47 protein-coding genes and 1 pseudogene are annotated in these 48,687 nt (G+C 70.9%); 22 read left to right on the top strand and 26 right to left on the bottom strand.

All coding sequences use genetic code 11. From position 1 onward, the window contains the following. Positions 1–124 precede the first annotated feature (124 nt). The 7 genes from ABD366_RS41155 (at position 125) to ABD366_RS41185 (ending at position 6,512) form a co-directional block, all read left to right on the top strand. Positions 125–613, top strand: a complete 489-nt coding sequence (locus ABD366_RS41155; RefSeq protein ID WP_324768471.1) for a PhzA/PhzB family protein — start codon at positions 125–127, stop codon at positions 611–613. Between the two features lie 50 nt (positions 614–663). Then, complete coding sequence (locus ABD366_RS41160) at positions 664–1,851, top strand: 3-deoxy-7-phosphoheptulonate synthase (protein ID WP_324768470.1); 1,188 nt, start codon at positions 664–666, stop codon at positions 1,849–1,851. Positions 1,852–1,886: 35 nt separating this feature from the next. Then, complete coding sequence (locus ABD366_RS41165) at positions 1,887–2,510, top strand: isochorismatase family protein (protein WP_324768469.1); 624 nt, start codon at positions 1,887–1,889, stop codon at positions 2,508–2,510. Then, a complete protein-coding gene (locus tag ABD366_RS41170; protein WP_324768468.1) occupies positions 2,507–4,402 on the top strand; it encodes an anthranilate synthase family protein in 1,896 nt (631 codons plus the stop codon). Before ABD366_RS41165 ends, ABD366_RS41170 begins: the two co-directional genes overlap by 4 nt. Positions 4,403–4,469: 67 nt before the next feature. After that, the gene (locus ABD366_RS41175) at positions 4,470–5,312 is read left to right on the top strand and encodes a PhzF family phenazine biosynthesis isomerase (RefSeq protein ID WP_324768467.1); all 843 of its coding nucleotides are present in this window, start codon (positions 4,470–4,472) and stop codon (positions 5,310–5,312) included. Next, positions 5,305–5,979 carry a phenazine biosynthesis FMN-dependent oxidase PhzG gene (phzG, locus tag ABD366_RS41180; RefSeq protein ID WP_324768466.1) on the top strand — a complete coding sequence of 225 codons (675 nt, stop codon included), beginning with the start codon at positions 5,305–5,307 and terminating at the stop codon, positions 5,977–5,979. The genes ABD366_RS41175 and phzG overlap by 8 nt, the downstream gene beginning before the upstream one ends. Further along, positions 5,976–6,512, top strand: coding sequence for a PhzA/PhzB family protein (locus ABD366_RS41185; protein ID WP_324768465.1), 537 nt, complete (start codon positions 5,976–5,978; stop codon positions 6,510–6,512). Before phzG ends, ABD366_RS41185 begins: the two co-directional genes overlap by 4 nt. Positions 6,513–6,600: 88 nt before the next feature. On the opposite strand, the gene ABD366_RS41190 is transcribed toward ABD366_RS41185, so the two are convergent. The 11 genes from ABD366_RS41190 to ABD366_RS41240 all read right to left on the bottom strand — a co-directional run bounded on the left by ABD366_RS41190 (position 6,601) and on the right by ABD366_RS41240 (position 20,241). After that, the gene (locus tag ABD366_RS41190; RefSeq protein WP_324768463.1) at positions 6,601–7,578 is read right to left on the bottom strand and encodes a 3-oxoacyl-ACP synthase III family protein; all 978 of its coding nucleotides are present in this window, start codon (positions 7,576–7,578) and stop codon (positions 6,601–6,603) included. A gap of 26 nt (positions 7,579–7,604) precedes the next feature. Then, positions 7,605–8,774 (bottom strand): hydroxymethylglutaryl-CoA synthase, encoded by a 1,170-nt coding sequence (locus ABD366_RS41195; RefSeq protein WP_324768462.1) that lies wholly within the window; start codon positions 8,772–8,774, stop codon positions 7,605–7,607. Between the two features lie 3 nt (positions 8,775–8,777). Continuing rightward, positions 8,778–9,839: a hydroxymethylglutaryl-CoA reductase gene (locus tag ABD366_RS41200; RefSeq protein WP_324768461.1), complete on the bottom strand. Its 1,062-nt coding sequence runs from the start codon at positions 9,837–9,839 to the stop codon at positions 8,778–8,780. Beyond that, the gene (gene fni / locus ABD366_RS41205) at positions 9,836–10,957 is read right to left on the bottom strand and encodes a type 2 isopentenyl-diphosphate Delta-isomerase (RefSeq protein ID WP_324768460.1); all 1,122 of its coding nucleotides are present in this window, start codon (positions 10,955–10,957) and stop codon (positions 9,836–9,838) included. The genes ABD366_RS41200 and fni overlap by 4 nt, the downstream gene beginning before the upstream one ends. Further along, complete coding sequence (locus tag ABD366_RS41210; RefSeq protein ID WP_324768459.1) at positions 10,954–12,069, bottom strand: phosphomevalonate kinase; 1,116 nt, start codon at positions 12,067–12,069, stop codon at positions 10,954–10,956. Before ABD366_RS41210 ends, fni begins: the two co-directional genes overlap by 4 nt. After that, the gene (mvaD, locus tag ABD366_RS41215; protein ID WP_324768458.1) at positions 12,066–13,118 is read right to left on the bottom strand and encodes a diphosphomevalonate decarboxylase; all 1,053 of its coding nucleotides are present in this window, start codon (positions 13,116–13,118) and stop codon (positions 12,066–12,068) included. The genes ABD366_RS41210 and mvaD overlap by 4 nt, the downstream gene beginning before the upstream one ends. Further along, on the bottom strand, positions 13,111–14,118 hold the full coding sequence (gene mvk, locus ABD366_RS41220; protein ID WP_324768456.1) for a mevalonate kinase: 1,008 nt from the start codon (positions 14,116–14,118) through the stop codon (positions 13,111–13,113). The genes mvaD and mvk overlap by 8 nt, the downstream gene beginning before the upstream one ends. 211 nt (positions 14,119–14,329) lie before the next feature. Continuing rightward, entirely contained in the window at positions 14,330–16,087 is a 1,758-nt protein-coding gene (gene cydC / locus ABD366_RS41225; protein WP_344443511.1) for a thiol reductant ABC exporter subunit CydC, read from the bottom strand. 41 nt (positions 16,088–16,128) lie between these two features. Beyond that, complete coding sequence (cydD, locus tag ABD366_RS41230) at positions 16,129–17,820, bottom strand: thiol reductant ABC exporter subunit CydD (protein WP_324777013.1); 1,692 nt, start codon at positions 17,818–17,820, stop codon at positions 16,129–16,131. 15 nt (positions 17,821–17,835) lie between these two features. Further along, positions 17,836–18,885: a cytochrome d ubiquinol oxidase subunit II gene (locus ABD366_RS41235; RefSeq protein ID WP_324777011.1), complete on the bottom strand. Its 1,050-nt coding sequence runs from the start codon at positions 18,883–18,885 to the stop codon at positions 17,836–17,838. Between the two features lie 48 nt (positions 18,886–18,933). Next, complete coding sequence (locus ABD366_RS41240) at positions 18,934–20,241, bottom strand: cytochrome ubiquinol oxidase subunit I (protein ID WP_324777010.1); 1,308 nt, start codon at positions 20,239–20,241, stop codon at positions 18,934–18,936. Between the two features lie 222 nt (positions 20,242–20,463). Between ABD366_RS41240 and ABD366_RS41245 the strand changes: the two genes are divergently transcribed. Both ABD366_RS41245 and ABD366_RS41250 read left to right on the top strand, forming a co-directional pair. Further along, the gene (locus ABD366_RS41245) at positions 20,464–21,366 is read left to right on the top strand and encodes a LysR family transcriptional regulator (protein ID WP_324777009.1); all 903 of its coding nucleotides are present in this window, start codon (positions 20,464–20,466) and stop codon (positions 21,364–21,366) included. A 198-nt stretch (positions 21,367–21,564) separates the two neighbouring features. Then, on the top strand, positions 21,565–21,888 hold the full coding sequence (locus ABD366_RS41250) for a 2Fe-2S iron-sulfur cluster-binding protein (RefSeq protein WP_324777007.1): 324 nt from the start codon (positions 21,565–21,567) through the stop codon (positions 21,886–21,888). 28 nt (positions 21,889–21,916) lie between these two features. On the opposite strand, the gene ABD366_RS41255 is transcribed toward ABD366_RS41250, so the two are convergent. Both ABD366_RS41255 and ABD366_RS41260 read right to left on the bottom strand, forming a co-directional pair. After that, entirely contained in the window at positions 21,917–23,410 is a 1,494-nt protein-coding gene (locus ABD366_RS41255; RefSeq protein WP_324777005.1) for a multicopper oxidase family protein, read from the bottom strand. A 140-nt stretch (positions 23,411–23,550) separates the two neighbouring features. After that, positions 23,551–24,618: a methyltransferase gene (locus tag ABD366_RS41260; protein WP_324777003.1), complete on the bottom strand. Its 1,068-nt coding sequence runs from the start codon at positions 24,616–24,618 to the stop codon at positions 23,551–23,553. 222 nt (positions 24,619–24,840) lie between these two features. On the opposite strand from ABD366_RS41260, the gene ABD366_RS41265 reads away from it, so the two are divergent. Beyond that, on the top strand, positions 24,841–25,737 hold the full coding sequence (locus ABD366_RS41265; RefSeq protein WP_324777001.1) for an aromatic prenyltransferase: 897 nt from the start codon (positions 24,841–24,843) through the stop codon (positions 25,735–25,737). Positions 25,738–25,843: 106 nt separating this feature from the next. Here ABD366_RS41265 and ABD366_RS41270 read toward each other — a convergent pair whose 3' ends face one another. Beyond that, complete coding sequence (locus ABD366_RS41270; RefSeq protein WP_324776999.1) at positions 25,844–26,452, bottom strand: GtrA family protein; 609 nt, start codon at positions 26,450–26,452, stop codon at positions 25,844–25,846. A gap of 90 nt (positions 26,453–26,542) precedes the next feature. Further along, positions 26,543–27,211 (bottom strand): DUF4097 family beta strand repeat-containing protein, encoded by a 669-nt coding sequence (locus tag ABD366_RS41275; RefSeq protein ID WP_324776997.1) that lies wholly within the window; start codon positions 27,209–27,211, stop codon positions 26,543–26,545. Between the two features lie 949 nt (positions 27,212–28,160). Between ABD366_RS41275 and ABD366_RS41280 the strand changes: the two genes are divergently transcribed. Both ABD366_RS41280 and ABD366_RS41285 read left to right on the top strand, forming a co-directional pair. Further along, the gene (locus tag ABD366_RS41280; RefSeq protein WP_324776995.1) at positions 28,161–28,613 is read left to right on the top strand and encodes a MarR family transcriptional regulator; all 453 of its coding nucleotides are present in this window, start codon (positions 28,161–28,163) and stop codon (positions 28,611–28,613) included. Further along, on the top strand, positions 28,610–28,921 hold the full coding sequence (locus tag ABD366_RS41285) for a replication initiation protein, RepL2 (protein WP_324776993.1): 312 nt from the start codon (positions 28,610–28,612) through the stop codon (positions 28,919–28,921). The genes ABD366_RS41280 and ABD366_RS41285 overlap by 4 nt, the downstream gene beginning before the upstream one ends. 641 nt (positions 28,922–29,562) lie before the next feature. Here ABD366_RS41285 and ABD366_RS41290 read toward each other — a convergent pair. The 4 genes from ABD366_RS41290 to ABD366_RS41305 form a co-directional block, all read right to left on the bottom strand. Further along, the gene (locus ABD366_RS41290; protein ID WP_324776991.1) at positions 29,563–29,967 is read right to left on the bottom strand and encodes a DUF6009 family protein; all 405 of its coding nucleotides are present in this window, start codon (positions 29,965–29,967) and stop codon (positions 29,563–29,565) included. Continuing rightward, entirely contained in the window at positions 29,964–31,475 is a 1,512-nt protein-coding gene (locus ABD366_RS41295; protein ID WP_411293910.1) for a DNA primase family protein, read from the bottom strand. Before ABD366_RS41295 ends, ABD366_RS41290 begins: the two co-directional genes overlap by 4 nt. Next, entirely contained in the window at positions 31,472–32,506 is a 1,035-nt protein-coding gene (locus ABD366_RS41300) for a bifunctional DNA primase/polymerase (RefSeq protein ID WP_425577043.1), read from the bottom strand. The genes ABD366_RS41295 and ABD366_RS41300 overlap by 4 nt, the downstream gene beginning before the upstream one ends. 426 nt (positions 32,507–32,932) lie before the next feature. Continuing rightward, the gene (locus tag ABD366_RS41305; RefSeq protein ID WP_324776987.1) at positions 32,933–33,598 is read right to left on the bottom strand and encodes a ScbR family autoregulator-binding transcription factor; all 666 of its coding nucleotides are present in this window, start codon (positions 33,596–33,598) and stop codon (positions 32,933–32,935) included. A gap of 111 nt (positions 33,599–33,709) precedes the next feature. On the opposite strand from ABD366_RS41305, the gene ABD366_RS41310 reads away from it, so the two are divergent. Then, a complete protein-coding gene (locus ABD366_RS41310; protein ID WP_324776985.1) occupies positions 33,710–34,840 on the top strand; it encodes a ScbA/BarX family gamma-butyrolactone biosynthesis protein in 1,131 nt (376 codons plus the stop codon). Here ABD366_RS41310 and ABD366_RS41315 read toward each other — a convergent pair. After that, on the bottom strand, positions 34,726–35,328 hold the full coding sequence (locus tag ABD366_RS41315; protein WP_324776983.1) for a TetR/AcrR family transcriptional regulator: 603 nt from the start codon (positions 35,326–35,328) through the stop codon (positions 34,726–34,728). The two genes, ABD366_RS41310 and ABD366_RS41315, sit on opposite strands and share 115 nt — an antisense overlap. 89 nt (positions 35,329–35,417) lie before the next feature. On the opposite strand from ABD366_RS41315, the gene ABD366_RS41320 reads away from it, so the two are divergent. Further along, on the top strand, positions 35,418–36,563 hold the full coding sequence (locus ABD366_RS41320) for an acyl-CoA dehydrogenase family protein (RefSeq protein WP_324776982.1): 1,146 nt from the start codon (positions 35,418–35,420) through the stop codon (positions 36,561–36,563). 54 nt (positions 36,564–36,617) lie between these two features. Here ABD366_RS41320 and ABD366_RS41325 read toward each other — a convergent pair whose 3' ends face one another. Together ABD366_RS41325 and ABD366_RS41330 are read right to left on the bottom strand one after the other, a co-directional pair. Then, positions 36,618–37,070, bottom strand: coding sequence for a MerR family transcriptional regulator (locus ABD366_RS41325; RefSeq protein ID WP_324776980.1), 453 nt, complete (start codon positions 37,068–37,070; stop codon positions 36,618–36,620). Positions 37,071–37,476: 406 nt separating this feature from the next. After that, on the bottom strand, positions 37,477–38,088 hold the full coding sequence (locus ABD366_RS41330) for a TetR/AcrR family transcriptional regulator (protein ID WP_324776978.1): 612 nt from the start codon (positions 38,086–38,088) through the stop codon (positions 37,477–37,479). A gap of 233 nt (positions 38,089–38,321) precedes the next feature. On the opposite strand from ABD366_RS41330, the gene ABD366_RS41335 reads away from it, so the two are divergent. The 3 genes from ABD366_RS41335 to ABD366_RS41345 all read left to right on the top strand — a co-directional run bounded on the left by ABD366_RS41335 (position 38,322) and on the right by ABD366_RS41345 (position 41,328). Beyond that, positions 38,322–39,131, top strand: a complete 810-nt coding sequence (locus tag ABD366_RS41335; protein ID WP_324776976.1) for an AfsA-related hotdog domain-containing protein — start codon at positions 38,322–38,324, stop codon at positions 39,129–39,131. A 166-nt stretch (positions 39,132–39,297) separates the two neighbouring features. Continuing rightward, positions 39,298–40,173 carry a hypothetical protein gene (locus ABD366_RS41340; RefSeq protein WP_324776974.1) on the top strand — a complete coding sequence of 292 codons (876 nt, stop codon included), beginning with the start codon at positions 39,298–39,300 and terminating at the stop codon, positions 40,171–40,173. A 42-nt stretch (positions 40,174–40,215) separates the two neighbouring features. Then, the gene (locus tag ABD366_RS41345) at positions 40,216–41,328 is read left to right on the top strand and encodes a 3-oxoacyl-ACP synthase III family protein (RefSeq protein ID WP_324776972.1); all 1,113 of its coding nucleotides are present in this window, start codon (positions 40,216–40,218) and stop codon (positions 41,326–41,328) included. 230 nt (positions 41,329–41,558) lie between these two features. Here the strand turns inward: ABD366_RS41345 and ABD366_RS41350 are convergent, their stop codons facing one another. Beyond that, positions 41,559–41,903, bottom strand: a complete 345-nt coding sequence (locus tag ABD366_RS41350; protein WP_324776970.1) for a LysR family transcriptional regulator — start codon at positions 41,901–41,903, stop codon at positions 41,559–41,561. Between the two features lie 277 nt (positions 41,904–42,180). Between ABD366_RS41350 and ABD366_RS41355 the strand changes: the two genes are divergently transcribed. The 3 genes from ABD366_RS41355 to ABD366_RS41365 all read left to right on the top strand — a co-directional run bounded on the left by ABD366_RS41355 (position 42,181) and on the right by ABD366_RS41365 (position 44,389). Continuing rightward, a complete protein-coding gene (locus tag ABD366_RS41355) occupies positions 42,181–42,450 on the top strand; it encodes a hypothetical protein (RefSeq protein WP_324776967.1) in 270 nt (89 codons plus the stop codon). Between the two features lie 46 nt (positions 42,451–42,496). Next, positions 42,497–43,315, top strand: coding sequence for an HAD family hydrolase (locus tag ABD366_RS41360; RefSeq protein WP_324776965.1), 819 nt, complete (start codon positions 42,497–42,499; stop codon positions 43,313–43,315). Between the two features lie 114 nt (positions 43,316–43,429). Continuing rightward, positions 43,430–44,389, top strand: coding sequence for an aldo/keto reductase (locus ABD366_RS41365; RefSeq protein ID WP_324776962.1), 960 nt, complete (start codon positions 43,430–43,432; stop codon positions 44,387–44,389). A gap of 76 nt (positions 44,390–44,465) precedes the next feature. On the opposite strand, the gene ABD366_RS41370 is transcribed toward ABD366_RS41365, so the two are convergent. The 3 genes from ABD366_RS41370 to ABD366_RS41380 form a co-directional block, all read right to left on the bottom strand. Further along, positions 44,466–45,893, bottom strand: coding sequence for an MFS transporter (locus ABD366_RS41370; protein WP_324776960.1), 1,428 nt, complete (start codon positions 45,891–45,893; stop codon positions 44,466–44,468). 43 nt (positions 45,894–45,936) lie between these two features. Next, the gene (locus tag ABD366_RS41375; RefSeq protein ID WP_324776958.1) at positions 45,937–46,164 is read right to left on the bottom strand and encodes a tautomerase family protein; all 228 of its coding nucleotides are present in this window, start codon (positions 46,162–46,164) and stop codon (positions 45,937–45,939) included. A gap of 61 nt (positions 46,165–46,225) precedes the next feature. Beyond that, a complete protein-coding gene (locus ABD366_RS41380) occupies positions 46,226–47,023 on the bottom strand; it encodes an SDR family NAD(P)-dependent oxidoreductase (protein ID WP_324776956.1) in 798 nt (265 codons plus the stop codon). Positions 47,024–47,567: 544 nt separating this feature from the next. Here ABD366_RS41380 and ABD366_RS41385 point away from each other — a divergent pair. Both ABD366_RS41385 and ABD366_RS41390 read left to right on the top strand, forming a co-directional pair. Beyond that, positions 47,568–48,194 (top strand): hypothetical protein, encoded by a 627-nt coding sequence (locus ABD366_RS41385; RefSeq protein WP_324776954.1) that lies wholly within the window; start codon positions 47,568–47,570, stop codon positions 48,192–48,194. A 222-nt stretch (positions 48,195–48,416) separates the two neighbouring features. Then, positions 48,417–48,626 (top strand): annotated as a pseudogene (locus ABD366_RS41390) (EamA family transporter); the annotation flags it as partial. Positions 48,627–48,687: the final 61 nt, after the last annotated feature.

Consider the following 48,687-nt stretch of genomic DNA (forward strand, 5'->3'; position numbering starts at 1 on the left):
CGGCGGTGACAGCGTGCCCGAGACCCGGCGCAACGTGACCTCGTACCTCGACAACCTACGCATCCACTGAATTCCCCTCCGCCTGTATTCACCTTCACTTTCCGATAAATAACAGGGGGTCATCATGTCCGAATCCGTGGACACCCGTCCATTCACCGACGACACCGAGAAACGGCGCCACAACCGCGCGGTCGTCGAGCAGTACATGCACACCCTGGGACAGGACCGGCTGCGCCGCCACGAACTGTTCACCGAGGACGGCATCGGCGGCCTGTGGACCACCGACACCGGCACACCCGTGGCCACGCACGGCCGGGACCGCCTCGGTGAGCACGCCGTCTGGTCCCTCACGTGCTTCCCGGACTGGGAGTGGTACAACATCCGGATCTTCGGGACGGACGACCCCGACTTCTTCTGGGTCGAGTGCGACGGCCGCGGAAAGATCGTCTTCGGGGACTATCCCGAGGGCCGGTACGAGAACCACTTCCTGCACTCGTTCGAGTTCGAGAACGGAAAGATCAAACGGCAGCGCGAATTCATGAACGGATTCCAGCAGTTGCGCGCCCTGGGAATTCCCGTCCCCGAGATCAAACGCACGGGAATCCCGACCTGACGGACGACGTACCTCACTCGAGCAACACCACCGTTGGATCGGAGTACGGAATGAAGGACGTCGTGAAGGACGTCATCCGCGAGATCAGCGTTCGCGGGGCACTGCAACAGCCCGACTGGAGCGACCTTCTCCAGCTGAACCGGGTGAGCGAGACACTTGCCGCGAGACCCACCCTCGTGAAGGCCGACGACGTCGCCACCATGCGGACCCTGCTCGGCACCGTGGCCGCCGGCGAGGCCCTGGTCGTGCAGTCCGGCGACTGCGCCGAGGACCCGCAGGAATGCGGGCCCGAGCACATCGCCCGCAAAGTGGCGGTGCTCGACCTGCTCGCCGGGGCGCTCGGCCTGATCACCGGCAAGCCCGTGCTGCGCGCGGGACGCATGGCCGGGCAGTTCGCCAAGCCCAGGTCCCGGCCGACCGAGATCATCGACGGCATCGAACTCCCCGTGTTCCGTGGGCACATGGTCAACGCCCCGGAGGCGGACAGCGAGAGCCGCCGCCCCGACCCCCTGCGCATCCTCACCGGCTACATGGCCGCCAGCGACGCGGTCGAGCACCTGGGCTGGCGCGAGCGCGGCGCCGGCCGCCAGGTCGTGCACCCGCAGGTGTGGACGAGCCACGAAGCGCTGCTGCTCGACTACGAGGTGCCCATGCTGCGCACCGACGGTCAGGGCCGGCTCTTCCTCGGCTCGACGCACTGGCCGTGGATCGGCGAACGCACCCGCCAGCTGGACGGCGCCCACGTCGCCATGCTCTCCCAGGTGAGCAACCCCGTGGCCTGCAAGGTCGGCCCCACCATGGAGCCCGACGAGCTGGTCGCACTGTGCGAACGGCTCGACGCGTGGCGCGACCCGGGCAAGCTCACCCTCATCGCGCGGATGGGCGTCGACAAGGTGGCCGACCGGCTGCCGCGCCTCGTCGAGGCGGTGCGCGACGCCGGACATCCCGCCATCTGGCTGACCGACCCGGTGCACGGCAACACCGTCACCGCGCCCAGCGGCCACAAGACACGGATGGTGGAGACCCTCGCGCTCGAGGTGTCCCGCTTCGTGACCGCCGTACGCGAGGCGGGCGGTGTCCCCGGCGGCGTCCACCTGGAGACGACGCCCGACGACGTCACCGAGTGCGCCAGCACCGAGGCCGGCCTCGCCACCGTGGGCGAGCGCTACACCTCGTTCTGCGACCCCCGGCTCACCCCGTGGCAGGCCGTGTCCGTGGCCTCCGCATGGGCCGCCTGAGCCGCACGCATCGAGCAGGAACAGGAACCCCAGCCATGACCGGCATACCTCCCATTCCCGCCTACCCGCTGCCCGCCGAGGGCGATCTGCCGCCGGCCGTCGTGTCCTGGGAGCCCGACGCCGCCCGGTCGGTGCTCCTCGTCCACGACATGCAGCGGTACTTCCTCGAGCCGTTCCCCGACCCGCTGCGCCACGACCTCGTGCGCAACGCGGCGGACCTGCGCGAACGCTGCGCAGGACTCGGCGTCCCCGTCGCCTACACCGCACAGCCCGGCGGCATGACCGACGAACAGCGCGGCCTGCTCAAGGACTTCTGGGGCCCGGGCATGCGGACCGCGCCCGAGGACCGCCAGGTGGTCGACGCCCTCGCACCCGCGCCGCACGACTGGCAGCTCACCAAGTGGCGTTACAGCGCCTTCTTCAGAACCGACCTGCTCGAGCGGATGCGGGCCGCGGGCCGCGACCAGCTGATCCTGTGCGGGGTCTACGCCCACGTCGGCGTCCTCGCGAGCGCCGTCGAGGCCTTCACCCACGACATCCAGCCGTTCCTGGTCGCGGACGCGACCGCCGACTTCTCGCAGGAGTACCACCGCGGCGCGCTCACCTACGCCGCCGAGCGCTGCGCCCGCGTCGTCACCGCCAAGGAGGTGTTCGCATGACGTCCGACCTGCTCGCGCACGTACTGGACGGGACGGGACGGCCGTACGCGCTGCTGCACCGCCCGCACACGACGGGCGAGACCGTGGAAGTGCTCACCGGCGAGGTCTCCCTGCCCGCCACCCTGGCCGACATCCCGCTGTCCGGGAAGGAAGCGGACGAGTCCGGAGCGCACCACGACGTCCTCGTCGTCGTGCCCTACCGCCAGCTGACCGAACGCGGCTTCGCCTGCGCCGACGACGGCACCCCCCTGATCGCGATGACCGTCACCGGCCAGCAGCGGCTGCCGCTCCAGGAGGCGCTGGACCGCATCCCCGAGACACCGACCCGGCTGGCCGGCGGCGACTTCGATGTCGACGACGACGCCTACGAAGACGTGGTGCGCCGCATCGTCAAGGAGATGATCGGCACCGGCGAGGGGGCGAACTTCGTCATCAAGCGCACCTTCGTCGCCGACATCACCGAGTACGGGCCGCGCAGCGCCCCCGCACTCTTCCGCCGCCTGCTCCAGCACGAGTCCGGCGCCCACTGGACGTTCCTCATCCACACCGGCGACCGCACCCTCGTGGGAGCCTCGCCCGAGCGGCACGTCAGCCTGCGCGGCGGCAACGCCGTGATGAACCCCATCAGCGGCACCTACCGCTACCCGTCCTCCGGCCCCACCCTCTCGGGCGTCCTGGAATTCCTCGACGACCGCAAGGAGACCGACGAGCTGTACATGGTCCTCGACGAGGAACTCAAGATGATGGCCCGGATCTGCCCCGGCGGCGGCCGGGTCGTGGGCCCCTACCTGAAGGAAATGGCCAAGGTCGCGCACACCGAGTACTTCATCGAGGGACGCACCGGCCGCGACGTGCGCGACATCCTGCACGAGACGATGTTCGCGCCGACCGTCACCGGCAGCCCGCTGGAGAGCGCCTGCCGCATCATCACGCAGTACGAGCCCGGCGGACGCGGCTACTACAGCGGCGTGGCGGCGCTGATCGGACGCGACGACGACGGTGAGCGGGTGATGGACTCCGCGATCCTGATCCGCACCGCCGACATCAGCGCGCAAGGGCGCCTCAACATCGGCGTGGGCGCCACCATCGTGCGCCACTCGGACCCGGCGTCCGAGGCCGCGGAGACCCGCGCCAAGGCCGCCGCCCTGGTCGCGGCGTTCGGCGCGGGACAGGAGGCGGAACGCTTCGGCGACCATCCCGTGGTGCGCCGGGCCCTCGGACTGCGCAACGCGTCCATCGCCGACTTCTGGCTCACCGGCGCCGAGGCGCACGAAGCGGGCCGGCCGGAGCTGGCCGGGCGCAGCGTCCTCGTCGTGGACGCGGAGGACACCTTCACGTCCATGCTGGACCAGCAACTGCGGGCCCTCGGACTGAGCGTGACGGTCCGGCGCTTCGACGAGCCGTACTCCTTCGACGGGCACGACCTGATCGTGATGGGGCCGGGGCCGGGCGACCCGCAGGAGACCGCGCACCCCAAGATGCGGCACCTGCACCGCGCCGTGGACACCCTGCTGCGCGAACGGCGTCCCTTCCTCGCCGTCTGCCTCAGCCACCAGGTCCTCGGCCTGCGCCTGGGCCTGCCGCTGCGCCGCAGGGCGACACCCAACCAGGGCGTGCAGCGGGAGGTCGACCTGTTCGGCGGCACCGAACAGGTCGGCTTCTACAACACCTTCGCGCTCGTCGCCGGGGACGAGGAGTTCAGCGCGGCCGGCGTGGGACGGGTCCGGGTCGCCAAGGACCCGGCCACCGGGGAGGTGCACGCCCTCAGCGGGCCCTCGTTCGCCTCTCTTCAGTTCCACCCGGAATCCGTCCTGACCCGGGAAGGACCAAGGATCGTGGGCACACGCCTGGCCGGACTCCTCGCACCCGCCGAGACCGCCGGCCGGGCCTGAACCACCGGGCCGGCGCTCACCGACGGGTGCCGGCCCGGCACCCGTCGACAGCACATGACTGGGAGAGATGATGCATACGTACGTCGTCGTCGACGCTTTCGGGCAGGAGCCTCTCACCGGGAACCCGGTGGCGGTGTACTTCGGTGCCGACGACCTGAGCGGTGAGCAGATGCAGCGCATCGCCCGCGAGATGAACCTGTCGGAGACGACCTTCGTGCTCCGCCCGCGCCGGCCCGGCAACGACGCCCGGGTACGGATCTTCACTCCGGTCAACGAACTGCCGTTCGCCGGGCACCCGTTGCTCGGTACCGCGCTCGCGCTCGGCGACCGGACCGAAGGCGACCGGCTGCTGATCGAGACCGGCATGGGGGTGATCCCCTTCGAGCTGGAACGCGCCGACGGCAGGACCGTGTGGGCGAGCATGCGACAGCCGGTGCCCGTGTGGGAACCCTTCGACCGCGCCGACGAACTTCTCGAGGCCCTCGGCATCAGCGGCTCCCTCCTGCCGGTGGAGATCTACCGCAACGGGCCGCGCCACGTCCTTGTCGGCCTCGAGAGCGTCGAGGCCCTGTCGAAGCTGGACCCCGACCACCGCGCCCTGGCCCGCTTCCCCGACATGGCCACCAACTGCTACGCCGGCGAGGGCCGTTCGTGGCGCAACCGGATGTTCTCGCCCGCGTACGGAGTCGTCGAGGACGCCGCCACCGGCTCCGCGGCGGGCCCCATCGCCATCCATCTCGCCCGGCACGGCCTGATCCCGTACGGGCAGCGCATCGAGATCCTTCAGGGCGTCGAGATCGGCCGCCCCTCGCCCATGGGCGCGCTCGTCCACGGGGACGGCGACCACGTCACCTCCGTCGAGGTCTCCGGATCCGGCTCCCTCACCATCGAAGGGGTACTCCATGTCTGACAACGGCACCGCCCTAGCCACCCGAGCCACCCGCTCCGAAACACTCACCGGTACCGTCGCCGTACCCTTCCCCGAGTTCATCGCGCCGCCCGCCGAACCGATGGGGCTGCTGTCCGCCTGGCTGGAGGACGCCGTCGCGAACGGGGTACGCGAACCCCGCGCGCTGGCCCTCGCCACGGCGGACGCGCGGGGCCGCGCCTCCTCGCGCACCGTGGCCATCAGCAAGGTGACCGACGGCGGCATCGTCTTCATCACCCACTCCGACAGCCGCAAGGGCCGCGAACTCGCGGAGAACCCCTGGGCGTCGGGGGTGCTGTACTGGCGGGAGACCACCCAGCAGATCACCTTCGCCGGCCCGGTCGGCCGGCTGTCCGACACCGAGGCGGAGTCCCTGTGGCACGCGCGGGCGGTCTTCACGCACGCGATGACCGCGGCCTCCCGGCAGAGCGCGCCGCTGGAGGACCTCGGACACTTCGCCCGGCTGCGGGCCCGGGCGCTGGAGCTGGGCGAGCCGCAGCGTCCGCTGCCATGCCCGGCCACCTTCGTGGGCTACCGCCTGGAGCCCGACACGATCGAGTTCTGGGGCAACGGCACCGACCGGCTGCACGAACGCCTCGTCTACGAGCGCTCCGGGGACGGCTGGGAGATCAGCCGGCTGCAGCCGTGACCGGTCCCGCCGAACCGCCCCACCAGCCCGCCGACCTCCGGGGAGACGTCATCACTTCGCCGTCCGCTTTCACCGACCACCACGACCTGCGGGCACGCAACCGGCGGGCCGTGGAGCAGTATCTGGCGACCTCCGTCGAGGAACGCCTGGAGCGGTACACGCTCTACACCGAGGACGGCACCGCGGCCCTCTTCTACACCGACATCGGCCGGCCCATCGTCGTCGCCGGCCGCGAGAAGCTGCGGCACCACGGCGAGCTGGCCCTGGAGGTGCTGCCCGACTGGCAGTGGTCCGACGTCCATCTCTACGAGACGCAAGATCCCACGGTGATCTGGGTCGAGTGCGAGGGCGAGGGGACGATCCGGTTCCCGGGCTATCCCGAGGGCCGATACCGCAACCACTTCATCCTCGGCTTCACCCTGAGCGACGGCAGGATCGCCGCGAGCCGCGAGTACACCAACCCGATCGAGCACATGAAGGCGCTCGGCATCGGGACGCCGCACATCCAGCGGGACTGGATCCCCTCCTCCTGATCCGGCCGGAGTCATGACACGGGCTCCCGGAACGCCGGCCGCCCCGGGCATCTTGCCCGGGGCGGCCGGCGTTCTCCGTGCACGTGACTCACCACTCCACGAGCGCCAGCCCCGCGGCCATGCCGCCACCGAACCCGGCCAGCAGAATCAGGTCGCCGGGACGGAACGCGCCCTCGCGTCGCGCCGCGTCCAGCGTGATCAGGACGGAGGCGCTGCCGGTGTTGGCGTACTCCCGCAGCGTCGTGTGCATGGTGGCGTTCGGCAGCGCCAGTTCGGCGTGGAGCGCGTCCAGCATGACACCGTTGGCCTGGTGCGGGACGAAGTGACGGATGTCGTCGGGCACGGCGCCGGCCTCGTGCAGGAACTGCTTGACCAGCCGCGGCAGATGGTCCGACACGAACCGGCGCACACCGCGCCCGTCCATGGTGAAGAACTGCGCCCCCGCGGCCAGCGCCTCCTCGTCCAGGGGCAGGCGGCTGCCGCCGCCGGGCACCTCGATGAGCTCCGCCACCTCGCCGAACGACTGCAGTTCCAGATGGCGGATGCGCGGGCCTCCGCCCTCCGCCGCGAGCACGATCGCGCCGGCACCGTCGCCGAACAGGACGACCGTCCTGCGGTCGGCCCGGTTCAGGATGCGCGAGTACAGGTCGGCGCCGATGACCAGTGCGTGGCCGCCGCGCCGCGCGAGCACGCCCTCGGCCGCGCAGAGCGCGAAGATTCCGCCGGAACACACGGCGTTGAGGTCGAACACGGCCGCGCCGTCGGCGCCCAGCGCACGCTGCACGTACGCCGCGGTGGGCGGCTGCGGCCGGTCCGGCGTGGACGTGGCGACGACGATCACGGACAGCTGGCCCGCGGTGAGGCCGGCCGACTCCAGCGCGGCCCGTCCCGCCGCCACGGCCAGGTCCGAGGTGGCCTGGCCGTCGGCGGCCCACCGGCGGCTGCGGATCCCGGTCTTGCCGACGACCCAGGCGTCGTCGACCCCGGCCGCCGCGCCCACTTCGTCGTTGGAGACAGCTCGCTCGGGCAGATAGGCGCCCGTACCGAGGATCCTGACGTCGGTCATGCGACTGCCCTCCCCTCGTGTGTCATCTAGCGTCTCGTGTAGAGCCGCTTGTGGCCGCTGATCCCGGCGAGCCGGAAGGGGCCCGTGGTCTGCTCCGCGGTGGCGTGGTCGCCGCCGTCGACAGGCAGGGACCGCTCGTGCAGCTCGCGGTACTCGGCGTAGGAGACCGTCCTGCGGCGGGCGATCGCCGCGTGGTTCTCCTCGGTGCGCACGTGGGCGCGGTACCCGGCGACCGGGACCCCGGCGAAGAACTCGGCGACGGACCCCGAGCCGTAACTGAGGAAGCCGATGGGGCGGCCGGTCAGGTCGTCGGCCCCGTCGAGCAGAGCGGCGAGCCCCAGGTAGACGGAGGCGGTGTAGCTGTTGCCGATGACCCGGTTGTAGGCCGTGGTCGGACCGGTGGCGGCGGCGACCGCCGCGTCGTCGGTGTCCAGTCCGCAGTAGTTCAGCATGTGGCGGTGCGCCTTGGTCGCCATCTTCGTGAACGGCTGGTGGTAGCAGAACGCGGCGAACTCCTGCGGCGCGCGTCCGCCGTGCTCCGAGTAGTCCTTCCAGGCACCCTCGAGGGCCTGCAGATAGGCGCTGATGGACTCGTGGCCGTCCACGATCGCGGCCTCACGGTAGTTGGGCCGCCAGAAGTCCATGACGTCCGCGGTGTACAGGCCCGAGGGGTCCTCGATCCGTACGAGGGCCGGGTCCGCGGCGACGAGCATGGCCACCGCCGCGGCGCCCTGCGTCGCCTCGCCGGGGCTGTCCAGTTCGTACTTGGAGACGTCGCTGGCGATGACCAGGACCTGCTGCGCGGGGTCGCGCCGCACCAGGCCGATGGCGAACTGCAGGGCCGCCGTCGCCCCGTAGCAGGCCTGTTTCAGTTCGACGACCCGCGTCGCCGACTGCAGCCCGAGCAGCGTATGGACGTAGACGCCTGCCGACTTGGACTGATCGATGGAGGACTCGGTGGCGAGGACGACGGTCCGTATGCGGTCCGTGCCGTGCCGGGCGACGATGGGCGCGGCGGCCGCGGCGGCCATCGTCACGATGTCCTCGTCGGCGGCGGGCACGCTCATCGACTCCTGGCCGATGCCCAGGTGGTACTTGCCGATCTCGGTCCCGTTGTGCGCGGCGAGCGCGGTGTGCTCGAGAACGAACTCGCCTGTCGCGAAGGACAGGTCGTGAATCCCGATGGGGGTGGTCATGCCCTAAACACCAACCTTTGCGGTCTTGTTGTCGCGTTCCAGCAGGACGTGGGCGCGCATCAGCTCACCCGGATTCGTCTGTGCCGCCAGCAGCGAGAGTTCGCCGCACAGCACCGTCGCCGCGACGATCACAGCGAGCCGGCGGGCGTTCTCGCCGGGGGCACGGTCGGCACGGCAGCCGAGCCGGGACAGGTTCGTCTCCACGAATCCGAGTCCCTTGCCGTTGCCCACCGTGCCGACGATCAGGTTCGGCAGCGTGCAGGAGAAGTAGAGGTCGCCGTCGCGGTCCTCGGCGGTCGTGACACCCTGCGAGCCCTCGACGATGTTGGCCGCGTCCTGGCCCGTGGCGAGATAGAGGCCGAGCAGCATGTTCGCGTAGTGGGCGTTGGCCGAGCGGATGCCGCCCGCGAGCAGGGTGCCGAGCAGGTTCTTGCGGAGGTTCAGTTCGGCGATCTTGGCGGCCGTGGTGTGCAGCACGCCCTCGACCACGTCACGCGGCACCAGCAGTTCAGTGACCACGTTCTTGCCGCGGCCGAGCAGGCCGTTGATGGCGGTGGCCTTCTTGTCCGTGCAGTAGTTGCCGGAGATCGATCCGTAGGCGATGCCGGGGATCGTCTGCAACAGGTGGCCGAGCAGCGCGTCGGAGGCGAGCGTGGCCATGTTGTGGCCGGAGGCGTCGCCGGTGCTGAACTCGAAGCGGATGAAGAGCAGATGACCGGTGATCTCGTGCCGGACGCCGATCAGCTCCGCGAACCGGCTGCAACCGCGCACCACCTCGCGCAGCTCGTCGATGCGTGCGTCGATGATGCGGGTGGCCTCGTACGCGGTCCCCGCGTCGGCCGCCTCGACGAGCACGGAGCGTGTCATCCGCTCGTCGACGAGGGTGGCGACGATGCCCTTCTCGGCGAGCATGGACACCTTCGCCCCGCGCCCGACGGACGGCCACAGGGGCGACTCGTAGGTGGCCAGCGGCACCTGGGTCTCGGTGGTGGCGACGTTGCCGGAGATACGCACCGGCCCGACCCACTTCATCGGGACTCCGGCGATCGCGTGCGTGTCGGTCATCGTGTGCTTCCCGTCAGGTCGTGGAGGTCGTGCAGGTCGTGGACGTCCTCGAACGGGCCGAGGGGCCCGGAGCGCCGGGCGAGCGGGCCGGTGTCGATGCCACGGTCGGCGCAGAACTCGCGCAGGGTGCCGTGGATCAGCACGTCGCAGCGGGCGAGGTCGGTGGGGGTGCGGGCGCCGAGCATGGTCTGCAGCGCGGCCAACTGGTCGAGCCACGTGCTCAGTTGGGTGACCAGCGCGCTGAGCCCGTCGTCCATGAGCGTGCGCAGGAAGCCGCCGGAGACGCCGACGGCACGGGCGCCCAGCGCGAGGCTGCGGGCGACGTCGAGCGGATGGCGCACGCCGCCGGAGGCGAGCACCGGCAGGCCGGTGCCCCGGGCGTCCAGGAGGCAGGCGGCGGTGGACTGGCCCCAGTCGTGCAGGAACGCGTAGTCGGCGGGCTCGCGGCGCCCGTTCTCGATACGTGCGAAGTCGGTGCCGCCGCGCCCGGCGAGATCGGCCACCCGCACACCCAGCTCCCGCAGGAGCAGCACGGTCTGCCGGCTCAGCCCGTTGCCGACCTCCTTGACGATGACCGGGACCTCCACGCCTGCCACGATCCGCTCGATCTGCGCGGCCCACGACGAGAACGACCGGTCACCCTCGGGCATGGGGGTTTCCTGGGCCGTGTTGATGTGGATCTGCAGAGCGTCCGCGCGCAGCAGGTCGATCGCGCGCCGGGCCCCGTCCACCGACGCCGTCGCGTTGATGTTGGCCATCACGAACCCGTCCGGGTTGTACGTGCGCAGCACCCGGAACGTGTCGGCGCAGGAAGGGTCCTTGAGGTAGGCGCTCATGGAGCCCGACGCGATGGCGACACCGGTCTCGGCGGCAGCCGTGGCCAGATCCCGGTTGATGTCCCCGGTCTTGGCGGAGCCGCCGGTCATGGCGTTGATGTAGAGCGGCGCCTGCCACTGGATGCCGCCGAAGGAGGTGGCCAGCGCGACGTCCGGCCGGTCGATGCCGGCCAGGGCGTGGTGGACGAACGACACCTCGTCGAACTGGTTGTGACCGCTGTGCGCGCGGTTCTGCTCCATGGCCAGGCGGACGTGATCGTCCTTGCGTTGAGCGCTGGTCATCCCTGATTCCTTTCCGGGGTGGGTCCGACGGACAGCGGGCGCACTCCGGCCGCGGTCCACCGTTCGTGTACCTGTGCGACGGCGCGGGTGTCCGTGGCGTCCAGCAGGGCGATGCCGCAGTCGCCGCCGCCCGCCCCTGACGGCTTCGCCGCGCCGCCGACGGCCTCGGCCGCCTCGCACAGCGCCGTCAGTTCGGGAGTGAAGATGCCGAGGCGCGCCTCGGTGTCCAGCCGGGCCAGCTCCGTGCGGGCCCGCCGGATCTGTCGCGTCAGGGCCCGGTCGTCACCGTTGTCGAGCGCATCGGTCGCGGCGCCCACGATTTCGGTGCTGGTTTCGATGAACGCGCGGTACGAGGCGCTCGCGCGCCACTCGCGCCGGTGCAGTCCGGCGACCAGCGAGGTGGTGGACGCGGGCCGGCCGGTCCAGCCGACCTCCAGGCGCAGGCCCCGCGGCGGCGGCACTTCCCGCACCTCCAGGCCGGGCCAGGGGGCGCGCAGCGCTCGACCGACACCGTGCCGCCGTGCGAGCGCGAGCACCTGGGCGCGGTCGGGGGCCCGGTAGGCGACCCAGCCGCCCCAGGTGGCCGCCGCCAGATCGCCACCGGAGCCGCTGGGGTCGAGCCGGGCGCTCGCGAGCAGCGCCAGGCGGAACCGGTCGGCGCGTGACAGTTCGAGGCCGCAGTGGGCCGCGACCGCCGCGACGCTCGCCACGGTCACCGCGCCGGAGGAGCCCAGCCCGAACTTGGTGCCCGAGTCGTGCAGCCTGCTGCTGACCGTGATGTCCAACCCCGGTACGGGCAGGCCGCGTTCGGTCAGCAGGGCGGCCACGGTCTCGACCGCCGACACCACATGGGCGGATGCGCCGCGCACCTGCTTCTCGTCCTGGCCGGGGCACACCTCCAGTGCGGCGTCCCGCCGACGCAGGCGCATCGGCCGGGTGACGAGATCGGAGGAGATCACGACACCGTCGTCGTCCCTCGCGTCGACGGTGACGGTGACCGAGCGGTCCACCGCGGCCACGATCGCCGGGACGCCGGGCTCCACCACCGCGTACTCGCCCGCCACGAACAGCTTGCCCGGGGCGTGCCGGACGGCTGTGGGCCCACCGGTCATCGCCACGCCTCGTCGAGCAGACGGGCGCCCGGGCCCGGCAGGGCGACATGCACGGTGCTGCCCGGGGCCGCGCCACGCAGGACCGAGGCCACCCGTTCCGCGTCCACGCGCCGGCACAGCACCTTGACGTTCGGTCCGGCGTCCATCGTGGCGTAGGCGCAGACCCCGTCGCGGCGCAGTCGGGCCACGGCGTCGAGCACCGTGAGGCTGGCCGGGGCCAGGTAGCGCACGGCGGGGCGCGCCGCCAGCATCGTGGCGTGCATACCGAGGGCGTTGCGTTCGGCGATCTCACCGACCGCGTCGAGGTCGGCGCGGAGCAGCGCGGTCCGCATGGCGGCGAGGTCGTCCCTGCTGGACGCGGCCCACGGGCCGTACAGCGGTGAGGTGTCGACGGTGCGGCGCATGGCCGCGCGGCTCGAGACGTCTTTGGGCCCGGCGTTGACGACGGCCACGACCAGGGCCGGGTCCAGGTCCCCCGCGGGCACCGGCTCGGCGTAGGAGGCGAGGTCGCCGTCCGGCCCGCCGGCCCCGTGGCCCGCGTGCCAGACGGCGAAGCCGCCGAAGACCGAGCGCGACGCCGAACCGGAGCCGCGGCGGGCCAGGCGGGAGAGCGCGACCGGGCCGAGGTCGAGCCCGTACGCGGTCGTGGCCGCCAGGGCGAGGGCCGCGAACCCGCTGGCCGACGAGGCGAGGCCCGCGCCGGTCGGCACCGTGTTCCTGGTGTCGACGACGGCCCGCTCCGGCCGGCCCGACCGTTCGCGGACCAGGTCGAGGAAGGCGACGATGCGGCGCAGCGCCTCGCCCGTCGCGCTCGCGCCGTTCAGAGCGACACGGTCGTGCAGGGCGGTGCGGTCGAGGTGCACCCGGGTGGTGGTCGGGAAGATGTCCAGGGTCATCGACAGGCTGTCGGTCCGCGGGAGGACGAGCTCCTCGTCGCGTTTGCCCCAGTACTTGATGAGCGCGATGTTGGGCTGCGCGACGGCCGTGGCCACGGCGCGGTCCGTAGCGGCCCCGGGCTCGAGGACACTCAAGGTCTGCTGCTCAGCCATGGTCGGTGCGCCTCCTCAGCGGTACGACCCAGGTCTGGGCGGCGCCGGTCTCGTGCAGTCGGACAGTGACGTTCCTGGCATGTTCGGGGCGGGCCAGCGCGATCATGCAGCCGCCCAGACCACCGCCGGTGATCTTGGCGCCGAGGCTGCCGGCGTCGAGCGCGGCCGCCACCATGGCGTCGATCGGCCCGGTGCTGAGGCGGGCCACACGCAGCAGTTCGTGGTACTCCGTCAACTGGGCGCCCAGCAGCTCCGGCCGGCCGCTCGCGAGGGCCGACGCGGCGGTGTCGACGAGCTCCGTGGCGCGGTCCAGGAAGCGGTCCTTGCGGCCCGCGCGCTCGAAGCCGGCGCGCAGCAGCCCGACCGCTTCCTTGGTGCTGCCCGCGGTGCCGCTGTCGGCGACGACGAGCATCGCGTCGCAGCCGATGGGCAGCGGATGTGCCCGGCCCGCCTGGAAGCGCAGCGGGGCGTCGGCGCCGACCGCCATGGCGTCCACGCCGCTGGCCCTGCCGTGCGCCACGTTCTCGGCCGTCTGCACCAGGTCGAACACGGCATCGTCGCTCAGCTCCCGCTCGAAGAGACCGGCCAGGGCGAGGACGATCGCCCGGGAGGTGGCGGCGCTGGAGCCGAGTCCACGGCCGGGCGGCACGGCCGCGTCGACGATCACGTCGAGGTGCGCCTCGTCCGTCACGCCCGTGTGGGCCTTGAAGGCGGCGGTCAGCCGCCGCAGCCCGTCGGAGACATGGGTGACCATCGTCCGCGAGAGCGAACCGGTCATGGTGAAGGACAGACCGCCCTGGGAGCCGGCCCCGTCCGGGGCCTCGGCGGAGCGGCCCGCGCTCGCGGTGGCCGTCAGCTGAGGGATCGGCACGGCGAGCGCGGGGGCTCCGTACACGACCGCGTGTTCCCCCAGCAAAATGGCCTTGGCATGGGCGCGACCGATGCCGACGGAACGGGCCCGGTGCTCCGGGCCCTCTTCCACAGAGGTCGGTGAAGTCAACGCTTTCAGCCCCCCTTCTCGTTTCAATGGCATGAGGGACGTTCAGGGCCGGGGCCGGGTATCACCGCCGGCCCGCCGACCGCCTAATGAAAGTAGCGAGGAGCGCTCAAGGCTCGATGCAGCGCCGTTCGCGCATCCGTACAGGCGCCGGACACAGCACGATGCCGCCGGGGCGGTGCGCTCCGGCGGCATCGTGGGGTGAGCTGTCAGGTCAGGGCGAGTCCGGCGCGTTCCGGGGCCTGGTCCGGCCCTCGTCCACCCACACCACCTGGTCGGCCCCGGTCAGTCCCTCGTGTTCGTGGGTGACCAGCAGGGTCGTACGGCCACGGGTGGCGTCCAGGATGTCGGCGAGCACGGCAACCGCCGTCTGCGGGTCGAGCCCTTCGGTGGGCTCGTCCAGGACGAGGACGGGCGGATCGGCGAGCAGCGCACGGGCCAGCAGCAGACGGCTGCGCTGGCCGCCCGACATCTCGGTGCCCCCCTGGCCCAGGAGCGTGTCGAAACCGCCGGGCAGCGAGTCGATCCAGTCCAGGATGCGGGCCCGGCGCGCGGCGTCCCGCAGTTCGGCGTCGGTGGCCTGTGGGCGGGCCGGCAGCAGATTGGCCCGGATCGAGGCGTGGAAGACGTGCGCGTCCTGCGTCATGCCGGTGATCGTGCGCCGCACTTCCTGGCCGTCGCAGTCGCGCAGTTCGCGTTCGGCGACGCGGATGCTGCCGCACTCGTAGTCGACGAACCGCATGAGCGCCGCGATCAGGGTCGACTTGCCCGACCCGCTGGCGCCCAGCAGTACGGTGCGCCGTCCGGCGGGCAGCCGGAGGCTCAGCCCGTCCAACGCCGGTACGGGCGCGCCCGGATGGCGGACCGTCAGGTTCTCGACGCGGACCTCGACCGGTGCGCCCGCGGGGAGCGCGACCGGGGCGGTCGGCTCGGTGACCGGGGGCGGGGTGTCGAACAGGTCGGCCAGCCTGCGGGCCCGGGCGCGGACCTCGGCGAGGCGGAACGCCGCCGCCGGCAGCGGTTCGAGAGCCTCGAACGCGACCAGCGCAAGGACCGCGACGACCGTCAGATGGACGGCGGGGAGCCGGCCCTCGGCATGGGCGCGCAGCGCGGTCCACACGACCGCGCTCAGGGCGGCCCCCTCGAACAGCAGCAGGACGGCACCGGCCAGCGAGGTGGTCCTGGCCCGCAGCCTTTCCAGGCGCGCGATCCGGCCGGCCGCCTGATGCACCCGGTCCGCGGCGCGGCCCTGGGCGCCGTACGCGGCGAGATCCGCCGCGCCCTCGGTCAGATCCACGACGTGCGCGGCGAGTTCGGCCCGCACCGCCGCCGTGGCCCGGCCCGCCCGCCGGGCCACGGCGAGCACCGTCGCGGGGACGAGCACCGCGGCCAGGGCGAGCAGCACCCCCAGCAGCAGCCCCGCCTCGGGCAGCAGCGTCGCGGCGGTCACCGAGGCCGCGACCCCGACCGTGACGGCGGCCGCGACGGGCAGCACCACCCGCAGCAGCAGGTCCTGGGCAGCGTCCACGTCGTCGACAAGGCGGGTCAGCAGATCGCCGCTGCGGAAGGCGGGCGTGCCCGCGGGCGCGAGCGGCACCAGAGCTTCGTAGACCCGTGTGCGGAACCCCGCGACGGCCCGCAGCACACCGTCGTGGCCGAGCAGCCGGTCGCCGTAGCGCAGCACTCCACGCCCCAGGGCCAGCGCGCGTACGGCGACGATCGCGAGGCTCACCGAGGTGAGCGGCGGCTGCTGCGCGGCCCGCGTGATCAGCCAGGCCGCGGTGGCCATGAGCGCGGCCGCGGCCAGCTCACTGCCGGCGGCGGCGAGCGCGGCAGGCAGCAACCTGCGCCAGTACGGCAGCAGTTGGCGTACGAGACGCAGGGTGGGCCGGGACCCGCCCGGCAGCCGGCCGGGGGTGGCGGCAGCCGGGCGGGAGTCTGTGGAGCGGGGGACCGTTGCGGACGGGGTCATGGGGTCGGCGGTCCTTTCCTCGACGGGGCCCGCGGAGCGGGTCATGCGGTCGGCCGTGGTGCCGTGGCGGCGAGCCGCGGTGCTTCTACGCGGCCCGTGCGCAGCGTGACGATGCGGTCGGCGTAGGGCAGCAGGCTCGTGCGGTGGGCGACGACGATCGCGGTGCGGCCGCGCATGAGGCGGACCGTCGCGCGGGTGACGGCGTCCTCACTGTCGGGGTCGAGGTGCGCGGTCGGCTCGTCGAGCAGCAGGACGGGGGAGTCCTTGAGGAAGGCGCGGGCGATCGCGACGCGCTGGCGCTGGCCCGCGGAGAGCCCGGCGCCCTTGTCGCCCAGGGGGGTGTCGTAGCCCTGCGGCAGCGCCTCGATGAAGTGATCGGCGAAGGCGTCGCGGGCCGCCTGCCGCACCTCGGCCTCGCTCGCGTCGGGCCGCCCGAGCCGGATGTTGTCCGCGACGCTCGCCGCGAACAGGTGCGGCCGCTGCGGCACCCACGCCAGGCGCGTGCGCCAGTGGTCGGGGTCCAGGTCCGCCAGGTCGGTGCCGCCGACCGTGATGCGGCCCTGCGCAGGCGCCACGAAACCCAGCAGCAGGGCGAGCAGCGTGGACTTGCCCGCCCCGCTCGGTCCCACCAGCGCGATGTGGTCGCCGGGGCGGACCTCCAGCGAGACGCGGTCCAGGGCGGGCTCGGTACGGCCCGGGTAGTGCACGGTGACGTCTTCGAAGCGCAACACGGCGGCGCGGGCCTCGGGCACCGGCGCGGGCCCGGCCGCCCGGGGAGCGTCCTGCGCCTCGTGCGCGTCGAGGGTCGCGAAGGCCTGCTCGGCGACGGTGACGCCCTCGGCGCTCTCGTGGAACGCGGCGCCCATCGCCCGCAGCGGAAGATACGCCTCCGGGGCGAGGAACAGCACGATCAGCGCCGTGTGCAGATCCACCGTGCCCTGCAGCAGCCGCAGGCCCACGGGCACCGCGACGAGCGCCACCGAGAGGGTGGCGACCGTCTCCAGGACGAGCGAGGACAGGAACGCGACGCGCAGGGTGCGCATGGTGGCCCGCCGGTGGGCGTGGGCCATCTCACCGACCCGCCGGGCCTGGTGGTGCTCGCGGCCGAACGCACGCAGCGTCGGCAGCCCTGCCACCACGTCCAGGAAGTGCCCGCCGAGCCTGGCCAGGAGCCGCCACTGCCGTGCGGTGCGCTGGGCGGTGTGCAGGCCCACCAGCGCACCGAACACGGGCAGCAGCGGCAAGGTCACGACGACGATCAGTGCGGAGGACCAGTCGGTCATGAACATCCAGCCGACGACCACGAGCGGCACGACACCGGCGGCCGCCTTCGCCGGCAGCGAGTTGACGATGTACGGGTCCAGCGCGTCGAGTCCGCGCAGCAGCAGGGTTGCCGTCTCACCGTGGCCGCCGGCCGGCTGCCGCGGGGCGCCTCGGCCCAGGCGGTCGGTGAGCCGTCCGCGCAGCGCCTGTTTGGCGTCGGCCGCGGCGCGGTGGGCGAGCACCCCGCGGGCCCAGGCCAGCAGGGCCCGCCCGGCCAGCACCGCGCCCAGCGCGGCCGGCCCCGCGACGGCGAGGGGCTGTCCGGCGAAACCGTCCGCGAGGAGGGTCGCCAGCACCGTCGCCTGGGCGACGACGAGACCCGCGGTGAGCAGCGCCAGAAGCATGGAGCGCGTCACGTGGCGTCGTAGCGGCGGCAGTTCCCGGAACAGTCGGCGTTCGACCGGTTTCATGCGACTTCCCTCCCGTCAGAAGTAGCTGAGGTGACGGCTTCCCGTACGCCCCCGGAAGGCCCACCAGCTCCATGCCTGGTAGGCCAGGAGCGTGGGGACGATGAAGACACCGAAGACGCTGAGGATCTTCAGGGTGGCCTCGTCCGTGACGGCATGGCCGATGTCGAGGCCCCGGCCCGGCGAGCTGATCAGCAGATACGGATAGTGCCCCGCGCCCACGAGGAGGACGGGCAGCGCCGCCGCCAGGGACGTCGCGGCGAACGCCCGCGCCTCGTGCCCGGTGGTGAAGGCCCACCGGGCGGCGCCGAACGCCGCGACGAGCGCGACGCCGATGGCCACGGAGGCCGGGCGGTTGGTCATGGCGGCCCCCGCTCCGAAAACCGTGAGCAGCAGGGCGAGCAGTGCCGCCATCGCACTCGCAGCGATCAGTCCGGCGCCCATGGCCCGTGCCCGGCGCGCCGGCTCGGGGGCCGACCGCAGCGCGACGAAGGCCGCACCGTGGGCCGCGAACAGCAGCAGCGTGGTGGCGCCGCAGGCCAGCACGAACGGGGTGAAGACATCGCCCGCCCCGATGTGGAAGCTCCCGTCGGAGCGGCGTGGTACCCCGTGCAGCAGCAGCCCGACGACGAGTCCCCAGCACACGGCGGGCACCACGCCGCCGGCCACGAGCAGGACGTCCCAGACCCTGCGGCCGCGCGGGCCACTGGCCCTGCGGCGCAACTGGACGGCCGCGTTGCCGAGCACCAGGCCCACCAGGATCACCACGATCAGCGGGTACAGGCCGGGCAGCAGCGTGCCCTCCAGGTGCGGGAAGGCACCGAACAGGACACCCGCGAAGGCGACGAGCCACACCTCGTTGCCGAGGAAGTACGGCGCCATGGCCTCGAGAGCGTCGTTCTTGCCGTCCCGACCGCGCACGCCCCCGCCCCCGCCGCCGTTCTCGTTCTCCTCCCGGTTGCCGAGGAAGGGGTGCAGCATCTGTACGCCGTAGTCGTATCCGCCGAGCACGAAGTACCCGGCGAGCAGCAGGCCGAGCAGGGCCAGCCAGGCCGTCTCCAGACTCATGTCGCTCAACTTCCTTATGTGTAGGGCGGTTCGCGGGAGGGGGCCTGTTCAGAAGGCGTGGACCGGCTGTCCGACCGGATCCGCGCCGTCCGGGGTCTGCTCCGGCAGGTCGTCGTCGGGAAGCGGTTCGGGCGCGCCGAGCTGGGTGGCGTCCGGGCCGCGCAGCGCGTAGCGCGTGATCAGGGTCCAGTTGGTCACCGCAAGCCCGACGAAGACCGCGATGAACACGGTGCAGGAGATGATCAGCGAGGTCCGGCCGACGGGGGACAGCGCGTCCTCGACCGACAGCTCGCCGTAGACGAGCCAGGGCTGACGGCCCACCTCGCGCACGACCCAGCCGCCGATGGAGGCGATGAAGGCGAACGGGATCATCGCGGTCATCAGATAGGCCACCGGGCGCCAGCGCACCAGCCAGTCCTTCCACAGCAGGATGACCGCGATCAGCGCGATGGTGGAGATGGTGTTGCCGATGATCGTCATCGAGTCCATCGACAGATGGATCCAGCCCTCCGGCGGTACGTAGTCACCCGGGCCGTGCTGCTCGACGAGCCGGCGCTGCGCTTCGGCGACACCGGAGTCCTCCATGACGGCGTACTTCATGGGCTGGGTGCGTTCGATGATCGGTTTCTGCAGCTCACCGACGATGATGACGAAGAAGGAGGCCACCATGGCGACCCAGGCGCCCAGCCGCATCGAACCGCGGAACAGCTCGGTCTCCTTGGTCCCGCGGGCGAGGTGCCAGGCGCTGATGCCGAGCAGGAAGACGCCGCCGGTGGTGAACGCGGCGAGCGCGATGTGGCCGAGGGCGACCAGCGCGCTGGAGTTGGTCAGCAGGGCCCCGAAGTCGGTCAGGTAGGCGGCGCCGTCGCGGACTTCGTAGCCGACGGGGTGCTGCATGAAGCCGTTGGCGACGAGGATCCAGTACCCGGAGGCGTACGCGGTCAGGGCGACCAGCCAGATCAGCGTCGTGTGCACGCCCCGGCTCAGCCGTCCCCAGCCGAAGATCCACATGCCGAGGAAGGTGGACTCGGCGAAGAAGGCGATCAGCGTCTCGAGAGCCAGCGGGGCGCCGAAGACGTTGCCGGCGAACTTGCTCAGACCGCTCCAGCTGAGCCCGAACTGGAACTCCATGACGAGACCGGTGACGATGCCGACCGCGTAGTTGATGACGTACAGCTGGCCCCAGAACCGCGTCATGCGCTCCCGCACGGCTCGCTTGACGGGGTCACGGGTGTACGCGGCCCGGGTGTGCATGACGGCCACGAGCGGCACGAGTCCCATGGTGAGGATCACGAACAGCCAGTGGATTCCGGTGGTGGCCGCGAACTGCAGCCGGGCCAGATCCGCAGCGCTCACGGCAGTGCCTTTCTCGTCGAAGTGGGAGTGGGAGTGCGAGGGGAAGGGGGAGGTGGGAGGTGGAGCAGGCGGGCCCTCGCGTCGCGTGTACAGGAGCCGGACCCAGCGGCCCGTCGCCTGTGCGGTGACCCTGGATGAGAACGTAGAGCCATCCGGCTATGCACTTCCAAGACCGGTTTTGCCATGGGACGATGCCTCAGTAGGCATGAATAAGGGTTGATCATGGATCTGCTGCAGCTGCGCTACTTCCAGACCGTCGCGCGTTTCGAGCACATCAGCCGCGCCGCCGAGGAACTGGGCGTCGCCCAGCCCTCGGTCAGCCGCACCATCGCGCGCCTGGAGGCCGAGCTCGGCTCCCCGCTGTTCGAGCGGCACGGCCGTGGCATCAGACTCAACGCGTACGGAGCGATGTTCCTGCGCCACGTCGACCGCAGCCTCAGCGGGCTCGACGACGGCATCAAGGCCGTACGCGCCGCCGGTGAGCTGGGGCTCGGCCGGGTCGGCATCGCCTGCGAGACCCTGCTGACCATCACCACGGTGCTCGGCAGCTTCCGCGCCGCCCACCCCCGCGCCGACGTCCGGCTCTTCCAGTCGAACGCGGAGGAGATGCAGCGCCAATTACGGGTGGGCGAGGTCGACTTCTGCGTCGCCTCACAGCCGCTCACCGGCTCTGACCTGGAGTCGGCCGAGCTCACCCGTGAAGAGGTGCTGCTCGCCGTACCGCGCGGGCACCGCTTCGACGGGCGGGAGAGCGTGACGGTCCGGGAGATGGCCGACGAGCCGTTCGTCACCACGCGCAAGGGCCACTGGCAACGCACCCTCCTGGACCGCCTGTTCGCCGCCGAAGGACTCTCTCCGACGCTCTCCTGCGAGGGCGACGAGCCGGGCGCCAGCCAGGTCCTGATCAGCGCCGGCCTCGGTATCGGGCTCATCCCGGCGATGTCCCGGCAGGCCGGCACCGAGACCCGGGTGCCGGTGACGTGGGTCCACGTGGACGCCCCCGCCTGTTCCCGCGTGCTCACCCTGGTCTGGCGCCGCGACGCCTACCTGTCCGAAGCCGCCCTCAAATTCAGGGAGTTCCTCGGCTCCCGCCCCTTCATGACACACCGCCTGCCCCGGCCGTAGTCGACTCGGACTCCAGTGGTCCTCGAGCGGTCCTGGACGCTGCCCCGAGAACATGCTTGGGTACAGTCCCGTCTCCCCGGCCCCGGGCGTCGTCGTCCGGACGGCCGGCCCGTGACGGCGAGCGTGGTGAGGGTGTCGCGTCCCCCACCCGCTCCCGACCCGTTCTCGAGCGGTACTCCACCCTTTCGGAGTTCTCCCATGCCCAAGATCACTTATGTCTCCGTGACCGGCGCCGAGCGGACCGTCGACGTCCCCGTCGGGACGAGCGTCATGCGCGGCGCCGTCATCAACGACGTCGACGGCATCGTCGCCCAGTGCGGCGGCAACATGCAGTGCGCGACCTGCCATGTCTATGTGGACGAGACGAGCCTCGACCGGCTGGCGGACCGGCTGCCGGGCGAGGACGAGATGCTCGACTTCACCGTCTGCGCCCGCCGGCCCACCAGCCGCCTCAGCTGCCGGCTGGAGGTGACCGAGGCGATGGACGGCCTGATCGTGCACACCCCCGAGTACCAGAACTGACGCCACCGCGCCCGCACACGCGGGCCGCTCAGCCGGCATTGCCGCGGGTCCTGCGCACACGGAAGTTGGCCATCATGCCCATCGCCGCGTGGTCGAACATGTGGCAGTGGTACACGTACGTCCCCTCGTACCCGGTGAACGTGGCCTGGATCTTGACCGTCTCCCCGGGCTGCAGAGGCACGGTGTCCTTCAGCCCGCTCTCGAGCCCGGAGGTGACGGGCCGTCCACCGCGCTCCAGCACACGGAACTGCACCAGGTGGATATGGAAGTTGTGCGGCATGCGGGTGCTGGCGTTGTGCACGGTCCAGATCTCGGTGGCCCCGTACTCGACCTCGGTGTCGACGCGGTCCATGTCGTACGGTCTGCCGTTGATGTAGGCGTCCTGCGTCGCGCCGGTCTCGTCCATGCTCAGCTCGATGCTGCGGTCGACCGTGGCGGCCGGCAGGGCGGGCAGAGTGCGCAGGGTGGCGGGCACGGTGCTGGTGTCAGCGGCCGGGCCGCCGACCCGGAACTGCAGGACCTTGCCGAGCTGCTCCACGGGATCGTCGGGCCGCAGCGGCCGGGTGTTGTCGAGGACGAGCGTGGTGCCCGCGGCGTACCGCGAGAAGTCGACGACGATGTCGGCGCGCTCGCCGGGGGAGAGCGCCACGGAGTCCACCTCGAGCGGCTTCTCCAGCAGCCCGCCGTCCGAGCCGATCAGCTGGAAGGGCGAGCTGTCGGACAGCTTCAGCACGAAGAACCGCATGTTGGACGTGTTGAACAGCCGGAAGCGGTACTTACGGGCGGCGACCTCGAAGTACGGCCACGCCTTGCCGTTGGCCAGCAGCACGGTGCGCTTCACGTCGCCCATGGAGTACGCGAGCTGGCCATCGGCGTCGAAGCGGGCGTCCCGCAGCGAGATCGGCACGTCGTAGGAGCCCGAGGGCAGGTTCAGCCTCTGCTCGGTGGCGTCGGTGAGCAGGTACAGGCCGGTGAGGCCGCGGTAGACGGTCTCCGACTCCTGGTGGTGGGTGTGGTCGTGGAACCACAGGTTCGCGTGCGGCTGGCTGTTGGGATACGTGTACGTCTTCGTCCCGCCACCGGTGGCGACGAGGTCCATGGGGGAGCCGTCGCTGCTCTGGGGGACGTGGGCGCCGTGCAGATGGACCGAGGCGGGTACGGTCAGCCGGTTGGTCTGCCTGACCACGACGCGCCGGCCGGAGACCGCCTTGATGACGGGTCCGGGGAAACTGCCGTCGAAAGTGCGGACGAGGGTCTTGCGTCCCGGCAGGATCTCCGCGTCCACCTCCTTCATGGTCATCGCGTAGTAGTCGGTGGTACCGGAGACGGCCGTCGGTCTCAGCGTCCCGGGCACCGGCATCGCCTGCTGGAACTGCGGGACGGAGGCCGGGTCCAGGTCGCCGGCCGCGGGCGGATCGGTGGCCTCGGCGGGGCTGGAGAGGGCGGGCACCAACAGGCCCGCCCCGCCTATGGCGCCGGTGAGAGCCGCCCCGGACAAGAGGACGGTTCTGCGCTGCATCATGTCTGTTCCCCCAAGAGGTGCTGCCGGTGCGGAGGATGAGAAGAACTCCTCCCGCACAGCATTGCTTTGCACCGCTTTGAGAACTCTGGAGCCGCAGTGGAGGAAGTGAGGGAGACGTCGGGGTGCGGCCCGGCGCAGCGTCAGCCGCCGACGACGGCGCCCCGGTCGACGGCCGCCTCGAGGACCGACGCGTGCGGCGACGGCTCCAGCAGGCCGGTGACCTCGAACCCGGCGGCGGCGAGCAGCGCCTCGTACTCGGCGCGGGTCCGGCTCCGCCCGTTCAGCACGGTCATCATCAGCATGTCGACCGTCTTGCCGGGGTGGGGCTCGTTGCCGTCGGGGATCATCGCGTTGACGACCAGCAGCCGTCCATGTTCCGGCATGGCGGCGCGGCACGTGCGCAGGATGCGCAGACACTGCTCGTCCGGCCAACTGGCCAGGACGTGCTTGAGGAGGTAGACGTCGGCGCCGGACGGCAGGGAGACGAAGAAGTCCCCGGCCTCGGCCCGCCAGCGCCCCTTCAGCTCCGAGGTGTCGAGGACATGCCCTGCCACCACGTTCTCCAGGTCGACGAGGACTCCAGTGAGCTGCGGGTTGTGCCGCAGGACCGAGCGCAACAGCCCGCCGCGCCCACCGCCCACGTCGACGACGCTCCTGGCCCCCGAGAAGTCGCAGGCTTCCGCGATGTCGTTGCTCAGGGCCTCGGAGAACGCCGCCATGCTGGAGTTGAAGGCTGTGCCGAACTCCCGGTCGGCGGCGACGTGGTCGTAGAAGGGGATGCCGTGCAGCGCTTCGAAGGCGGTGGTCCCGGTGCGCACTCCCTCGTGGAGGTGGCCCGCCGATTCCCAGAACGGGGCCTCGCCCCGCACCTTGATGTAGTCGCGTAGCGACCGCTCGGCGTCCGTGCGCAGCGGCTCGGCGAGGGGGGTGAGGTGGAAGCGTCCCGTCTCGTCCTCGCGGAACACCCCCTTCGTGGCGAGGAACCGCAGCATCCGGTACAGGTGGGGCGCGTGGGCGCCCACGGCCTCGGCGAGTTCCCCGGCCGTGCGGGGGCGGTCCGTCAGATGGTCGGCGATGCCGAACCGCGCGGCGCTGTGCAGCGCCGCCGAATACACGTAGCCCAGGGCGAGTTCGAGCAGGTCGCCGGTGACCTGGGAGGGGTCGGACGCCGTGCGTGCCACGTCCGTGCCGGGGTGAGCGCCTGTCATCGGCCAGCTTCCTTCTCTCGTCCGTCCGAGATGCACCCACCAACTTCGGTCCGGCCGGTCGCATCCCGCTCGAGCACCGCGTGAACAGCCGCTGCCGGGGCTCCCGCGGCCGTGCAGCGCTTCTCGACCGGGTCCCTAGGCGCCGGGGCCAGGATCGGGCCCGGCGGCAGGCTGCCAGGCCCACACCGTTCCGCCGCTCCGTATCGACGTTGGGGGACTGCGATGTCCGAGAAAGCTGATCTTGAAGGTCTGTACGCGGCCACGGCGGAGGCAGCCGGGCTGCTCGGCATAGCCTGCTCGCGCGAGAAGATGTCGCCGGTCCTGACCGCCTTCCAGGACCTGATCACCGACCCCGTCGTCTTCAACATCGTGACCAGCAAGGGCCGCGTGGGGGACCTCTCCTTCGACTTCATGACGCCGCCCGGTGCCGGGGACCCCCGGGCGAGGGCTCTGGCACACGGGCTCGTGGACGAGACGGACCACCCGATCCGCTCCCTGTTCACCGAGATCCAGGAGCGCTTCCCCCTTCAGTCCTTCGGCGTCGACTACGGCGTCACCCGCGGCTTCAACAAGGCGTACGCCTTCTTCCCGCTCGGCGAACTGCAGTCCCTGGCCGACCTCGCCGCCGTCCCGTCCATGCCACGCGCACTGTCCGACCAGATGGGGGCGTTCGCCGACCACGGCCTGGGCGACAAGGTCTCCGCCGTCGCCGTCGACTACGCCCGCAGGTCCTGGAACGTGTACTTCAACGGGCTGTCCCCGCAGCACGTCGGACCTGCCGCCGTCACGTCGATGCTCCGGGAGTTCGGACTGCCGGAGCCCAGTGAACAGTTCCTGGAGTTCGCCGGCACCTCGGCAGCGCTGTATCCCACTTTCGGTTGGGACTCCTCCAAGGTCGAGCGGCTCTGCTTCTCGACGAGGACCACGGACCCCGCGGCGCTTCCGGCCCGTATCGAGCCCAAGCTCGGCATGTTCGCCGCGCATGCGCCGTACGCGTACGACGGTGACCGCGTCCTCGTCTATGCCGGGGCCGTGTCGCCCGCCGAGGAGTACTACAAGCTCGCGTCCTACCACCGGATGGCCGCGGTGACCCACGACAGGGTCCGCACCGCTGCCTGACGGGGACCCATGAAAGAGCCCTGGCTGGACGGGGGAGACCAGCCAGGGCCGTAGAGGTGTGGCACGCGGAGGGCGGTCGCCTCTCGGCGAAAGGCTCCATGGGGCTTCAGCCGAACGATCTTCCCCATGGGCTATAGGTGAGGCCCGGGGACACTGTCCCCTCCGCAGCCACACTCATCAGAACGACGCGCGGTACGCCGTTGTTCCGCACCCGCGGCCCCGGCAGGGTGAACTGCGGCACAGTGCGCCGCACCGGGGGAGGCGTGCTCCGGGTCTGGCGGCGGGCGGCGAAGACGTAGAGCCGCAGGGCGAGGAAGCGGCCCGCACCGGCCAGGCCGGAGGCGCTGAGGTAGACGATCTGCTCGGTCAGCGCGCCGGGGGAGGACTGCAGCAGGTGCAGGACGTACACGGCGACGCCGGTCACCAGATAGGCGGCGCTCGCCGACCCCGCGGACTGCCAGTGCTCCCGCCATCCGGCACTGCGCCCTTTGCCGAAGGTGAAACGGGCGTGGAGTTCGGTGCACAGCAGGGTGGAGACGAGGGTGATGAGCGCGTTCGCGACCGCCCAGGGCACGGTCGTGGCCACCACTGCCACGGCGAGGCTGGAAAGGACGCCGACGCCGCCACCGAGGACCACGAACCGCAGGAACGAGGCGAGCGGGCCGGGCCCCTCGGACGCCGCCGGGGCGGTGGTCTGTGCGAGCGGCGACTTCATGGCGGCGTCCTTTCGGGGAGTCGGATCTATGGGCGGGGCTGAGTCGGTGGTGGCCTCGGCCCTCAAAGACAGGACCTCAAAGACAGGACCTCAGAGGCTGCGTGCGGTGATGTCGCCGTAGGACGTGCTGGCGTGGATGTTCAGGCCAGGGGTTCCGTCGGCGTTCTTCAGCGCGTTGTGGACCCGGCCGTACGAGGTAGCGGCGTCCAGGGCGGCGGAGACACCGGAGGCGGCGCCGACGGAGATCGCGCCGGACTCGGTGCGCAGGGTGACCGTGCCCTGTACGGCCTCGGCGAGGGTGATGTCGCCCTTCTGGGTGCTGATCTCGGCCGAGCCGGCCAGGCGCCGGACCGATACGTCGCCCGCCATGACCTTCAGCCGCGCGCCGTCCACCTCGTCGAACTCGACCCTGGCCTGCGCACCCTCGAAGGTGACGTCGCCGAGGCGTCCCGAGCTACGGAGTTCGGCGTCGGCCGCCTTCGCCTCGACGCGGGAGCCTGCGGGCAGCCGCACGGTGACCGTGACGGATCCGGAGTGCCCGAGGAGCCGGTTCTTCGCCTCCGGGGCCCCGATGCGCAGGACCCCGTCGCCGTACCCGACCACGATCTCCTCGGCGGCCTGCACATCGCGGCTCTTCGAGGAGTCCGCGGGCAGGACCTCGACGGTGGTGTCGGCCCGGTCGGCGGCGACGAACTGGATGCGACCTGCGGGGATGTCGAGAACGGTGAGGACCGGGGCGGGGGTGTCGAACTTCTGCATGGTGTGCTCCTCGGTTGTTCGTTGCTGCCGCTTGTTTCTGACAACCGAAACGCTACGTTGCGTTCGACATATTGGCAACGTCTTTATTGCACTACAGCACAGTTAACGCAGGTCAGAGCAGCTAAAGTGTTGCAATGACGCTGCGCATAACGCAACGTACGACCCGTGCTCCATTGCAATGACATGCAGTGAACGTCATTCAGGCCGGCCGCCGCGCTCTCCGCGCCCAGGGGTCGGCGCATCCTCGGCCCCGGGGGGCCTGCGGTGAACCGACGGGGCCACCAGGTGCGTACGCGACCGCGGGTGCGCAGGGGCCGTGATGGATCAGCGTGGCTGGGCCCGGCGGTGGCGGGCCGAGGCATACATGGCGGGTGAGCCGTCGGCCGCGGCCGCGTCCTGGCTTGCTTTCGCGGGCCGGGGTCGGGGGTAGTGATCAAGAGTCGAGTCGATCGGCAGGCGGTGGTCCCGGACGGCGACGCGCCCTGTGCGCCGGGCACGGAGAAGCGCGCGAACCGCCTGTGCGGGCCGAGGCCAGGCGGGTTGGGGCAGTCGGGCACAGCGTGTCCTACTGCTAAAGAGGGCGCCGCCCTCAATCGCCGCCTGACCTGCGCAAACAGTCATCGCCACCAAGATCTGCCGAACTGGCACCCAGTTCCCAGCAACTGCCACCACGTTCACAGGAACGTGGCACCCAGTTCTCAGGACCGTTGTGCCCATGTCTCAGGAACCGGCAGCACTGCCACAGGAACTGAGTAGATGAACGTGACGTTCATGAGGAACCCCCTGTCCAGCGGGGCGAAAGGCCCTGGGAACGGTCGACGCGGAGTTGAGCGACACGCCCCCCAGGCGCACTTGATGGACTCAGTGCTCATGTACGTTAAGTACATCTGGTCGGCCTCAGAGCCGGAGTTCATGTACACAGAGGCAACGCCCAGCGATGGAGGGCCTGTTGGGAGCGGCACGCAGACTGGTCGACGCCGACACCGGCGAGGCGGTCCCCTATGCGCCCTATGCCTTCACCGGCGGCCACACCCAGGTCGACAAGGCCCGGGTGGAAGCGATCACCGAGAGCAAGGACTTCACCCCGAGCCAGAAGTTCCTGGTCCTGTGGTGGATCGGAGTCTCTCCCGAGGGCATGGCACCGCTCCGGGCGACCGGCGCGGACATCGCCAAACGGGTCGGCATGACCGCGGACGCCGTCGGAAAGATCAACCGGAAGCTGCTCAAGCGGCGGATCCTGATCGAGCGCGGACGCATCGGCAACTACAGGCTGTACCGGATCAGCCCGTACATTGCCTTTCACGGCACCGGGATCGAGCAGCGGGAAGCGATCAAGTCGTGCAACCCGCCGGAGATCCCCGGATTCCAGAACCTGACCCCGGCGCGGTGGGAGGCCCAGTGAACAACGACGAGAAGCAGAAGCTCCTTGACGTCCTGCATCGCACTTCGGGCATGACCGCGAACCAGCGCCTGGTCGTCATGCTCTACGCGATGCACCCCACCGACCGGGCCGGTGCCGTCATCGAGACGGGCGCCAACCTGGCCAAGCTCGTCGGCATGTCCCCGACGGTGTTCTCACGCACCCGGCGCCAGGTCGTCGAAGCCGGCTGGCTCGAGGAGTCCGAGCGGCTCGCGCACATCAGCTACTACCGGCTCAGCCAGAAGAGCACCGGCGCGCACGTCGTCGTGCCCCTGCGCCGGGCAACCTGAACGGTTCCGCCGAGCGCGGCTCATGTACGTGAGGTCAATGAGGACCGCTCCTCGGGGCGGCTTTCATTGACCTCACGTACATGAGGGGGCGGGGCGCCGGGCGGGGTCCGGGCCCGGCCCCCCTTCCGCGACGCCGAATGGGGGCGGCGCGGCAAGCGCGACAGCATGGCCTGTACTGCGCAGGTCATGTCTAGCAGCGGTACGCAGCCGAAGATCACCGGGACTGACGCGAGAACGCAGCGTTTTCCGGCTTGACGCTCATTGCCCCGACGCCGGACACCCGTCACCGGACACCCGACTCGGTATGCCTGACCGTCGCTCGGTCGCTGCATCTTCGGTCGCTGTACCCCGTGACAGCAAAACACCAGTTCAGAGCGGTGTGGCACCCCGAAAAGCGACTGAAGCGACTGAAGCCTCCTATCTATGACACGCACGCGCACATCAGTGTGTCGTTATAATTCCGGCCTTCAGTCGCTACGGTCGCTATCACTGCGGCTATACCTGCTCTGACCTGGGGTTTCTATAAGCGACTGGGGTCAGCTACCGAACGGCGAACGTCGCTGTTCCTTCGGTAGCTGACCCCAGTCGCCCGCATTCCGCGCGCGGAACGGTGCGTTCGTTCGGTCGCTGCGCGGTCGCGGTCAGCTCTTCGGTAGCTCTATGCCGAGTTCACGCATCGCGTCCGAGGGCGGGCCGCCTTCGGAACGCTCGGTCTTGTAGCCCTTGGTGCCGGCTCCGAGCGTGCGGGGGTCGACCGCCTCCGAGGGCGCGGCCGAGGCGTAGAGCCCCTCGGGCTGTTGGTCCCTGTCGTGGGGCAGGAGCCAGAACACCCTGCGCAGGAAGGTTCCCGAGGCCCGTGACGCCCGGGCATCGCGGGACAGGATCGCGTAGCCGACCATGCGTCCGTCGCGGTGGTAGGCCGGTTTGCCGCGCCGCGTGGGGAGCCGGTCCAGGCTCTGACGGACGTAGTCGAGGGGAGCGATGTCCTCCAGCCAGACCAGGTCCGTCTCATGGGCGATCTGGCTGGTCTCGATCAGGGAGCTCATGTTCTTGTTCCCTCCGCCTCGGCGTTCAGCCCGATGCCCGGATAGTACTTCCGCTGGTTAGACAAGATCATTTCTTTGGGGGAGGAGAGGCCGACCGTCTCCCGTACCCGGGCCGCGAAAGCGCGGGAAGAGACCGGGTTGGCTCCCTCGAGCGAGCACCAGTGCTTGTAGGACGCGTACAGCTGGGCCTGTTCCGCCCGCCTCGCGGGTTCCATGGTGCAGCACTCGGTGAGGAAGCGTCCGGTGTGGTCCTCGGTCTCGGCGTAGGCGGTGGTGGCGGTGCGGACCTGCTGCGGTCCGGTCAGGTCCTTCTCGCCGTTGAGGTAGCGGTGGGCGCCGGTGATGAGCCAGTGCAGGATCCCCGGGCCCTCCTCCGTGACCAGGACATCGGCGAGGTTGTCGACCTTCCGGTGGTCGGCGACGATCCGCTCGAAGGGGATCAGCTTCATGCGGCGCCAGAACGCGTAACCGCCGGTGTTCACCTCGGGGCGGTGGTTGCCCAGCAGCCACAGTTTGTGCGTGGGGGTGAAGGAGAAGAAGTCCTGCCGCATCCGGCGGGCCTTGATCCGGTCCCCGCCGGTGAGGAGCTTGACGCGTGCCTCGTCGAAGCGGTCGCCCGGCTTGAGCTCGGAGCAGACGATGATGCGCCTGCCGTGCAGTTCGGCCAGGTCGGTGGGGTGGCCCTCGAACGGCTTGGCCATCAGGAATCCGGGCGGCGCGGCGTCGGCGTAGTCGCCGAGCAGCTTGACCATCACGTCGAGCAGCACGCTCTTGCCGTTCTTTCCCTGCCCGTACAGGAACGGCATGATCTGCCCGCCGACATCGCCGGTGATGGAGTAACCCAGCAGCAGATGCAGGAAGTTGATCATTTCCTGGCCGTCGGCGTCCTCGCCGAAGGTGTCGCGCAGGAAGTGCTGCCAGCGGGGGGCCTTCATCGCCCGGGGCGCGAGTGCGGTGGAGCGCGAGTGCAGGTGCTTCTCCGGGTCGGGGCTCTGCAGCATGCCGGTGCGCAGGTCGACGACTCCGTCGGGGGTGCACAGCGCGTACGGGTCGGCATCCAGCAGGGACGCGTTGAGCACCATGCCCGGCGCCGACTTCGCCTGCATCAGCATGGCCTTCATCCCGGACGTCGACAGTGCGCGGCGACGGTGGCGGCGCAGCACCGTCGACGAGTGGCGCCCGCTCGGGTCCTCCTCGGTGAGCGACTCGGCCATCTCACCGGCCGCCCACAGAACCGCGTCGTCCTCGTCGACCTCCCACCGGAAGCCCGACCAGCGGTACCAGCCCAGGCCGGGCACGTGCCGGAAGTCGCGGCCGTAGAGGTGGACGAAGAGCTTCGCGTTGCCCCGGTCGCTCAGGGAATCGGGCAGCAGCCCGTGGGAGGTCGCCGCCGCGGACGTCGGCGTGGGGGAGGACTGCGTCTGGGCGGGCACGGCGGGCGGGTTGAGGATCTGCTGGGCGATGGCCGCCGGGTCGAACAGCCCGTCGCCATGGTCGTTGTGGTTCACGGGCGGTCGTCTTTCAGGACGAGTGGGCGTCGCATGCCTGCCGCGAGGCCTGCACGGATGACGGAGGCACAACGGCTCTGCTGTCCGGGACGGGCATGTTCGGCGACCTGCAGGAGTACGGTCTCGGCCGCATGGTGAGGCAGGTGCCCGGCGGCGACCAGGCCGCCGGTGGTGAAGGCGGCCCGGTTGAGTTTCTCCGTGAAGGACGCCCCTTCAGGAGTGGCCCGGCAGTCGGCGACCGTGGCGAGCGCGGCCGCCAGGACACGGCCGGCGCTGTCCCGGCCGGCCCCCGCGGCGATGACCGCCTGACGTGCCCTGAACGGAGTGGGATGCCCGGTGCTCTGGCGGGGCAGTGGCGCGGGCCGGTGGCCGGTACGGGTCAGTTCGGTCTCGAGCCAGCCGGGCAGGGGAGCGGGGGAGGGGCTGCCGGCGAGGACCTGGTAGCGGCCGCCGGGGGTGACGGTGCCGGGCGCCACGATGTAGCCGCCCTGCGCGCGGACGTCCACCTGCCAGGCCAGGGCTCTGCGGGGGCTGGACCCGGTCGAGCACAGCCAGGTCTGACCCGGGCGCGTCCGGTACCACACGTGCAGACCGCCGCTGGGGGTCCGCACCCGCAGCGTGCCGGCGTCGTCGACGGGGTCCTTCTCCTGCCGCAGCGCGGCGAGCAGGGCCAGGCTGTGGAAGCCGTGCCGCAGGCCGTCCAGGCGCACGTGCTCCCCGATCGCGATGCCGGGCAGGAGTCGCTCACGCTGGGGCAGGGGCGTCTCGTGGGCGTCGATGTCGAGGACGAGCAGGCCGGCCGCTCCACACGCCACCCCCACCCCGAAACGGGGCTGCGAGCGCCACCAGCGACGGATGCGGTCCGCGTCGTCGGTCGCCGCGTGAAAACCGTGGCACCAGCGACCGGCGGTGATGCATTCGCACGAGGCGGGGGAGTGACCGGAGCCCTGGCAGCGCGCGCAGTTGGCCGCCGGGGTCTTGCGGCCGGGAGCCAGCGGAAGGACGGGCCAGCCGCGCGCCGCGCAGGCCAGAGCCGACTCGAGCGCGGAGCCGGGCGGTGGGGCCGCTGCGTCAGCTACTGAGCAACTGGGGGGAAATCCCAGCTCATCCAGCATGTAGCGACCTTTCCAGCGACCGAAGCGACCCAACATCGGAACATGTTGTGCGCACAGGCTAACGCCTGGCGGAAGCTGGTCGCGGCGACTCGGCCGCAACGGGAGTGTTGTGGGGCCGCAGGTGTGATCGTGCGTCGCTTGGGTCGCTGTTCGTCACTTCTGTGGCAACGCGCCTGACGCGCGAGCGACTCAAGCGACTCTTTCCCCGAAGCGGCGCATTGGGCGAGGCAGCGGGCCCGTGCGCGGTCGGCCGCAACGCTGCGGCCATGGCGGGATTCGACCCCGTCGAACGGCATCAGCTAATCATACCTACGCGAAGGTTTCAATAATTCTGACGCCTGTTCAGTCCCGCACCGGGCGCGGAGCCGTGGGCAGCACGGTGGCGAGGATCTCCTCGACGCGGTCGGCGATGTCCTGCCGGTTGTTCAGGATGCCGGAGATGTGCTGGGCGCCGAAGAAGGCGGAGACGATGACACGGGCCAGTACCTCGGGGTCGGTGGCCGCGGGCATCTCCCCGGCCTCCACCGCCTCGCGCAGTGCCGTGGTGACCATGCTCTGGTAGCCCACGTAGGGGACCGGCATGTCGATGCCGATGTACGCCCGCTCGATCTGCAGCCTGGCGCCCGCCTGGATGGTCATGTTGTCGCGAAAGGCGCGCGCGGTGCGCAGCAGGAGCTGCCGGACGGTGTGCAGCGGGGACAGCGCCTCCGCCTGGACCGCGGTGGCGATGGAGTCGAGGTACGTGTAGAAGTCGTTGGCGACCGCCTGGGCGAGGGCTTCCTTGTTCGCGAAGTGGAAGTAGACCGCCCCCTTGGTCATGCCGGCCAGCTCGGCGACGTCCTGCACGGTCACCGGCGGGAAACCCCGCTCGGCGAAGGCCCGTGCCGCCGCGGCCAGCACCACCCCCCGGGTACGCACGGCGCGCTCCTGCTTGAGCTCCTTGACGGGGCGTCCGCGGGTGCCGGTCGATGCCTTGGCTGACATCTTCGTCGGCTGGGCAGAGTCCATCGGGCTTCCTCGCTCTTGGTGGCCTGACGCAGAGTGCCGAAGTGGACACCCTCTTGAAATATACCTGCGTGAAGGTATTGTAACGCGTCCTGTAGCTGATTGGAGTCAGTAATGCAGTTGGATGTGCTGGGGGACGCCTCCGAGATGCCCCTTGAACCACAGGTACGGCCCTTGTCCTACGCCCAGCCGGTGCCCCGGCACCTGGTCCACCGGGCGGCCATCGCGGAAGTCTTCATCACCGACGCCGTCCGCACGGGGGAGGACACCTTCCGCGTCGCCGCGCAGTGGCCGCGCGACCACGCGCTCTACGGCCCCGGGGCCGGCGCCGTCAGCGACCCGCTGCTCTTCGCCGAGACCCTCCGCCAGGCCATGGTCTATCTGGCCCACGCGCACCACGGCATACCGCTCTCCCATCAGTTCCTCGGCAACACCAGCGCGTTCGAGATAACCGACCTCGAGGCCCTGCGCACGAACGGCACACCCCATGACGTGGAGCTGGAGGTGACCTGGCGCTGGACCTCCGAGTGCCGCGCACCGCACCGCTTCGGTCTGCACGTGGAAGCGACGCTGCTCATCAACGGCCTGGCCTGCGGACGCGGTTCGCTCCAGGTCGCCACGATGGACAAGCGCCTGTACGCACGTCTGCGCGGGCGGGACAGACCGGCGGCGGGCGTGCTCCCGCCCGAGGCGGCCCCTCGGACACTGCCCGCGGTCTCGGTGGGCCGTCAGCGGCCGAAGGACAGCGTCGTGGGTCTCGGCGGCAACGGTCTGTGGCAGATCCTCGTGGACCAGCAGCACGCTATCTACTTCGACCACCCCAGCGACCACCTGCCCATGATGGTGATGCTGGAGTCGATCCGGCAGGTCGGCCACGCCGAGCAGCGTGCCACCGACGACAGCGAGCGGTGCCGCTACCAGATGGTCGGCGCCACCGGCACCTTCCACGCCTTCGCGGAGCTCGACATTCCTCTGTACGTCGTCCCCCGCCGGCCGCTGGTCGCCACAGGCGCGCAGCGACGGTTCGACGCCCGCGTCGACCTGGTCCAGAACGACGCCGTCGTCGCCGAGTTCACCGCCACCTGGCAGTCCACCGCTCCCGCGGTGCGGCGCCGGGCCACCGTCCCCGCTCAGGCCTCCGCCGCCCAGGTCGAGAGCCTGCTGGACGCCGGGGCCAAGAGGATGTCCCACAGGCTGCGCACACTCTCCGACAAGCCCTCGCGGGCCGTCGGCGCGATGAAGTAGGCGCCCACCAGCAGGATCAGTACGAACTCGGCCAGCAGTGATGTCGGCAGCCGCTGCCCGCTGTCGTGCTCGGCGCGCTGCAGAGCACTCTCGATGAACGCACGCAGGGCCGCGAAGGCCGGCGGTTCCTGCGTGCGCGACAGTGCCTGTTCCACCGTCAGGCGCAGTGCCGCACCGCTGCGTACGTCGGAGGTCAGCTCGTCGGCGAGCAGCAGAGCGGCCTCGCGTACCGCGGGCAGCCCGGCCGCCGGGCTCTGATCCTTCTGCACCTGCGCGACCAGCCGCTCGACGCTCGCCTCCAGATGCGCGATGAGGGCCTGGGCCAGCGCGTCCTTGGAGCCGAAGTGCCCGTACACCGCCCCCTTGGTCAGGCCCGTGTGCTCGGCCACCCGCTGAACATTGGCTCCGAGGTAGCCGTGCGCGGCGAACTCCACCGCCGCGGCATCGAGCACCAACTCATGGGTGCGCTTCGACCGTTCCTGCTTCACCAGCGGCTCCTCGCGGCCCGATGCGATCCTGACATCTCTTTTATACGTTCTCAAATGAATTTTTTGAACAGAATTTTAGGAGAAGAGCTGTGTCCTCCACCGTTTCTGTACCCGTCGACGACCTCACCGCTGTCACCACGCCCCTGACGGACGCCGCCGCTCTGGCCCGCGCGGACGCGGCCCGGGCCGACGCCGAACAGCGGCTGGATCCCGCGACGGTCGAGGCCCTCTGCCGAGCCGGCCTGCCCGCGCACTTCGTGCCCGCACGCTGGGGCGGCGCCGAGTCGACCTTCGCGCAACTGCTGAGCGACGTGGCCCTGCTGGCCGAGCACTGCCCGTCGGCCGCATGGTGCGCGGCCCTGTGGGCCGCCCACGGCAGATTCTGCGCCTACCTGCCCGAGGCGGGACAGCAGGAGATCTGGCGGCATTCGCCCCGTACCCGCATCGCCGCGGCGATCGCCCCGCCCTCCGGCACGGCACGCAGAACCGCCTCCGGCTGGACCCTCGACGGGACCTGGCAACCCGTCAGCGCCGTCACCCACGCAGAGTGGGTTCTGCTGGCGGCCGCCGAAGCGGACACTGCCGGCCCCGCCCTGCGGGTCTTCGCCGTCCCCGCCGACCGGCTCGTCATCGAGGAGACCTGGGACGCCGTCGGCCTGCGCGCCACCGCCGGACACACGGTCCTCGCCCGTGACGTGCATGTCCCCGACCACCTGACCTTGGACCTGGCCGAGATGCTCGCCGGACGGAGCGCGCCCGGACGCTCCCGCAGCCATGCCGCGCCCGCCCAGCTGGCCGGCGGCCTCATGTTCTGCGCCACCGCGTACGGGGCGGCCCGCCGGGCGCTGCAGCTGTGGACGCACTGGGCCGTGACGCCGTCGGGCAGCACCGGCCGTGTCCGCGCGGCGGCCCCCGCCCTCGCCACCACCCTGGCGACCGCGTCGGCGCGGATCGAGGCGGCCGGTCTGCTGCTGGAGCGTGCGGCCCGGCGCGCCGACGCCGGGACGGTCACCGGCGTGCTGGTCGCGTCGAACCAGCGGGACGCCGCGGTCGCGGCGCAGATGCTGGCCGACGCGGTGGGGGAGCTGATGCGCGGCGGGTCCCACATGCTCGACGCGCGCGGGGAACTGCACCGGATGTGGAGGGACGTGCACACGGTGGCCGCGCATGCGGTGCTGCGCGTCGAGGGGGCGGCCACGGCCTTCGCCGCGGCCGCGACGGACGGAGAGCGGTGAGGACGGCCGGGAGACGGCCGGCGGCGGCGGTGCGTGGAGGTGCGGCACGGCCGGCTACCTCCGCGCCGGCGCCGCACGGCGCGTGGCCGTCCGGGCCGCCGGGGCAGGACCGGCGCTCATCGCCCGCTCCCGCTCGCGGTAGAAGCTGATCTTCCAGTCCAGTTGGCGCAGGGTCGCCGTCATGCCCTCCACCTGGGCGCCCGCTCGCGCGCGATGCACCTCCAGCAGATGCCGCCGCTCGGCGACCGTGGCGTCACCGCCCCGGGTCAGTTCCATGTACTGGGTCATCTCCGCCAGCGGCATGCCTGTGCTGCGCAGGTGGTTGAGGAACTCCAGCCAGCGAAGGTGGGCCGGATGGTAGACCCGGTCGCCTCCGGCCGGCGCGGCGTCGGAGCCGAGGTCGATCAGGCCCTCGTCCTCGAACCAGCGCAGCACGTCCGGGGTGAGCCCTGCGATGCGGGCCAGGTCGTCCCGCGTGTAGGTGGTGGGCCGCGATGTGGAGGGCATACGGGCGTCCTTTGCTCGGAAGATGCGTGCTCTGGGCGTGCTGGATGCGCTGCTGCCGGGTGGCCGGTCCGGCGGAGCGAGGCGTGGGGCACGCGGTGCGCACCGCTGCCGGCGGGCGCGCGTGCGCGAGCCGTGGGAGTCCGGGCCGACAGGTCCGGGCAGTTTTGATTCCTTCGTAAAGGTATTTTATGAGGGCCCGCAGCGCAACCGCAACCACAACCGTCGCCTTCGCCGCGACCTGGCGTGGGGGCGGGTGAGTGGGTGAGCGGCGGGCCATGGAGCGTAGATCCAACCATCTAGTTGGTTGTAATGGTCGGCGCTCCGGACGTGGCGCGTAACGCGTAGCGCGTAGGCGCGGGAGTGGGCGCGCGACCCTCCAGTCGCGGCCCACCCCGAGGGCGCTCGTTCAGACGGCGCTGCGCTCGCCGATGACGCTGTCGATGATGGCCTCGCCGTGCCGGATGATGCTGGCGCGCAGCAGGCTCCAGCTCGCCTCGGTGTCGTGCCCCGGACCGAGCATCAGGCGCCGCTGCTGCGGCACGATGAAGGGCCAGGAGGACAGCCCGACGAGTTCGAGCAGGATGCGCGCCGCCTCGGTGGGATCGTCGATGCCCAGCGCCATGCTCAGGGCGACGGTCTTGCGGACGTAGTAGGTCTCGCGTTCCTTCTCGTCGGGGATCGGCTGATCGCGGTAGTGCAGGCCCTCCCAGGCCAGCAGGGAGACCAGGTCGCCGTGCGTGCGGTGGTAGTCGAAGACGTCGCCCACGTAGGAGCGCAGGCCCTCCTCGGTCGTGGGGATGGGCACCATGGACCCCATGTGCTGGTACACCTTCGCCATCACGGCGGAGAAGAGCATCTCCTTGTTGCCGAAGTAGGCGTAGATGCGCTGCTTGTTGACGCCGGAGCGTTCGGCGATGCGGTCCACGCGGGCGCCCGCCAGGCCGAACTCGGAGAACTCCGCCTGCGCGGCCTCCAGAAGCTTCTCGCGGGTCTGCTGACTCTTGGCCGTGGGTGTCATGGAGAGAGGGTATCGCAGAACCAACCAACTGGATAGTTGGCTCCGGGGCGGCCAACCGGGGTGGCGACGGGTCCAGAGAAAAACCAACTAGATGGTTGCATCGGCGTGCGGTCCCGTTCTACGGTTTGGCCATCGGAACCGCCGCCGAGCACCGGGCGGGGCCGGAGCACTACGACATTTCGTCATCACTGCAGGCCGTTCCCCTCGGGGGGCGCCCCACCTAGGAGATCCAAATGCCGAGCGCAACCCAGCCTCTTCTGCTCGTGGGCGACCGATTCGCCGGATTCACCGTCCAGGACACCGTGCGGACCGTCACCCAGCTGATCGAGGACCTGCACCAGGGGGTGTACAGCGACGGCGGCGAACCGATCCGCATACGAGCGGGCCAGGGCGTCACGCTGGAGGACTACGAGGCGATCTGGGACGAGTTCGTCCTGCGCGGCCTGTCCGGCCGCCTCGACTTCCCCTACGCCGAACCCGCCCTCGCCGGCCGGGGCGAGGCCCACAAGCACTGCGAGACCAACACCCTCATCGCCAATCTGCGCCGGGACGACGACACGACCTTCGCCGCCGATCTGCGCCTGCACAACGACAACGAGATCCTGCTGGACCACCAGACCGGAGAACACGTCCAGGGCATGGTCGCCGTCGAGGCCGCCCGGCAGATGTTCCTCGCCGTCAGCGAACGCTTCTTCGCCTCGCACCACCCGCAGCGGCGCTACTACTACGTCATCGAGTCGATGCACACCGACTTCGAGAACTTCCTCTTCCCCCTCGACGCGTCCATCGAGTACCGGATCACGCGTGCCGACACCGCGGACCCGGCCCGGCTCGCCTTCACCGCCGATGTCAGCATCCTGCAAGCGGGCCGCCGTTCCTCCGTCACCGCGGTGGCCTTCACCGCCTTCGAGGCGCACGTCCTGCAGGCCAAGGAGCACCGCCGCGCGGAGAAGGCCGTCGCCCACCAGTCCCGCGAAGCCGTCACCGCTGTCCCGGCCCCCGCCTTCGCGGCGGCTCCGCAGCCGGCCCTCGCCGCCGCCTGAGGACCTGTCCTCGTGCCCTTGCCCGGCACCCGGACAGGACCCGAGCGGCAGACCCCACAGCCGCACCACCCCCAGAACGCCGGCCGGCGGTGAGCGCGAAAACCACGTCCCCCGCGGCGCGCCACCGCCGGCCGGCTCATCACCCACGTCCCGCACCGGAGTGATCATGACCATCACCGAAGCGACCCCCGTCACCGCTCTCACCCGCACCTACGACCTGAGCGTCACGACGCAGGGCCCCCTGTACCCGCCCAGCGAGATCGTCGACGAGAACGGCGACTTCGTCGTCATCGGCATGATCAACCGCGAGGGCCCGGACGGCACGACCGTCCCCGAGTGGGGCAGCGCGGTGGTCTCACCCGACAGCCCCCTGCCCCCGCTGGGCGAGAAGGCGCCGTACACCATCGTCCGCGAACTGGACGTCGAACCGACCGCCCCGGACGGCCAGGCCGCGCTGTACACGCTGCCGCTCCCGCTGCCGTGCAACAACTACCCGATGCTGTTCGCCCCCGACCAGCGGCCCGATGCCCACCAGGTCGAGCGCCCCAGCTACCCCTTGCACAAGGCCCCCATCCCCGACATGCGCTACGAGGACGGCATCAAGGTCCGCGAACCGATCCGGCTCGCCCAATGGGTGAAAGCCCGCGGCCAGTTGACCGTCCACGTGCCCGAGCACCGCGGGTCGGCCGACTTCTCCTTCGCCTTCACCGGCCTCATCCCGAACAGCCTCTACACCGTCATGTCGCTGCGCGAACACGACCTCGACCCCGCGGGCCCCACCCGTCCCGGCCCGCTCGGCATCCCCAACGCCTTCATCAGCGACGAGAACGGCATGGCCCACTACCGGGCCACCCTGCCCAACCCGTTCCCCGAGGAGGCCGCCGGCTCCAACCGCGTCATCAACGTCGTCGTGCTGTGGATGAGCTACCAGCAGAACTACGGCGGTGCCATCGGCCACTTCGGCCTGGGCGGCGACATCCACGCCCAGCTCAAACTCCGGGGTCCCAGCTTCCAGGAGTTCACCACCGTCCCCGAGGCGTGAGCCCCGGCCCCACCACCCCGACCACCTTTCCAGGGAGAATTCATGACTACGCACACCACCCCCATCGGCATCCTCTCCACCGGCTCCTACCTGCCCGAGCGCATCGTGCCCAACGAGGAGATCGCGCCTGCGGCCGGAGTCGACGCCGACTGGATCGTCCGCAAGACCGGCATCACCCAGCGCCATCGAGCGGCCCCGCACCAGGCCACCTCCGACCTCGCCGCCGCCGCGGCCCTGCGCGCCCTGGACGACGCGGGCCTCAGACCCGACCAGATCTCGTACGTCGTCGTCGCCACGTCCACCCCGGACCATCCGCAGCCCGCCACCGCCGCAATCGTCCAGGGAATGATCGGCGCCACCCGCGCCGCCGCCTTCGACGTCAACTCCGTCTGCAGCGGCTTCGTGTTCGCCCTGACCGCGGCCGAGCGCATGCTGCGCGCCGAGACCGACGGCGATCACCCGCCCTACGCGCTCGTCATCGGCGCCGACATCTACTCGCGGATCCTCGACTACAGCGACCGCAAGACCGCCATCCTCTTCGGTGACGGCGCGGGTGCCGTCGTGCTGGGGCCCGTTCCCGCACACAGCGGCTCCCTCACCACCAGCCTCACCACCCGCGGAGACCTCTACCGGACCATCACCGTCCCGGCCGGCGGCAGCCGCCGGCCCGCCAGCGCGGCCACCGTCCAGGACGGCGCCCACTACTTCACCATGGACGGCCGCGGAGTCCGCGGCTTCGTCAGCGAGCAACTGCCGGGTGCCATAACGGAGTTGCTGAGCAAGGCAGGCGTCTCACCGCGCGAGGTCGGCCACTTCGTCCCCCACCAGGCCAACGCCGTCATGCTCGGTGAGGTCTGGCCCGACCTGCGCCTCGACAACGCCAGCATGCATCTGACCGTCGCGCACCACGGCAACACCGGAGCCGCCTCCGTCCCCATAGCACTGGACACCGTCCACCGCCGGGAACTCCTGGCCGAGGACGACCTCGTCGTCCTCTCCGCGTTCGGCGGCGGCATGTCCGTGGGATCCACCCTCCTGCGCTGGGCCCCCACCCGCCATGCCCGCCGCCCGCGCATCATGGTCGCCTCCATGAACCAGGCGGACCCCCGGGCCGCGCTCCGCGCCGCCCGCCCCCTGGCGGCCGCGGCCGTCTGACCCCTCCGGCCTGACCTGCTACGACCCGATCCGATCCTGTTCATCCCCGGCACGGCCGTCGATGACGGTCCCGAACGGAAGAGGCCCACCATGCACCCGTACCCCTCCACCCCCGCAGGTTCCGCCACCTCGTCAGGTGCTGCGCACCACAGGCGCCGGCCCGAGCCGGTCTGCCCGAGGACACCGCCCCTGCGGTTCCCCGGCGAGAGCGAGGACGACCTGCGCTCGGATCACATCTGCCGGGGCATCGACTGACCGCCGCCGGACAGTGCGACAGCGGGCTGCCGCCGACGGCTCTCCGGATCGCTCCTGTTCAGCCCCCGCACCGCCTGGTCGGCGTCCGCGACGGCCTGGAAGATCCGGTCGGTGCGCACGAGCAACGCGGCCCCGGCCGAGGTCAGTTCGACCGGCAGACGGCCGCGCCGATGGAACAACTCCGTTCCCAGCGACCGCTCAAGGCCCCGGATCTGACCCGTGATCGTGGACTGGGCGCAGAACATGTTGCTGGCCGCCCTCGTGAAGCTGCGGGCCCGGGCCACCTCGCGAAATGCCCGAAGCTGGTGCAGTTCCATCATCGTTCCCCTTCCAGGTCGCGCTCGACGGTCCGCGGCGATGCCACACGAACACTGCTTAAGATACCTCCGCGAACGTATTTTAACCTCCGGCTCGCCCATGCCGCGCCCCGACCGGGACCGGACCCGGCCTCTGACGCCGACCCCTGGGTCCCCGCGCCGACAAGTGAAATCACGGATTCGCATAGCTGTTGAAACCTTCGAGAAGGTTTGTTTCTCTCCTGATGCGGAGCGCCGCCCGGTGCCCCGTCAAGGTCAGGCAGGCCTCACGGAGGAACCCATGCGCAGTGTCTCCACCGCCAGGAGCGCGACCGCCCATCCCGCGCCAGACGCCGCATCACTCGTCGTGGACGCCCTGGGGGCCATCAACTGGATGCCCGGGAGCGGTTCCCTCGACGGGGAGACCTCCGGAGGCGGGGCCCGCGCCGCAGAGGTGGACGGCGCCGCACTGTGGGGGCTGCCCACGGACGGCCTGTTCGGTCAGCTGTGGGTCACCGCGCACGACTCCTTGCGAGGCGCGGAGCTGGGAATCCATGGCGCCTCCGCCTGACCATAAGATACCTTCGCGAAGGAATACCTGAGGGGTGGGGACCAGCATGAGCAGCACGACCACGGCAATGACCACGGCAACGGCAACGGCAACGGCAACGGCAACCAGACCGGCATACCTCGTCTTCAGCGACGTAGACGAAACGCTCATCGACTGCAAGAGCATGTTCGACTTCCTGCACTTCGCCCTCGTGCACCTGCACGGCGCCGAAGGCGAAGCGCTCTACCGCGCCACCCGCACCCGCCTCGACGCGATGTCCGCGTCCGGCGCGGCCCGCGCGGACGTCAACCGCGCGTACTACAAGTCGGCCTGGGCCGGCCACGACGCGCAGCAGCTCACCGACCTCGGCCGGGCCTGGTACGGCCGACGCACCTCGCAGCCAGGGTTCTTCATCGAGGAGACCCTCCACGCGCTGCGCCGCCACCAGCGACAGGGCGCCGACGTCATCCTCGTCAGCGGCTCCTTCAGCCCTTGCCTGACCCCGATCGCCGAGGCGGTGGACGCCGCCCGCGTCCTGAGCACCGAACCCGTCGTCCATCAGGGCGTCCTCACCGGCGACGTCGGCCGGCCCATGATCGGAGAGGGCAAGCGTGCGGCTGTGCTCCGCGTCCTTGCCGAGCACCCTCACCTCAGCCCCCGGTCCTGCTACGCCTACGGGGACCATGTCTCCGACGCGCCGATGATGGACTGCGTCGGCAATCCGCGCGCCGTCGGGAACGACCCCCGCCTGCGCGCCTACCTCGCTGAGCGCACCCAGGCGTCGACGCGCGACCCGGCCCACGAGGGAGCGGCGCTCGCCTGCTGGTCCATGGGGTGCGCCGGGCACGAGGCGACCGACCCCCGCCTGTGCGCCCAGGCCTGCTGACGCGCCATCACGCAATCTCTCTCGTACGGACCACCGGTCTCCGGGCCGGCCGAGGCCGGTCACGGGGCCGGCCGGGAGCCGGTCACGAGGCCGGCCAAAGGAGCTTCCACCGCAATGCACCGCAGGGAACTCGGCCGCCAGGGACTGACGACGTCAGCACTGGGCTACGGCGCGATGGGCATCTCGATGTTCTACGGCCCCAGCGACCGGCAGCAGGCCGTCGCGGCCATCCACCAGGCCCATGACCTCGGCGTCACCCTTTTCGACACTGCCGAGCTCTACGGCTGGGGCGAGAACGAGAGGTTCCTGGGGCGTGCCGTCGCCGGCTTCCGCGACGACATCGTCCTCACCACCAAATTCGGCTTCACCCGGGATCTCGGCCGGGACAGCCGCCCCAGCCATATTCGCGAGGTCGTCGATGCCGGCCTGAGCCGACTCGGCGTCGACCACATCGACCTCCTCTACCAACACCGCGTCGACCCCGACGTCCCCATCGAGGACGTGGCCGGCGCCGTCAAGGAACTGATCGACGCGGGCAAGGTCGGCCACTTCGGTCTGAGCGAAGCCGGCCCCAGGACGATCCGTCGCGCCCACGCGGTGCAGCCGGTGTCCGTCCTGCAGACCGAGTACTCCCTGTTCGAGCGCGACTGTGAACAGCTCTTCCCCACGCTCGAGGAGCTCGGCATCGGCTTCGTCGCCTACTCCCCGCTCGGCCGCGGTTTCATCACCGGAACCGCCAGGCCCGCCGGACAGTACGCCCAGGGCGACATGCGCAACCACGACCAGCGCTGGCAGCCCGGCAACTACGAGAAGAACGTCGAAGCCGTGCGCCGGCTCGGTGAACTCGCCGCCGGCCGCGGCATCACCGTCTCCCAGCTGGCCCTCGCCTGGCTTCTCGGACGCGGTGACCACATCGTGCCCATCCCCGGCACCCGCGCCCCCCACCGCGTCATCGAGAACGTCCGGGCCGCGCGGATCACTCTCACCGACGACGAACTGACCGCCATCGACCGCATCCTCCCCGCGGGAGGCTTCGGCGCCCGCTACACCACCCACATGCCGCGCTGGGAGTAACCGGTAGTCCCCTCGGCAGAGCAGAAGGCCACCGGCTACCCAGCCGGTGGCCTTCTGCTCGTACTGCTCGAAGGGTCTACTTGAGGGTCTTCTTGGTCAGCCGGGGCAGCAGCAGGCCTGTGCCCGCGGCCGTCACGAGCAGCATCACCACGCAGATGACGAAGCTGGTGTTCATGCCGCGCTGGAAGTGGGCGGTGTCGGCGATGAGGGCACCGAACACCGCGACGGCGATGCAACTGCCGACCTGGCGGAAGGTGTTGAGCATGGCCGCCGCGGTGCCCGCACGCTCGCCGTCGATGTTCTCCATGATGGCCGCGGTCAGGGACGGGACCGCGAAGCCGCCGCCCAGGCCGATCGGGACCAGCAGCAGTACCGGGATGAGGTAGGCCGTGGAGGAGGACACCGTCAGCATGAGCAGGCTGCCGGCCGTCATGACCAGTTGGCCGATGGTCATCGGCAGCCAGGCTCCCTTGCGTCCGGCCAGCTTCACGCTGGCCATGTTCACCACCGAGATCAGTGCACACATGGGGATGAACATGGCACCGGTGCTGATCGGGGAAGCGCCGCGCACCTGCTGGAAGTACATGCCGAGCAGGAAGATGGCGCCGTAGAAGACGGCGTTGATGGAGAAGCCGGCCGTCAGGCAGACGACCACGGTGCGGGACTTGAAGATGCTCAGCGGCACCATCGGCTGCTCGAGGCGCTTCTGCCGCGTCGCGAAGACCACCGCTGCCACCACGGTCAGGGCCAGGGAGCCCAGGACGGCCGGGCTGCCCCAGCTCTCGCGACCGCCCTCGATGACGGCGTAGGTGAGGCTGGACAGGGACGTGACGATGGACAGCTGGCTGAGCATGTCGATGGGCGCCCGGCGGCGTGGCGAGGCCGCGATGCGGGTCAGCAGGGCGAGGCCGAGCACTCCGACAGGAAGGTTGAGGTAGAACACGGCACGCCAGCTCAGGCCGCTGGTGAGCATGCCGCCGATGACCGGGCCGAGGGCGACGGCCACGGAGCCTGCCGCGGTCCAGATGGCGATGGCACGCGCCCGCTTGCCGGGGTCGGAGTACGTCTGCCGGATCAGGGCCAGAGAGGCGGGCACCATGAGGGCGGCCGCGCCGCCCTGCACCATCCGGGCGCCGATGAGGGTGGCGAGGTTCGGGGCGATGCCGCAGGCGAGGGAGGCGACGGTGAACAGGCCAAGTCCCCAGGCGTAGGCGCGACTTGCGCCGATGCGGTCCGAGAACGTGCCGGCCGTCAACATGAACGCGGCGAACATCAGGGTGTATCCGTCGATGATCCACTGCAGGTCCGCCATCGAGCCGCTGAGGCTGTCGGAGATGGCTGGAAGGGCCACGTTGACGACGGATCCGTCGAGGCTGATGACGAAGAAGGCGAGCAGGGACGCGGCGAGGACGACGCCTTGGGGCGAGCGCCGCGGCAAAGTGGGTGCGGGAGCCGGTTCGGCCGGCGGCAGGTCGGTTCGGGGGGACCGGGTCAGGATGGCCATGGGGATTCTCCTCAGTGACAGCCGGGGGGAGGGGCGGTGGGGGTCAGACCTTCGCGGGAACGGTGCGACGGCTGAGGGCGGCGAATTCCGGGTCGGTCCCCATCACCCCGCCCTCGCCCCAGCGGTTCTGCGGGATCTCCTGGATGTAGACGGTGATCTTGTCCATCGGGGCGCCGATGACGCGGTGGACCGTGGCGGTCAGTTCCTCGATGAGCTCCTGGCACTTCTCGTCGGTCTGGTTGGGCCAGGTGGTCATGGACAGGATGGGCATGGCGGGACTCCAGGTCTGGGGCTGTGGCTGAGGACGTGTGAAGGGGTGCTGCCTGCTCGGCTCAGAGGCCGGCCGAGGCGCCGCCGTCGAGCGTGATCGAGGCACCGGTCAGGTGCTTGGCGGCGGGGGAGAGCAAGTAGTTGACGGTCTGTGCGACGTCGGCCGGTTCGGCGAGGGTGCCCAGGGGTGACTGCGCCGCGACGTGCGCGCTGATCTCCTGCGCCGTGGCACCGGAGCGGTCGCCGATCGCCGCGGCGATCTCGTCCCACAGGGGGGTGCGTACGGCACCGGGATCGAGGACGTTGACACGGATTCCGGAGCGTCCGAGGTCCTTGGAGATGGACTTGGCGAAGACCGCGAGAGCCGCGTTGATCGCGCCGTTCACCGGGAAGAGCGGATCGGGGTCCTTGCGGAAGACACCGCTGATCATGACCATGGAGCCGCCGCCGGCCGCGGCCATCGGGCCTGCCAGCGCCCGGGCGAGCCGGACGGCTCCCATGAGCTTGCCGTTGAAGGTGGCGTGCCACATCGCGTCGGTGGTTTCCGCGAGCGGAGCCAGGGGGCCGTCTCCGGCGGAGTGCACCAGGCCGGTCACCCGGCCGAGCTCGGCCACCAGTGCGGCGACGCACGAGTCGACCGACGCGGTGGAGTTGATGTCCGTCTCGTAGGTGAAGAGACGGCCGGCGGCGCCGATGCGGTCTTCGATGGTGCGGCGCGTCTGCTCGAGCCGGTTCTTGTTCCGGCCGAGCAGCGCGACGGTCGCGCCGGAGCGGGCGAGCTCGTCGACGATGGCCGATCCCATTCCACCGGTGGCACCGCTGACGACGATGACGGGGGCGGGGGTGTCCACGGAGACCACGGGGATTCCTCTCTCTGCCGGGGACGTCCCCCGGTGCGGGCGGAGCAGGTGGGGAGGGTGAACCTCGTGCCGGGCTCCGTGGTGACGAAGGTAGCTCTCCACACGCCCTGACGCAACCATCTAGTTGGTTTTCTGGGCGGGGCCGGTCTGTACAGAGGGGATCGTGGGGGAGGCCGCCGCCGGCTCCCGGAAGTATGGCGAGACGGGTAACCAGCATCTCGATCCGCCTTCAACTGCTGCTCAGAGACGGTCTCTACGGGCGTGGTGGCTCATGGAGCTGGGAAGTGCCCGGAGCGGCGCGGCGCCTTCGGTCCGCGTGAGCCGCTGCGATCGAGAAGCCCGATCGCAGACTCGTAAAACCAACCGGATGGTTGCAACAGAGGGGCCGCGCCCTCTACGTTCTTCTCAGCGCGGACCACCGCCGCAAGGCGACCGCGCAGGGCTGGACCCGCCCGTCGTCCGCGCCGCACCGCGGCCCTTCCCGCACCGGCGGCGCACTCCGCACTCCGGCCCCAACCCACAACTTTTCTAGGAGACCCCGCCCATGTCCGCCAACGCCGCGCTCATCACCGCCACCGAACTGTTCGCCAAGCCCGAGCAGATCGACGCCATCACCGAGGCCTGGCAGCACCACAACGACGCCTCCGCGTTCGCCGGCCGCATCCTCTACCGCGGACTGGAGACCAACTCCGTACTCGAGCTGGCCCCCCTCGGCGGCTTCGACCGGATGGAAGAACTGCGCGCCGACTGGTGGAAGCTCTGGGAGGCCGTCGGCCCGCTGGGGGAGGGCGACTTCCGCCGCCAGCTCCTGCAGTTCGTGGAGGCACCCAAGCCCGCCGCGGGCCCGCTCCCCGACACCCGCTACGTGCAGATGCGCCACGTCGAGGTCGTGCCGCGCGTCTACCGCCAGTACCGCGCCTGGCGCGAGGAGACCATCTTCGACGTGGTGCGCACCTCCGAGGAGGTCGTCAGCTTCCAGGCCTTCCACTCGCTGGCCAGCACCGAGCCGGGCGTGATGTTCGTGTCGGGCTTCGACGCCGACCCCGCCAAGTACCTGGAGGCCTTCACCTCGCCCCGCTACCAGCAGATCGTCCGCGAGGCCGGCGACACCTACATCACCGGCGGGGACAACGGCCTGTACACGCGCATCTACGAGCGCGTCACGAACTGAGAGCCTGCGTCATGACCCCGGCCGGGCCCGGCGCACCCACAGAACGATCGCGCGGGCGGGGGGTCCGGCCCAGGGAGTGCGATGACACAGGGCCGCGGCCGGGTTCCTCCCGCCCACGCGATCCCCGCCGGCCCCGGACCACAGCGGCGACCGACCGCTCCGGGGCCGGCGATCCCGTGCCGACCGACACCCGTGCACAAGGCCGGTTGCAGCAAGCGATGCGCCGTACGCCGCGCCACTCCCTCCCGCGTCAGCCTGTTGCAGGGCACAGAACCCCTCCGGGCGGCCGTCATCGGCATCACCCTCGGCGGCGACCGCCTCGGTCGGCCCGGGGTCCTCGGAGCGGCGCTCATCCTGGGTGGCACCTTCTGGGGCGGCGCGCCCCACGAAGCCCCGCCCCCGACGCGCGCCCGAACCGCCCAGCCGGCCTAGGGCCAATGCCGTGACTCTGTTGGTGATCTTGTCGGGGTGCTGACGGCGGTCGCTGGCGGTG

Origin of the sequence: Streptomyces kunmingensis (genome assembly GCF_039533535.1) — a bacterium.
Lineage (GTDB): Bacteria > Actinomycetota > Actinomycetes > Streptomycetales > Streptomycetaceae > Streptomyces > Streptomyces kunmingensis.

Coding starts and splice junctions, on each gene's coding strand:
- ABD366_RS41325 (WP_324776980.1), bottom strand. CDS start 37,070: ATGCCCTCCACATCGCGGCCCACCACCTACACGCGGGACGACCTGGCC.
- ABD366_RS41210 (WP_324768459.1), bottom strand. CDS start 12,069: ATGACCGGTGGGCCCACAGCCGTCCGGCACGCCCCGGGCAAGCTGTTC.
- cydD (WP_324777013.1), bottom strand. CDS start 17,820: ATGAAACCGGTCGAACGCCGACTGTTCCGGGAACTGCCGCCGCTACGA.
- ABD366_RS41235 (WP_324777011.1), bottom strand. CDS start 18,885: ATGAGTCTGGAGACGGCCTGGCTGGCCCTGCTCGGCCTGCTGCTCGCC.
- ABD366_RS41200 (WP_324768461.1), bottom strand. CDS start 9,839: ATGACCGACACGCACGCGATCGCCGGAGTCCCGATGAAGTGGGTCGGG.
- ABD366_RS41160 (WP_324768470.1), top strand. CDS start 664: ATGAAGGACGTCGTGAAGGACGTCATCCGCGAGATCAGCGTTCGCGGG.
- ABD366_RS41370 (WP_324776960.1), bottom strand. CDS start 45,893: ATGGCCATCCTGACCCGGTCCCCCCGAACCGACCTGCCGCCGGCCGAA.
- ABD366_RS41190 (WP_324768463.1), bottom strand. CDS start 7,578: ATGACCGACGTCAGGATCCTCGGTACGGGCGCCTATCTGCCCGAGCGA.
- cydC (WP_344443511.1), bottom strand. CDS start 16,087: ATGACCCCGTCCGCAACGGTCCCCCGCTCCACAGACTCCCGCCCGGCT.
- ABD366_RS41375 (WP_324776958.1), bottom strand. CDS start 46,164: ATGCCCATCCTGTCCATGACCACCTGGCCCAACCAGACCGACGAGAAG.
- ABD366_RS41360 (WP_324776965.1), top strand. CDS start 42,497: ATGAGCAGCACGACCACGGCAATGACCACGGCAACGGCAACGGCAACG.
- ABD366_RS41310 (WP_324776985.1), top strand. CDS start 33,710: ATGCAGTTGGATGTGCTGGGGGACGCCTCCGAGATGCCCCTTGAACCA.
- mvaD (WP_324768458.1), bottom strand. CDS start 13,118: ATGGCTGAGCAGCAGACCTTGAGTGTCCTCGAGCCCGGGGCCGCTACG.
- phzG (WP_324768466.1), top strand. CDS start 5,305: ATGTCTGACAACGGCACCGCCCTAGCCACCCGAGCCACCCGCTCCGAA.
- ABD366_RS41175 (WP_324768467.1), top strand. CDS start 4,470: ATGATGCATACGTACGTCGTCGTCGACGCTTTCGGGCAGGAGCCTCTC.
- ABD366_RS41340 (WP_324776974.1), top strand. CDS start 39,298: ATGACCATCACCGAAGCGACCCCCGTCACCGCTCTCACCCGCACCTAC.
- ABD366_RS41250 (WP_324777007.1), top strand. CDS start 21,565: ATGCCCAAGATCACTTATGTCTCCGTGACCGGCGCCGAGCGGACCGTC.
- ABD366_RS41345 (WP_324776972.1), top strand. CDS start 40,216: ATGACTACGCACACCACCCCCATCGGCATCCTCTCCACCGGCTCCTAC.
- ABD366_RS41355 (WP_324776967.1), top strand. CDS start 42,181: ATGCGCAGTGTCTCCACCGCCAGGAGCGCGACCGCCCATCCCGCGCCA.
- ABD366_RS41155 (WP_324768471.1), top strand. CDS start 125: ATGTCCGAATCCGTGGACACCCGTCCATTCACCGACGACACCGAGAAA.
- ABD366_RS41170 (WP_324768468.1), top strand. CDS start 2,507: ATGACGTCCGACCTGCTCGCGCACGTACTGGACGGGACGGGACGGCCG.
- ABD366_RS41255 (WP_324777005.1), bottom strand. CDS start 23,410: ATGATGCAGCGCAGAACCGTCCTCTTGTCCGGGGCGGCTCTCACCGGC.
- ABD366_RS41195 (WP_324768462.1), bottom strand. CDS start 8,774: ATGACCACCCCCATCGGGATTCACGACCTGTCCTTCGCGACAGGCGAG.
- ABD366_RS41260 (WP_324777003.1), bottom strand. CDS start 24,618: ATGACAGGCGCTCACCCCGGCACGGACGTGGCACGCACGGCGTCCGAC.
- fni (WP_324768460.1), bottom strand. CDS start 10,957: ATGACCAGCGCTCAACGCAAGGACGATCACGTCCGCCTGGCCATGGAG.
- ABD366_RS41165 (WP_324768469.1), top strand. CDS start 1,887: ATGACCGGCATACCTCCCATTCCCGCCTACCCGCTGCCCGCCGAGGGC.
- ABD366_RS41330 (WP_324776978.1), bottom strand. CDS start 38,088: ATGACACCCACGGCCAAGAGTCAGCAGACCCGCGAGAAGCTTCTGGAG.
- ABD366_RS41245 (WP_324777009.1), top strand. CDS start 20,464: ATGGATCTGCTGCAGCTGCGCTACTTCCAGACCGTCGCGCGTTTCGAG.
- ABD366_RS41265 (WP_324777001.1), top strand. CDS start 24,841: ATGTCCGAGAAAGCTGATCTTGAAGGTCTGTACGCGGCCACGGCGGAG.
- ABD366_RS41335 (WP_324776976.1), top strand. CDS start 38,322: ATGCCGAGCGCAACCCAGCCTCTTCTGCTCGTGGGCGACCGATTCGCC.
- ABD366_RS41350 (WP_324776970.1), bottom strand. CDS start 41,903: ATGATGGAACTGCACCAGCTTCGGGCATTTCGCGAGGTGGCCCGGGCC.
- ABD366_RS41275 (WP_324776997.1), bottom strand. CDS start 27,211: ATGCAGAAGTTCGACACCCCCGCCCCGGTCCTCACCGTTCTCGACATC.
- ABD366_RS41365 (WP_324776962.1), top strand. CDS start 43,430: ATGCACCGCAGGGAACTCGGCCGCCAGGGACTGACGACGTCAGCACTG.
- ABD366_RS41385 (WP_324776954.1), top strand. CDS start 47,568: ATGTCCGCCAACGCCGCGCTCATCACCGCCACCGAACTGTTCGCCAAG.
- ABD366_RS41290 (WP_324776991.1), bottom strand. CDS start 29,967: ATGAGCTCCCTGATCGAGACCAGCCAGATCGCCCATGAGACGGACCTG.
- ABD366_RS41305 (WP_324776987.1), bottom strand. CDS start 33,598: ATGGACTCTGCCCAGCCGACGAAGATGTCAGCCAAGGCATCGACCGGC.
- ABD366_RS41270 (WP_324776999.1), bottom strand. CDS start 26,452: ATGAAGTCGCCGCTCGCACAGACCACCGCCCCGGCGGCGTCCGAGGGG.